This is a genomic window from Nocardia acidivorans NBRC 108247 (assembly GCF_001625085.1).
GTDB lineage: Bacteria > Actinomycetota > Actinomycetes > Mycobacteriales > Mycobacteriaceae > Nocardia > Nocardia acidivorans.
The window spans coordinates 57,672-113,218 of sequence record NZ_BDAW01000009.1 but is presented as its reverse complement, the minus strand read 5'-3'; the positions used below and the strand labels follow the sequence as shown (position 1 = coordinate 113,218).

At 68.0% G+C, this 55,547-nt stretch carries 60 protein-coding genes, 2 tRNA genes and 1 pseudogene (2 of these 63 cut by a window edge); 35 read left to right on the top strand and 28 right to left on the bottom strand.

Annotated features, from left to right (window positions below; all coding sequences use genetic code 11):
- Nucleotides 1-711: the 5' portion of a hypothetical protein gene (locus tag NA10_RS03935; RefSeq protein ID WP_067563459.1), read on the bottom strand. The gene continues 24 nt to the left of window position 1, outside the view; 711 of the gene's 735 nt are visible here — the first part of the coding sequence; the start codon lies at nt 709-711; its stop codon lies off the left edge, out of view.
- Nucleotides 712-768: 57 nt separating this feature from the next.
- On the bottom strand, nt 769-957 hold the full coding sequence (locus NA10_RS03930; RefSeq protein WP_067563456.1) for a hypothetical protein: 189 nt from the start codon (nt 955-957) through the stop codon (nt 769-771).
- 97 nt (nt 958-1,054) lie between these two features.
- Here NA10_RS03930 and NA10_RS03925 point away from each other — a divergent pair, with 97 nt between their 5' ends.
- From NA10_RS03925 to NA10_RS03915, 3 genes and pseudogenes are all read left to right on the top strand, one after another.
- Complete coding sequence (locus NA10_RS03925) at nt 1,055-1,789, top strand: molybdopterin-dependent oxidoreductase (protein WP_067563454.1); 735 nt, start codon at nt 1,055-1,057, stop codon at nt 1,787-1,789.
- Entirely contained in the window at nt 1,773-2,393 is a 621-nt protein-coding gene (locus NA10_RS03920; protein ID WP_067563451.1) for a cytochrome b/b6 domain-containing protein, read from the top strand. The genes NA10_RS03925 and NA10_RS03920 overlap by 17 nt, the downstream gene beginning before the upstream one ends.
- 110 nt (nt 2,394-2,503) lie before the next feature.
- A pseudogene (locus tag NA10_RS03915) lies at nt 2,504-3,293 on the top strand (acyl-CoA dehydrogenase family protein).
- 61 nt (nt 3,294-3,354) lie between these two features.
- Here NA10_RS03915 and NA10_RS03910 read toward each other — a convergent pair.
- A tRNA-Leu gene (locus NA10_RS03910) sits at nt 3,355-3,438 on the bottom strand.
- A 71-nt stretch (nt 3,439-3,509) separates the two neighbouring features.
- Nucleotides 3,510-3,827, bottom strand: a complete 318-nt coding sequence (locus NA10_RS03905) for a hypothetical protein (protein WP_157556030.1) — start codon at nt 3,825-3,827, stop codon at nt 3,510-3,512.
- Between the two features lie 61 nt (nt 3,828-3,888).
- On the opposite strand from NA10_RS03905, the gene NA10_RS35245 reads away from it, so the two are divergent.
- The 3 genes from NA10_RS35245 to NA10_RS03900 all read left to right on the top strand — a co-directional run bounded on the left by NA10_RS35245 (nt 3,889) and on the right by NA10_RS03900 (nt 5,576).
- Nucleotides 3,889-4,275, top strand: coding sequence for a tyrosine-type recombinase/integrase (locus tag NA10_RS35245; protein WP_084514277.1), 387 nt, complete (start codon nt 3,889-3,891; stop codon nt 4,273-4,275).
- Between the two features lie 293 nt (nt 4,276-4,568).
- Nucleotides 4,569-5,291 carry an ADP-ribosyltransferase gene (locus NA10_RS35240; protein ID WP_157556028.1) on the top strand — a complete coding sequence of 241 codons (723 nt, stop codon included), beginning with the start codon at nt 4,569-4,571 and terminating at the stop codon, nt 5,289-5,291.
- Between the two features lie 51 nt (nt 5,292-5,342).
- Nucleotides 5,343-5,576: a hypothetical protein gene (locus tag NA10_RS03900; protein ID WP_067563447.1), complete on the top strand. Its 234-nt coding sequence runs from the start codon at nt 5,343-5,345 to the stop codon at nt 5,574-5,576.
- A 4-nt stretch (nt 5,577-5,580) separates the two neighbouring features.
- Here the strand turns inward: NA10_RS03900 and NA10_RS03895 are convergent, their stop codons facing one another.
- Nucleotides 5,581-6,414: a tetratricopeptide repeat protein gene (locus tag NA10_RS03895; RefSeq protein ID WP_067563444.1), complete on the bottom strand. Its 834-nt coding sequence runs from the start codon at nt 6,412-6,414 to the stop codon at nt 5,581-5,583.
- 249 nt (nt 6,415-6,663) lie between these two features.
- On the opposite strand from NA10_RS03895, the gene mihF reads away from it, so the two are divergent.
- Both mihF and NA10_RS03885 read left to right on the top strand, forming a co-directional pair.
- Complete coding sequence (gene mihF / locus NA10_RS03890; RefSeq protein ID WP_067563442.1) at nt 6,664-6,978, top strand: integration host factor, actinobacterial type; 315 nt, start codon at nt 6,664-6,666, stop codon at nt 6,976-6,978.
- Nucleotides 6,979-7,133: 155 nt separating this feature from the next.
- Nucleotides 7,134-7,218: transfer RNA gene (locus NA10_RS03885), tRNA-Leu, on the top strand.
- A gap of 23 nt (nt 7,219-7,241) precedes the next feature.
- Here the strand turns inward: NA10_RS03885 and NA10_RS03880 are convergent.
- Genes NA10_RS03880 through NA10_RS03850 form a run of 7 tightly spaced genes read right to left on the bottom strand, consistent with a single transcriptional unit; the run spans nt 7,242 to nt 14,389 of the window.
- On the bottom strand, nt 7,242-7,955 hold the full coding sequence (locus NA10_RS03880; protein WP_067563439.1) for an aspartate/glutamate racemase family protein: 714 nt from the start codon (nt 7,953-7,955) through the stop codon (nt 7,242-7,244).
- A gap of 11 nt (nt 7,956-7,966) precedes the next feature.
- Nucleotides 7,967-9,253 (bottom strand): NAD(P)/FAD-dependent oxidoreductase, encoded by a 1,287-nt coding sequence (locus NA10_RS03875; RefSeq protein ID WP_067563436.1) that lies wholly within the window; start codon nt 9,251-9,253, stop codon nt 7,967-7,969.
- A 9-nt stretch (nt 9,254-9,262) separates the two neighbouring features.
- On the bottom strand, nt 9,263-10,138 hold the full coding sequence (locus NA10_RS03870) for a family 3 encapsulin nanocompartment shell protein (protein WP_067563434.1): 876 nt from the start codon (nt 10,136-10,138) through the stop codon (nt 9,263-9,265).
- The gene (locus tag NA10_RS03865) at nt 10,132-10,944 is read right to left on the bottom strand and encodes an SDR family NAD(P)-dependent oxidoreductase (protein WP_245677008.1); all 813 of its coding nucleotides are present in this window, start codon (nt 10,942-10,944) and stop codon (nt 10,132-10,134) included. Before NA10_RS03865 ends, NA10_RS03870 begins: the two co-directional genes overlap by 7 nt.
- Before the next feature lie 18 nt (nt 10,945-10,962).
- Nucleotides 10,963-11,886 (bottom strand): sulfotransferase, encoded by a 924-nt coding sequence (locus NA10_RS03860; RefSeq protein ID WP_067563429.1) that lies wholly within the window; start codon nt 11,884-11,886, stop codon nt 10,963-10,965.
- On the bottom strand, nt 11,883-13,055 hold the full coding sequence (locus NA10_RS03855) for an MFS transporter (RefSeq protein WP_067563426.1): 1,173 nt from the start codon (nt 13,053-13,055) through the stop codon (nt 11,883-11,885). The genes NA10_RS03860 and NA10_RS03855 overlap by 4 nt, the downstream gene beginning before the upstream one ends.
- Nucleotides 13,052-14,389, bottom strand: coding sequence for a DegT/DnrJ/EryC1/StrS family aminotransferase (locus tag NA10_RS03850; RefSeq protein ID WP_067563424.1), 1,338 nt, complete (start codon nt 14,387-14,389; stop codon nt 13,052-13,054). Before NA10_RS03850 ends, NA10_RS03855 begins: the two co-directional genes overlap by 4 nt.
- A gap of 394 nt (nt 14,390-14,783) precedes the next feature.
- Between NA10_RS03850 and NA10_RS03845 the strand changes: the two genes are divergently transcribed.
- From NA10_RS03845 to NA10_RS03820, 6 genes are all read left to right on the top strand, one after another.
- Entirely contained in the window at nt 14,784-15,584 is an 801-nt protein-coding gene (locus NA10_RS03845; RefSeq protein ID WP_067563421.1) for an SAM-dependent methyltransferase, read from the top strand.
- A 374-nt stretch (nt 15,585-15,958) separates the two neighbouring features.
- Nucleotides 15,959-16,210, top strand: coding sequence for a hypothetical protein (locus tag NA10_RS38075; RefSeq protein ID WP_218021440.1), 252 nt, complete (start codon nt 15,959-15,961; stop codon nt 16,208-16,210).
- 152 nt (nt 16,211-16,362) lie between these two features.
- Nucleotides 16,363-16,530 carry a hypothetical protein gene (locus NA10_RS03835; protein WP_157556026.1) on the top strand — a complete coding sequence of 56 codons (168 nt, stop codon included), beginning with the start codon at nt 16,363-16,365 and terminating at the stop codon, nt 16,528-16,530.
- Nucleotides 16,531-16,605: 75 nt separating this feature from the next.
- On the top strand, nt 16,606-17,907 hold the full coding sequence (locus tag NA10_RS03830; protein ID WP_067563415.1) for a glycosyltransferase 87 family protein: 1,302 nt from the start codon (nt 16,606-16,608) through the stop codon (nt 17,905-17,907).
- Nucleotides 17,908-17,929: 22 nt separating this feature from the next.
- Nucleotides 17,930-18,934 (top strand): L-glyceraldehyde 3-phosphate reductase, encoded by a 1,005-nt coding sequence (gene mgrA / locus NA10_RS03825; protein ID WP_281180147.1) that lies wholly within the window; start codon nt 17,930-17,932, stop codon nt 18,932-18,934.
- A gap of 27 nt (nt 18,935-18,961) precedes the next feature.
- Entirely contained in the window at nt 18,962-20,377 is a 1,416-nt protein-coding gene (locus tag NA10_RS03820; protein ID WP_067563409.1) for an amidase, read from the top strand.
- Here NA10_RS03820 and NA10_RS03815 read toward each other — a convergent pair.
- From NA10_RS03815 to NA10_RS03800, 5 genes are all read right to left on the bottom strand, one after another.
- On the bottom strand, nt 20,367-21,215 hold the full coding sequence (locus tag NA10_RS03815) for a DUF4389 domain-containing protein (RefSeq protein WP_169812518.1): 849 nt from the start codon (nt 21,213-21,215) through the stop codon (nt 20,367-20,369). The two genes, NA10_RS03820 and NA10_RS03815, sit on opposite strands and share 11 nt — an antisense overlap.
- A 98-nt stretch (nt 21,216-21,313) precedes the next feature.
- A complete protein-coding gene (locus tag NA10_RS36395) occupies nt 21,314-21,463 on the bottom strand; it encodes a hypothetical protein (RefSeq protein ID WP_157556022.1) in 150 nt (49 codons plus the stop codon).
- 46 nt (nt 21,464-21,509) lie between these two features.
- The gene (locus NA10_RS03810) at nt 21,510-22,019 is read right to left on the bottom strand and encodes a hypothetical protein (RefSeq protein ID WP_067563408.1); all 510 of its coding nucleotides are present in this window, start codon (nt 22,017-22,019) and stop codon (nt 21,510-21,512) included.
- Nucleotides 22,020-22,521: 502 nt separating this feature from the next.
- A complete protein-coding gene (locus NA10_RS03805; RefSeq protein ID WP_067563901.1) occupies nt 22,522-23,652 on the bottom strand; it encodes a glycosyltransferase in 1,131 nt (376 codons plus the stop codon).
- 101 nt (nt 23,653-23,753) lie between these two features.
- Nucleotides 23,754-24,107 carry a hypothetical protein gene (locus NA10_RS03800; RefSeq protein WP_067563405.1) on the bottom strand — a complete coding sequence of 118 codons (354 nt, stop codon included), beginning with the start codon at nt 24,105-24,107 and terminating at the stop codon, nt 23,754-23,756.
- An 84-nt stretch (nt 24,108-24,191) separates the two neighbouring features.
- Between NA10_RS03800 and NA10_RS03795 the strand changes: the two genes are divergently transcribed.
- The 5 genes from NA10_RS03795 to NA10_RS03775 all read left to right on the top strand — a co-directional run bounded on the left by NA10_RS03795 (nt 24,192) and on the right by NA10_RS03775 (nt 27,775).
- Nucleotides 24,192-24,815, top strand: coding sequence for a winged helix-turn-helix transcriptional regulator (locus tag NA10_RS03795; RefSeq protein ID WP_067563402.1), 624 nt, complete (start codon nt 24,192-24,194; stop codon nt 24,813-24,815).
- 50 nt (nt 24,816-24,865) lie between these two features.
- A complete protein-coding gene (locus tag NA10_RS03790; protein ID WP_067563399.1) occupies nt 24,866-25,585 on the top strand; it encodes a FadR/GntR family transcriptional regulator in 720 nt (239 codons plus the stop codon).
- Between the two features lie 181 nt (nt 25,586-25,766).
- Nucleotides 25,767-25,991: a hypothetical protein gene (locus NA10_RS03785; RefSeq protein ID WP_067563396.1), complete on the top strand. Its 225-nt coding sequence runs from the start codon at nt 25,767-25,769 to the stop codon at nt 25,989-25,991.
- Nucleotides 25,988-27,205, top strand: a complete 1,218-nt coding sequence (locus NA10_RS03780; protein WP_067563393.1) for a hypothetical protein — start codon at nt 25,988-25,990, stop codon at nt 27,203-27,205. Before NA10_RS03785 ends, NA10_RS03780 begins: the two co-directional genes overlap by 4 nt.
- A gap of 180 nt (nt 27,206-27,385) precedes the next feature.
- Nucleotides 27,386-27,775, top strand: coding sequence for a winged helix-turn-helix transcriptional regulator (locus NA10_RS03775; protein WP_067563391.1), 390 nt, complete (start codon nt 27,386-27,388; stop codon nt 27,773-27,775).
- A 121-nt stretch (nt 27,776-27,896) separates the two neighbouring features.
- Here NA10_RS03775 and NA10_RS03770 read toward each other — a convergent pair whose 3' ends face one another.
- Both NA10_RS03770 and NA10_RS03765 read right to left on the bottom strand, forming a co-directional pair.
- The gene (locus NA10_RS03770) at nt 27,897-29,471 is read right to left on the bottom strand and encodes an FAD-dependent oxidoreductase (RefSeq protein WP_157556018.1); all 1,575 of its coding nucleotides are present in this window, start codon (nt 29,469-29,471) and stop codon (nt 27,897-27,899) included.
- 90 nt (nt 29,472-29,561) lie between these two features.
- Nucleotides 29,562-30,599 carry an LURP-one-related family protein gene (locus NA10_RS03765; protein WP_067563388.1) on the bottom strand — a complete coding sequence of 346 codons (1,038 nt, stop codon included), beginning with the start codon at nt 30,597-30,599 and terminating at the stop codon, nt 29,562-29,564.
- A 177-nt stretch (nt 30,600-30,776) separates the two neighbouring features.
- On the opposite strand from NA10_RS03765, the gene NA10_RS03755 reads away from it, so the two are divergent.
- From NA10_RS03755 to NA10_RS03745, 3 genes are all read left to right on the top strand, one after another.
- Nucleotides 30,777-31,994: a hypothetical protein gene (locus tag NA10_RS03755; protein WP_157556016.1), complete on the top strand. Its 1,218-nt coding sequence runs from the start codon at nt 30,777-30,779 to the stop codon at nt 31,992-31,994.
- A gap of 142 nt (nt 31,995-32,136) precedes the next feature.
- Nucleotides 32,137-33,486, top strand: coding sequence for a M20/M25/M40 family metallo-hydrolase (locus tag NA10_RS03750; protein ID WP_084514274.1), 1,350 nt, complete (start codon nt 32,137-32,139; stop codon nt 33,484-33,486).
- 27 nt (nt 33,487-33,513) lie between these two features.
- Nucleotides 33,514-34,050: a YbhB/YbcL family Raf kinase inhibitor-like protein gene (locus tag NA10_RS03745; RefSeq protein ID WP_067563379.1), complete on the top strand. Its 537-nt coding sequence runs from the start codon at nt 33,514-33,516 to the stop codon at nt 34,048-34,050.
- A gap of 67 nt (nt 34,051-34,117) precedes the next feature.
- Here the strand turns inward: NA10_RS03745 and NA10_RS03740 are convergent, their stop codons facing one another.
- Nucleotides 34,118-34,381: a hypothetical protein gene (locus NA10_RS03740; RefSeq protein WP_067563376.1), complete on the bottom strand. Its 264-nt coding sequence runs from the start codon at nt 34,379-34,381 to the stop codon at nt 34,118-34,120.
- Between the two features lie 12 nt (nt 34,382-34,393).
- Nucleotides 34,394-36,223: an AMP-dependent synthetase/ligase gene (locus tag NA10_RS03735; protein ID WP_067563374.1), complete on the bottom strand. Its 1,830-nt coding sequence runs from the start codon at nt 36,221-36,223 to the stop codon at nt 34,394-34,396.
- A 397-nt stretch (nt 36,224-36,620) separates the two neighbouring features.
- Here NA10_RS03735 and NA10_RS37910 point away from each other — a divergent pair, with 397 nt between their 5' ends.
- The gene (locus NA10_RS37910; RefSeq protein WP_067563371.1) at nt 36,621-37,043 is read left to right on the top strand and encodes a hypothetical protein; all 423 of its coding nucleotides are present in this window, start codon (nt 36,621-36,623) and stop codon (nt 37,041-37,043) included.
- A 111-nt stretch (nt 37,044-37,154) separates the two neighbouring features.
- Here NA10_RS37910 and NA10_RS03725 read toward each other — a convergent pair whose 3' ends face one another.
- The 3 genes from NA10_RS03725 to NA10_RS03715 are packed head-to-tail and all read right to left on the bottom strand — an operon-like array spanning nt 37,155 to nt 39,537.
- Complete coding sequence (locus tag NA10_RS03725) at nt 37,155-38,234, bottom strand: quinone-dependent dihydroorotate dehydrogenase (RefSeq protein WP_067563894.1); 1,080 nt, start codon at nt 38,232-38,234, stop codon at nt 37,155-37,157.
- A 32-nt stretch (nt 38,235-38,266) separates the two neighbouring features.
- Nucleotides 38,267-38,530, bottom strand: a complete 264-nt coding sequence (locus NA10_RS03720) for a DUF5703 family protein (protein ID WP_067563368.1) — start codon at nt 38,528-38,530, stop codon at nt 38,267-38,269.
- Nucleotides 38,530-39,537: a YncE family protein gene (locus NA10_RS03715; RefSeq protein ID WP_067563366.1), complete on the bottom strand. Its 1,008-nt coding sequence runs from the start codon at nt 39,535-39,537 to the stop codon at nt 38,530-38,532. The genes NA10_RS03720 and NA10_RS03715 overlap by 1 nt, the downstream gene beginning before the upstream one ends.
- A gap of 246 nt (nt 39,538-39,783) precedes the next feature.
- Between NA10_RS03715 and NA10_RS03710 the strand changes: the two genes are divergently transcribed.
- The 6 genes from NA10_RS03710 (at nt 39,784) to NA10_RS03685 (ending at nt 45,004) form a co-directional block, all read left to right on the top strand.
- Nucleotides 39,784-40,155, top strand: a complete 372-nt coding sequence (locus NA10_RS03710) for a hypothetical protein (protein WP_067563891.1) — start codon at nt 39,784-39,786, stop codon at nt 40,153-40,155.
- Between the two features lie 118 nt (nt 40,156-40,273).
- Complete coding sequence (locus tag NA10_RS03705) at nt 40,274-40,801, top strand: WKL family lipoprotein (protein ID WP_157556014.1); 528 nt, start codon at nt 40,274-40,276, stop codon at nt 40,799-40,801.
- The gene (locus tag NA10_RS03700; RefSeq protein WP_067563360.1) at nt 40,801-42,918 is read left to right on the top strand and encodes an MMPL family transporter; all 2,118 of its coding nucleotides are present in this window, start codon (nt 40,801-40,803) and stop codon (nt 42,916-42,918) included. The genes NA10_RS03705 and NA10_RS03700 overlap by 1 nt, the downstream gene beginning before the upstream one ends.
- Nucleotides 42,915-43,304 (top strand): DUF2568 domain-containing protein, encoded by a 390-nt coding sequence (locus NA10_RS38460; RefSeq protein WP_157556012.1) that lies wholly within the window; start codon nt 42,915-42,917, stop codon nt 43,302-43,304. The genes NA10_RS03700 and NA10_RS38460 overlap by 4 nt, the downstream gene beginning before the upstream one ends.
- Nucleotides 43,304-44,197, top strand: a complete 894-nt coding sequence (locus tag NA10_RS03690; RefSeq protein WP_245677007.1) for an RNA polymerase sigma-70 factor — start codon at nt 43,304-43,306, stop codon at nt 44,195-44,197. The genes NA10_RS38460 and NA10_RS03690 overlap by 1 nt, the downstream gene beginning before the upstream one ends.
- 63 nt (nt 44,198-44,260) lie before the next feature.
- Entirely contained in the window at nt 44,261-45,004 is a 744-nt protein-coding gene (locus NA10_RS03685) for an SDR family NAD(P)-dependent oxidoreductase (protein ID WP_067563358.1), read from the top strand.
- Between the two features lie 29 nt (nt 45,005-45,033).
- Here NA10_RS03685 and NA10_RS03680 read toward each other — a convergent pair whose 3' ends face one another.
- The 4 genes from NA10_RS03680 to NA10_RS03665 all read right to left on the bottom strand — a co-directional run bounded on the left by NA10_RS03680 (nt 45,034) and on the right by NA10_RS03665 (nt 49,228).
- Nucleotides 45,034-45,888, bottom strand: coding sequence for a heme ABC transporter ATP-binding protein (locus NA10_RS03680; RefSeq protein WP_067563355.1), 855 nt, complete (start codon nt 45,886-45,888; stop codon nt 45,034-45,036).
- The gene (locus NA10_RS03675) at nt 45,885-46,997 is read right to left on the bottom strand and encodes a FecCD family ABC transporter permease (RefSeq protein ID WP_084514305.1); all 1,113 of its coding nucleotides are present in this window, start codon (nt 46,995-46,997) and stop codon (nt 45,885-45,887) included. The genes NA10_RS03680 and NA10_RS03675 overlap by 4 nt, the downstream gene beginning before the upstream one ends.
- A 203-nt stretch (nt 46,998-47,200) precedes the next feature.
- Nucleotides 47,201-48,244, bottom strand: coding sequence for a heme/hemin ABC transporter substrate-binding protein (locus NA10_RS03670; protein WP_067563352.1), 1,044 nt, complete (start codon nt 48,242-48,244; stop codon nt 47,201-47,203).
- Nucleotides 48,245-48,265: 21 nt separating this feature from the next.
- The gene (locus NA10_RS03665; protein WP_067563349.1) at nt 48,266-49,228 is read right to left on the bottom strand and encodes an aldo/keto reductase; all 963 of its coding nucleotides are present in this window, start codon (nt 49,226-49,228) and stop codon (nt 48,266-48,268) included.
- 299 nt (nt 49,229-49,527) lie between these two features.
- Here NA10_RS03665 and NA10_RS03660 point away from each other — a divergent pair, with 299 nt between their 5' ends.
- The 6 genes from NA10_RS03660 to NA10_RS03635 form a co-directional block, all read left to right on the top strand.
- Complete coding sequence (locus tag NA10_RS03660) at nt 49,528-50,475, top strand: undecaprenyl-diphosphate phosphatase (protein ID WP_067563881.1); 948 nt, start codon at nt 49,528-49,530, stop codon at nt 50,473-50,475.
- A gap of 16 nt (nt 50,476-50,491) precedes the next feature.
- Nucleotides 50,492-51,226, top strand: a complete 735-nt coding sequence (locus tag NA10_RS03655) for a histidine phosphatase family protein (protein ID WP_067563346.1) — start codon at nt 50,492-50,494, stop codon at nt 51,224-51,226.
- Nucleotides 51,227-51,253: 27 nt separating this feature from the next.
- Nucleotides 51,254-51,841, top strand: a complete 588-nt coding sequence (locus tag NA10_RS03650) for a DUF3090 domain-containing protein (protein ID WP_067563343.1) — start codon at nt 51,254-51,256, stop codon at nt 51,839-51,841.
- Nucleotides 51,837-52,622, top strand: coding sequence for an SCO1664 family protein (locus tag NA10_RS03645; RefSeq protein ID WP_067563341.1), 786 nt, complete (start codon nt 51,837-51,839; stop codon nt 52,620-52,622). The genes NA10_RS03650 and NA10_RS03645 overlap by 5 nt, the downstream gene beginning before the upstream one ends.
- 166 nt (nt 52,623-52,788) lie before the next feature.
- Nucleotides 52,789-54,027 (top strand): cysteine--1-D-myo-inosityl 2-amino-2-deoxy-alpha-D-glucopyranoside ligase, encoded by a 1,239-nt coding sequence (mshC, locus tag NA10_RS03640; RefSeq protein ID WP_067563339.1) that lies wholly within the window; start codon nt 52,789-52,791, stop codon nt 54,025-54,027.
- 318 nt (nt 54,028-54,345) lie between these two features.
- Nucleotides 54,346-55,547, top strand: partial view of a crotonase/enoyl-CoA hydratase family protein gene (locus tag NA10_RS03635; protein WP_067563335.1) — the beginning only. Its footprint extends 1,762 nt past the window's final position; the window shows 1,202 of its 2,964 coding nt (coding positions 1-1,202); it begins with the start codon at nt 54,346-54,348; its stop codon lies off the right edge, out of view.

Genomic DNA, 55,547 nt, shown 5'->3' with positions numbered 1-55,547 from the left:
CACGGTGCGGGGGGCGGGGAGGGTGGTGCCGAAGCCCTTCAGGTCACGGGTGGTGTGGCCGGGGGTGAAGGTGGTGCCGGTGGGGGTGTAGGTGCCGATGGGGGTGTGGGTGGCGTTCCAGAGGATGCCTCGGGTGGGGAGGCCGCAGCGGGTGGCGAATTCGGCGGGGGTGAAGGGGGTGGTCAGTTCGAGGTTGTGGTGGCGGGCGATGTGGGAGGCGTAGGACTGCAGGGCGGTGGCGAAAGCGTTTGTGGGGCTGAGCGATTCGGTGACCCTGGACCAGGCGTGGCAGCGCGGGCAGTGCCAGGCGGCGCGGTCGCAACCGCCGGTCACACCCGGGTCGGGGATTTCGCCGGTGGCGCGGGTACCGAGGGGGATGGGGGTGGAGTTCCGGGCCGCCCGGACCATGTCCCGCCAGGCGGTCAGAACGTCGAAACCATTGGGGGACGGGGACTCCGGTGTCGACTGGCGCACGAACACGGTGCCGGGGCACAGGATTGGACTGGTGTCGTGGGCGTGGCGGTAGTCCGCGTCGAAGGTGCGCGCCAGGCGCATCTGTTCCATGCGTTCGGTAATGGGGAGGCCGTGCCAGTCGCGACCACACTGCGAGCAGAGGTCGCGGGTGCCGACATACCGGGGGCCGGATTCGTACGCGACGAGTTGGTCGCCCACCAGGCGATCGATGCGGTCGACGATTTCGCGGTCGATCATGATCGCGACAATAGCCGGTATGGGTGATTCGTCCGCAGAGCCGTGCGGGTGGGCGGGTCAGGTGCGGGTGCGCCAGCCCCAGTAGATATTGACCAGTCCCGCCAGCAAGACGATCGGGCCGATGATCGACCAGGTGACGGTGTTGCTCATCGCGCTGCCGGAGATGACGCCGAAACCCTGGAGCGACCAGAGCGATCCGAGCAGAGCGAAGATGATGCCGAGCGCGACGCGGAGGGGGCTGCGCATAGCGGAGGCCTTTCGTTGACACCGCCAGGCGGGCGGCTCCGAGTCAACAGTAACCGCCCGGGTGGGCACGTGATCGAACTCGGTGGATAGTGGAGTCGTGCCCACCGACAAGGCTTCCGAAGCGCCGGATTCGGGCGCGCCCGTCGGGCGACGGGTCGTGCTGGGATTACTCGCGGCCGGGGCGGCGGGGGTGCTGGGCGGAGCGTCCTTGCAACGGGGGTTGGAGGCGGTGCTCGGGCCCATCGGCAATCACGATCCGACCGGTCTGGTCGGCTTGCTGCCGGTGGGAAACACCTTCCGCTTCTACTCGGTCACCCGCGGCGCGCCCCGGCGCGATGCGAGCAACTATCGGCTCGACATCACCGGTCTGGTCGCCACACCGCGCAGCCACACCCTCCCCGAACTACAGGCCATGCCGCAGACCACCTTGGTCCGCGATTTCCAATGCGTCACCGGCTGGCGCGTACCCGAAGTCCGTTGGAGCGGAGTCCGATTGAAGGATCTCCTCGACGCCGCGGGTGTGGACAAGACCGCGACCGCGGTGCGATTCACCTCCTTCGACGGCACCTACACCGAAAGCCTCGCCCTCGACCAAGCCCGCCGCGACGACGTCATCGTCGCCCTCGAGATGATCGACGGCCCCGTCACCCACGACCACGGCGGCCCGGTCCGGCTCTACGTCGCGCCCATGTACGGCTACAAGAGCTGCAAATGGCTCTCCGGAATCGAACTCACCCGCGAGGTGGTACCCGGGTATTGGGAGCATCGCGGCTACTCCATCGACGGCTGGGTCGGCGCTTCGAACGGACGTGACGATGACCCGACCGGCTGATCTGCGCCGCTTCGCGCGGGCCGAGCGATGGGTGCACTGGCTGATCGCCATGCTGGTGCTCACCTGCATGGTCACGGCAGCGATCCTCTACAACGGATCGCTCGCCGTCCTGGTCGGCAACCGGCGCATTGTCGAAATCGTCCACGTCTATTCGGGTTTCGCACTCCCGGTACCACTGGTGCTCGGCCTCGCCTCGCGTGCGTACCGCGCCGATCTGTCGAGATTGAACAGGTTCACCCACGCCGATCGGCTGTGGTTCCGCTCCAAAACCCGCCGCCTGGCGGGCACCGGCGTCGGCAAATTCAATGCCGGACAGAAACTCAACGCCGCCCTCAGCGCCGGATCGATTCTGGCCCTGCTCGGCACCGGCACCCTCATGTTCTTCCCCGATTGGACCCGCCTGGCCTGGCGCACCGGCGCCACCCTCATGCACGACTGGTTCGCCCTGGCCTTCGGCATTCTCGTACTCGGCCATCTGATGTACGCCCTGCGCGATCGAGAAGCCATGCGCGGCATGCTCACCGGCGATGTGTCCCAATCCTGGGCCGCCGCCGAGCACGAACTCTGGGCGACCCAGCAGGAACCCACCGACGAGTCCAGCTGAGCCTCGGTCACCGGGAACTCCGCCCGCCGCGCGGCACCGCACGGTTACCTTCGGAGCAGTCCCGCCGTACGGCGGGGCCGATTTCGTGAGTGGTGTCGAAAGGTGCGGGCATGTCGCACAAGGTTGTTCAACGGGTAGAGCAGCTCGCCGCGCAGCTCGCGGCGCACGCCGAGGAGACCGAGCGGGCGGGCAGACTCTCCGAGAAGAGCGTCGAGCTGGTGCGCGATGCCGGGGTCATGCGAATGCTGCAACCCACCGACTTCGGCGGATACGCCGCGCACCCCAGGGATTTCGCCGAAGCGGTGATGGCGGTGTCGGCGGCCTGCGGCTCCACCGGCTGGGTGTGCGGGGTCGGCGGCGTGCACCCGTGGGAGATGGCGCTGATGGATCGCCGTCTACCGGCTGCCGTTCTGGGCCATGTTGCCGCTCGGCATCACCTCCGCGGTGATCGGCATCGCCGAGGGCGCGCTCGCCGCGCACCTGGACTACCAGCGCAATCGCATCACCGCCATGGGCACCGCCATCAGGGACGATCCCTACGTGCTCTACACCATCTCCGAGGCGGCCGCCGAGATCGCAGCCTCGCGTTCACAACTCCTGGACGGCATCAGCCGCCTCTACGATCTGGCCGACGCCGGCAAACCCATCGCCTTCGAGGATCGTTCGGTGGTACGCCGCAATCAGGTGCGCTGCGCCTGGCGCGCGGTGTCCGCGGTGGACGAGATCTTCGCGCGCTCGGGTGGTAACGCGGTGCGCAAGAACAATGCGCTGCAACGCTTTTGGCGGGACGCGCATGTGTGATTGCAGCACGCGATCCATACTCCGGGCTCGATCTACCACTCGGACGCGCTCACCTCGATGTGCCTGGAGCCGCAGGGCATGCTCCGCGCCCTCATCTGAGAAACGGGCTTGCAGGAGATACAGCGAAGACCCCCGGTAGGAAACCGAGGGCCTTCGTGTGTGTCGAGAGGGGGACTTGAACCCCCACGCCCAATAAGGGCACTAGCACCTCAAGCTAGCGCGTCTGCCATTCCGCCACCCCGACTCGGTGTGCTCGACAACAGTAACCGAGGTGTGGTGGAAAACGGAAATCGGCTGGTACGGGCGGTTTCCGGACTACTTCTTGATGAAGATGCCGGCCAGGTCGGCGTTCTTGATGGGGGTGTCGGCATTGGACTGGATCTGACAGAGGGTCTGCACCGAGGCCATGCCGATATCGACGTTGGTGCCCGCGGGTTCGTTCGAGGTGTTGGTCTGCTGCTTGATGAACTTGGTGATGGTGATGCGCTGAGTGTCGGCATCCTGCTTGAGGTAATCGCTGCACTTGGTGTCGCCGCCCTGGTTCACGGCGGTTTTGATCTCGCTGCAACCGGACAACAGGGCGACGGCGCACGCGGCGGCGGCGAGGCCGACGCTCCAACGCATGGTTTTCATGCCGGTCACTGTAGAGCGGCGCGATCGTCCGGCAATCCGGGCGGGACCCTGATATCCACCGATGCGGTGTGATTTGCGTCACAAAACGTCGGGCATTTTGTCGGTGCGCGATGGCATGCTCGGACCATGTCCGCTGCTTCCGCCGAAACGATCCGGGTCCTCGGCGCCCGCGAGCACAATTTGCGCAACATCTCCCTGGAGATCCCCAAGAACAAGATCACCGTCTTCACCCGGCGTCTCCGGATTGACTCGCGGTCCGTTCACGCTGCACCAGCTACGGCATTCGAAGCTGACTCATGCCGCCGAGGACGGGGCCTCCACGCCGATGCTGATGCGCATGAGCGGGCATTCCTCGGTGCGATCCCTTGTCAAATACGCTCGGCCCTCGGCGGAATCGCTGATGGCCTGGCAGGCCAAGACCGACCCTCCCGCGCGACTGCGTAGGTAAGTCCAGCAGCTGGAGTACGAGGTCTGCCCTCCTGCTCTAGGTCGTCGTTCGAACCTGCCTGTGTGGCGCTGCTGGGGCGCAAGGATGCACTGAAGTTATGTGCTATGGGTTGTGGCCGATGGAATGGACCTTTCGAAGTGCGGGTTAGGCGAATCTGAGCGACAGCGTTTCCAGGAGGCTGCTCTCTGTCCCCGCCACTGAGAAGGCGCTCTGACCTGAGGGTGGGAGACTTCGTCTCAAGACACGGTTCGCCATGAGGGTTTCATGGTGGTGCCATTCCAGTGGAGAGCCGCGTGACCGATTCACCGATTGCGAGAACACTTCGAGCAATCGCAGACAAGATCGGTACGCTATTCGGCGAATCTGCGCGCGGCTATGAAGGCCACATCGACGCAGTGAGCGGCCGTATGAAGCGCACGGTAAATGAGTTGGTCGAGACTGATAGGAGTGGCGCACCGGCAATCAGCCTTTCGGGCGCTGATGCCGCATCACCAAAATTCACCGCGACCGACGCGACCCATCATCTCTCGAATGCTGTGTCACCGGAAACGGCAAAACTCACTTCAGCAGAAGGACGTGCGCTCTACCGCTACACCGAATGGGACTTCGTATGGATCAACCGTCGACTCCGTGAAGGAGGCGCGCTGAGTGCGACGGAGGCGAGCCGGGTCGGCGCGCTCCGTAATGCACTGGACAAGATGCCGAACTTTACCGGGCAGGTGATTCGCAGAGCAGACATCGAACCTGCTGAGTTGGAGAAGTACCAGCCGGGGCGGATCGTGACTGAAATAGGTTTCACTAGTACAACCAAGAATCCGAATGCCCCATTCGAAGGGCGTGACGGTCGCGTGGAGTGGCAGATCGAGTCTAAAACTGGCAAGGACGTATCCTCGTACTCCTTTCGACCGCCCGAAGAGGAGGTGCTTTTCAGAGATGGCACACAATTCTACGTATCGAAACGATTCAATGATTCTTCCGGTCGGATTGTAGTCAGAATGGTCGAAGTCGATCAGTAGCCACTCCGTCGACAGCTACACAAGCCTCGACTACGAACGACCAACAGCAGGTTGCTGCGGTTGCTGGACGGCCTGGTCGAGCGTGGCAATACCGTCGTGGTGATCGAGCACAATCTCGATGTGGTCGCGCACGCCGACTGGGTGATCGACCTGGGACCGGACGGGGGCAAGAACGGCGGCGAGATCGTGTTCACCGGCACCCCGGCGGAATTGCTGCGGCACCCGGACTCGCTGACCGGGGAGTATCTGCGCCGCTATCGGGACGGTGCCGCGATTCGCGGTTAGGCAGTCAGTGCGGCTGTGCCTCGGCTGCCAATGCGGCTCGCCAGATGCGGGCCTCGGCGGGATTGCCGCGGCGCTCGAGGACCTCGGCGAGCCCGGCCATGGCGCGGGGGTCGCCGTGGTCCGCGGCAATGCGCCATCGGTACTCCGCCTCGGCGAGTTGGCCCAGGCGCAGCAGCACCACGGCCAGGTCGTAGGCGGCGGCGAAATGCCCCAAATCGGCTGCCTGCCGCCATAATTCGCAGGCCTGCTGACCGTCGCCGCGCTGCTGCATGGCCACGCCGAGCTCATACAGCGCCTCGGTGTAGAGCCCGGCGTCGGCGGGTGGGATCGGATCCGGCGGGGTGGGCGCGGTGGCGAATTCGACCACGAGTTCGGTGAAGTCCGGGGGACCGACGCCGGTGCTGCAGTGCAGCACCAGGCAGGATCTCTCGCGGGTGATGAGCATGCCGTAATTGCCCGACCAGGACACCACCTCGCCGAAGTCGTCCACCCAGACCGGTGTCAGGGTGACGGCGGCGTCGGATCCGTCGGGGGATATGCGTAGTTCGACGCCACCGGACATGGCATCGGACCAGACGTCAACCCCACTCAACTGTCGGCCGTTCAGGAGTACGTGACCGCCCTCCACGGCCAGTCCCATCCCGAGTGCGCGGACCCCGCGGCGGGGTTGCGCCGTGCGCAATCTGAACGTCACGGTGGTGGGGGAGCCGCCGATGCGGTGCGAGTGCAGGGGGTAGACCTTGGCGCCGTTCCAGGTCAGGGGCTCGGCGCTGTCGTATCGGAGCGCCGGTGGCGGTTCGGAGGTCTCCCGCACGGCGTACTGATACAAGCTTGTCATCTGCCCCGCCTTTTCCGGTGCGTACGCGATTTCGGACCCACCGTAACTCCGATCGCGGCCGATGAGCGGCGTATTTGCCAGTTGTCTGCCACAGCAAACTCCTGGACAATCGACCTGCGTATCGGGCCCTTTTCAGCAGGTCGCTCGACGTGTTGCGCCGAAACACGCGGTGTGTCGTACCGGTTGCGGGCCTGGCGTCATGTTTACTCGACGCCGACGTACCAGCGAACGAGTGAAAGGTAAGGACATATGGCTCTGCCCACCATGACCCCCGAACAACGCTCCGAGGCGCTGGCCAAAGCCGCCGCGGTGCGCAAGGCCCGCTCGGAGTTGATCGCGCAGGTCAAGCAGGGATCGGTCAGTCTGGCGGAGGTTCTCAAGCGCGCAGACAAGGAAGACCTGGTCAAGAAGACGAAGGTTGCGGCCGTGATCAAGGCGCTCCCGGGAATCGGCCCCGTCAAGGCCGCCAAGTTGATGGATGAAGCGGAAATCCCGGCCGATCGCCGTATCGGTGGCCTGGGTTCACGCCAGCGCGCGGCACTGCTGGAGGCGTTGAGCGCCTGAGTTTCGGGGGGTCGCCTGCCGGGTCGAACTCGGACCCGGAGGCAACCACTCCCCACCGTTTGACGTCTCCTCCACGCGGCAAGGCCCCAGGTGAAGACCGGATTGGAACGATTTGGTCCACACGGGGACATCCGATAATCTTGCTGAGCACACCGGTCCGGGTGGCGGAATGGCAGACGCGCTAGCTTGAGGTGCTAGTGCCCGTATTAGGGCGTGGGGGTTCAAGTCCCCCTCCGGACACACTACGAAAAGCTCTCCCTGCGTCAGGGAGAGCTTTTTCTATTTCCGGGGTCGAGGGTGCGGTGCACCATTTCGGTGAGGGTGACGATGTCGAAGACCGGGACACCGAGGTGCCGTTGGATCGCGTGGCGGTAGGGCACCAGGTCGGTGCATTCGATGATCAGTGCGCCCAGGTCGGGATTGTGTGCGGCCAGTCGCCCTACTTCGGTGAGCACCTCGCGGCCGAGACGGTCGGCGTCCAGGTTATTGCGGCGGCCCTCGAGGATGACTTCGCGGAATTCGGGGTGGGCGGCCATTCCGGCTACGCACAGGGGTAAGGACTCGCCGCCTATCGCTTCCAGATGGCGACGGGTGAGGGCGTTTTCGTCGGCTACCAGCAGACCGATCGTGCGATCGGCGGCCACCATGCGGTGGACCATCGGCAATTGGATGAGACTCGAGCTGTAGAGCGGGATGCGGACGGCATCGGCCAGGCGCTGCTGGAAGATGACCAGGAATCCGCAGGCGGCGGTGATCGCGGCCACGCCTTCGGATTCGAGGGCGCGGGCCGCGTCGATGAACGGTTCGAGCAGCGTCGGATCCGCCTCGGACACCACGCGGCGCGGGGTCGCACCCTGGACCACCCGATAGACGACCGGGAAATCGAAGGTCGCCGGATTGCGGATGTGGCCGAGGATTTTGGTGAATGCGGTGTCGAGGCACAGGACCCCGATCCTGATATCGGCTCGCTCTGCCATCTCAGTCCTTTTCAGGTCGCCGAGCCGCCGAAGCGGCTCGGGCGCAACGGGATCGGGTCGGTGCGCGGTTGTTCGCCCGCGAGCAGCTGACCGATGAGTTCACCGGTCGCGGGGGCGAGACCCATCCCGATATGGCCGTGCCCGGTGGCGATGAGCAGGTTGCGGAGATCGCCTGCGGGACCGATCAGGGGCAGGCTGTCGGGGGTGCACGGCCGTAATCCGCTCCAGCTCTGGAGGATTGGCGTCTGTTCCAGCGCGGGCAGGTATTCGCGGGCGGTACGCAGCAGGGCGCGGATTCGGCGTTCGGAGACCTCGGTGCTCATTCCGGTCAGTTCGAGTTGCCCGCCGATGCGCAGCCGGTCGCCGAGCGGGACCATGGCAACTTTGGCCTCGCTCAGCAGGACCGGTCGGCGGGGTGCGCTCGGTGGCCGCTCGACGGTCACACTGTGACCCTTGATCGGTTGGAGCGCAAGGTCGACGCCAGCCAGACGGGCGCATTCGGCCGACCACGCGCCCGCGGCGACGACCACGGTGCCCGGCCGCAGTTCGCCGCGAGTGGTGTTGAGGCGCACGATATTTCGCTCGCGCACGGCGAAGTCCGTGACCTCGGTGCGCGCACAGATCTCCACGCCCGAATCCCGCAGGACCCGTCCGAATTCGACAACGAAGTCGGGGACGTGCAGATACGCGCCCTCGGGGTTGTACAGCGCGCCATGGATATCGAACACCGACTTCGGTTCGAGCACGTCGAGTTCACCCGGGTCCAGCACACGCAGCGGCACACCACCGGCGACGGTGCGCTCGACAGTTTCTCGCGCGGCATCGAAACCCGCCGCGGTCTTGAAGGCCAGGACGATGCCCGGTGATTCGAGGGCAATGCGCTCGGTCGCGCACAGTTCGAGCAGGAGCGCCAGGCCACGCTTCTTCATCCCGATGAGCGCTCGGAATCCGGCCGCGGACGCATCGGCCGAGCAGGCGCGCCGGAATTGCTCCAGCCAGCGCGCCAAGTCGGCGTCCGCGCGCGGTGCGATGTACCAGGGCGAATCCGGATCCGTCGCACCGGGAACGGCGAGGGCGAGCATGCCGGGTTCGGCCAGCGGCGCCGCACCGTGGGTGCCGACGAATCCGGTGTTCCCGTGCGAACACGACTGCGGTCCGCCGAGCTCTCCGCGCTCGAGCACCGTGACCGTCGCCCCGCGCCGCCGCACCTGGTGCGCGCACCACAATCCGACGACACCGCCGCCGATGACCACCACATCCGGGTCCGCGCGCACGGGGGTGTCCTGATCGCCCGTCACGATATCGGCCTAGACGGTGACGACGAAGAAGTTCGTCGGCAAATTCACCACGACGCGCTCGTATATCTCGGCCTGGAGCGCGATTCCGGGTTCTGTGAACGTTCCCTCGGGCGGCTCGGCGAAGCGGATCACCGAACGCCCGGCGTCGAAAAGCTGTGCGCCGTGGCCGAAGTCGCCGACGATGGCGCTGCCGGGTTCGACCAGTCGGGTGCGCACGATGAAGACGCCGTTCTGTTCGAGATCGTCCATCAGCCGTCCGGTGCCCATCGCACGGTAGTAGTCGACGGGGTTGATGATCATGCCGTCGGCGGTGCCGCCCATCTGCTCGATCTCATTGCACGCGCGCAGGATTGCCGAGGAGAACGGACCCGGCGCAGTCATTCGCTCGATCCCGGGCAGGTTGAGCAACCCGCCCTCACCGCTGATGATGGTGTGGTTCTCGGCGGTGCAGAGCCGCACGATCAGACGGTAGTTGATGAAGGTCTCGAAGGTTTCGGGATCCTTCCACAGATCCGGCGGGACCTGCACCCAGGCGGTGGTGGTGAGCAGTTCCGGAATCGGCGATTTGCCGAACCGGCTGGCCAGTTCGCGCCGGACCTCGGCCCCTGCGATCGGTGTGTCCCCGGCCTCGGGTGCGCTCTCATGCCAGTAGAACTGACGCGGATCACGAGACAGGTCAATGGTTTTGAGCATATTGCGGGCGGGATTGCGGGGTTTGCGCCGTGAGCTGGTCAGTGAATCGGTGATGGTCACGTCGTAGTCGACGGCCGCGTCCAGTCCGTGTTCGGCGCAGGCCTCGACGAACCTGCGGCCCGGCGACAATTCCTGTTTCCGGTCGGCGACGACCTGCGCGAGTGTCTGTTTGATGGTGTCCGACTTCAGCATGTCTCCTCCTGGGAAACGGTGTAGTGCGATGAGGAGGCGCCGAGCACGCTCGCGCCGCCGTCGATCAGCTGGACGGTGCCGGTCAGGTAAGCGGCGCGCTCACCGGCCAAAAACGTTGCCAGCGCGGCGATTTCGTCGGGTTGCGCGACGCGTCCGACGGCGGTCTTGCGCCCGACGGCGGCCAGCTCGTCCTCGACCCGGGCATCGGTGGATCCCCGTGTCAGGACTCGTTCCAGCAGGGGTGTGCGGGTCGCGCTCGGGGCGAGCACATTGACGGTGATGCCGTCGGGGCCGACGTCGGCGGCCAGGGATTGGGCGAATCGCACGATGGCCGCCCGGGTCACCCCCGACAAGGCCAGTCCGCTGATGGGGACCATCGCGGTCTCCGAGGCCACGAAAAGCACTCTGCCCCAACGCTGACGCCGCAGGTGGGGCAGGGCCGCCAGTGCCAGTTCGACCGCGGGCATCAGCACGGTGTCGACCGCCTGCCGATAGTCCGCCGCCTCGAAGGCCGACGCACCGCCGGTCGGCGGGGTGCCGCCGCTGACGACGACGATATGGAGTCCGCCGAACTCCGCGGCCACCTCGTCGACCCAGCGCCGGGTCGCCGCGGCGTCGGTGATGTCCACGCGGGTGGCATGGATTCGCCCGCGCGCCGCCGCTTTCACGGCTCGCTCGGCCGCGGCGAGCCGGTCCGGGTCGCGTGCGCCCAGGGCGACGTGCGCGCCTTCGGCGGCCAGTTCACGGGCGATGGCCAGTCCGATGCCGCTGGATCCGCCCGCGACCAGCGCGACCTTATCGGTCAATCCCAGCTCCACTGTCGCTCAACCCCTTTCGCCGAGATATCCGTATCGCTGCGCGAGCGGCCAGGACAGCGCGGTCGCGGTTCGCCGGGCGGAAGCGGGCAGGGCGCTGCGCCAGCGGTCGTCGGTCGGGCGGATCACGGTGACGCCGGTGTGGAAGCGGTCCGGGTTTCCGGTGACCGTGTGGTTGGCGTGCAGTTGTACCGTTCGATCTGTCATGGGATTGGATGCCGGGTCGATTTCGCACCATCGCAGCACCGTGTCGATGGTCGCCGCCGGTTCGGCGATGAAGTCCTCGTAGCGCAGGAACAGTGACCGGCGTGGATAGCGTCGGTTGATCGCGTGCGAGGCCAGGTTGAAGCCGGTCCAGTAGCCGGTGCTCTTGGCCGCCGACATGGCGTACACGTATTGCTTGGGCTGGCTCCAGGATTGGGCCACCGCCCGTGGATCGCGCACCAGATGCAGGTAATACGGGGTGATGCCGTCCATGCGCGCCAGCAGCGCCGCCTCGCCCGGCATCTTGGAGGAATCGACGATCACCGGTGACGCACTGCGCTCGGCGACAGCGCGATAGATCCGCGTCATCAGCTCGGCCTGTGCGCGAACCTGCTCGTTGTGCGGTCCGCGGGCCAGTATCTGCCAGGTGTGCCTGGTGCGCGTATGGCCGAGCTGGCGGCGGATGACGGTGTCGGCGTGGGCTTGCGGGGTGGTTCCGGCGGGCCGGCCGATCGGCAGGATCGTGGACCAGAACGGGCAGTCGACGAGTTTGTGGCCGCAGCCGCACTGCTCGTTCACCCCGCGACCCGCCGCGTTCTTCCACAGGAAATGCAGTTCCCCGACATGGAAGACGCCCGGAATCTCATTGAGGATATTGCCGAGAATGGTGCTGCCGTTGCGGCACCAGCCCGTGATGCACAGGACCTTGACCGGTGGTGCGCCTGTCATTCGCCGACTCCCTTCGCGGCCGGTGGCGGTGATTGCGGAATCGTGTTGGCCATGACCGCGGCAGCCAAGGCGCAGCCCGCGCCGACGAGAAAGACCGCGGGATAGCCCAATCCGCTCGCGATGGCGCCGGTGGCCGGGCCCCAGACGAACAGGCCCAGATCCCAGAACGAGGTGTAGGCGCCCAAAGCCGCACCCTGTTTCGAACTTTCGGTGCTGTTCATGACCAGCAGCGCCATCGACGGGTGCAGCAGTGAGAAACCGGCTCCCATGACGACGACCCCGAGGATCGCCACCGGCAGGTTCGGCGACCACGCGATGATCAGCAGTCCGATGGCCTCGCCGATGCCGGACCAGGTGCCGACTCGGCGTGGTCCGAGCTGATCCGGCAGCTTGCCGATGACCAGTCTGGTTCCCGCGTAGACGGCACTGAAGACACTCAATACGACTGCGCCGGAACCGATTCCGCGCACTTGCAGGTCGCGGATGATGAAGGCGGCCAGCCCGACGTAGCCCGCGGCGGCCAGGGCCAGGGCCAGTCCGGGGAGCGCGGCGGGTCGCAGCATCAGTCCCCGGCCGCCGCCGGAGCGCGCCACCCGCGGTTCGGGCGCGACACTGCTGATCAGGACGAATCCGACCAAAGGTGCCGCGGCGCAGAGGGTCCAGACCGCGTCGATCCCGGCATGCCGCAGTGCCGCGCCCAGGGCCGTCCCCAGGGAGATGCCGCCCCACATGGCGACGCCGTAGAGCCCGATCAATTGCCCGCGCCGGTTGTGCGGTGCGAGCAGCACCGTCCAGGCCGCGCCCGCGGTGAACAGGGCGGCCTCGCCGACGCCGACCAGCAGGCGCACAGCGATCAGACCGGCCAGGCCGATCGGCAGGAAATACAGCAGCCCACCGGCGGCGATGGCGATCGCCCCGAATCGCATGACCGACCGGTAGCCGTGCCGGTCGGCCAGCCCGCCGAACAGCGGCCGGGTGAGCAGGGCGGTCAGCGCGGTGGCCGTGACCACGAGCCCGACCATGAGGTCGCCCGCGCCGAATCGGTCTCGGACGTGGTCCGGGAGCACCGGAATGGCCGCGGACAAACCCAGGTAGCCGCAGAACAATCCGCCGAAGACGGCGGCGAGTGCGAGTCGCGGGAGGGTGCCGGTATCGGAGGAGGCCGTCATCGTTGTCCGGCCCGCGAGGGATTCGCGCCGGTCTGCGCGGACAGGGCGGCGGCGACCTTGCGCACCGCGGCGATCAGGTCGTCGCAGTCGGCGCGTGACAGGGTCGAGGACAGCGGAATGTCCACCGCCTGTCGCAGATAGCGGGTGGTGTTCGGCAGGGCTGCCTGGACCGCGGCGGTTTCCATGCCGCGGAACAGGAATCGCCAGTTCCAGAAGGCGCGAATATTGTGGTCGGAGTCCGAGCCGAGATTGCGCGCCTCGATGCCCTCCTGGCACAGCGCCCGCGCGAACCATTGCGCGTGCCCGCCGGCGACCCGGAAGATGAGGGCCTCGCCGAGGTAGGCGCCGGGTGCCACCGGTCGCCGGATTCGGATGCCGTCGAGGCCGGCCAGTGCCGCGGCGACATAGTCGTAGTTCTCGCGGAAGGCGGCCAACCGGATCGGCAGGCGGCCCAGTTCGGAGCGGAGCAGGGCGGCGCGGATCTCGTCCATCCGGAAGCTGAACAGCGGGAGGTCGAGATCGGTGTCGATCGGGGGCTCACCGTGCGGGAAGTGCCGCCGCAATCGACCCTCGTAGGCTCCGGAAAGGACTGTGGCGCGGGCGAACAGGGTGCTGTCATCGGTGATGAGAAAGCCGCCTTCACCACTATTGAGCGATTTGTCCGACTGCGTGCTGAACGCACCCGCCAAGCCGAAGGTGCCGAGTTTGCGGCCGTCCAATTGCGCGCCGAGCGCGGGGACCGCGTCTTCGAACACCGGCACGCCCCGCTCCCGGGCGAATCGCAGCAGTGCGCTCATATCTCCGGCGAAACCGCGCATATGGACCACCACGATGGCCCGGACGCCGGGCGTCCAGCGGCGGCGCAGATCGGCGACGTCCAGGTGCAGGTTCTCATCGACATCGACCAGGAACGGGGTGCATCCGGCGAGCAGGATGGAACTGGGGGTGGCGGCGAAAGTGAAACCGGGACAGGCGATCTGGCTGCCCGGTTCGATTCCGGCGGCCATGATCGCCAGGGTCAGGGCGGTGGTGCCGCTGGAGGTGGCCAGCGCGTGCGCGGAACCGAAGTAGTCGCACAGCTCCGCCTCGAATCGGGCGCATTCGGTTTCGTGATTGGGGCGGTGGTCGTATCGGAAGTAGAGGTGACTGCGCAGGGCGCGCAGGGCGGCTTCCTCGTCCTCGGGATGGACGCACACCGCGCCGCGATCGTAGGTCGGCCAGGGGGTGTGCCGGATCGGATCGCCGCCGGACAGGGCCAGTCGCGGATCGCGGGCCGGTGGGGCGACGGGAGTTGTCGGAGTAGATGTCGAATCATCAATCACGTTGTCCGCCATCGTATTTCTGGCTACCACCGACACCGCGCCGGCGGATCTGACAGCTTGTCGACCGAGGTTCTCAGGACGGGGAATCCCGGTGAATGTCCAAGAACGCTACGCTGATTTTCGTCACCTATGACTGAAATGTCGTTAAATCCTGGTCACGCGTCCGAGAATGATCAACTACGCAACCCGTTGTGCCCCAACGGATATCGGGATGTTTGCTGCGGTCGCGGGCGGCCTCGACGGGGTCGGGCGGAGTGCTCGCGCGCGGAGTGCCCCTGATTCGGCGGCCTCGGAGTCGATTTCCTGAGAATCTGCTCGTTTCGCGGTTTCCCGGGGTGTCGGGAAACAGACGGACTAGCCTGTGCGAGAAGGTGTGTGGTCGACCATGCGATGAACGGTGACAGGGATGAATGGAGAGAACCCACTGAACCAGCCCCATACCTCCCGCATCTATGACTATTTTCTGGGCGGCAAGGACAATTACGAGATCGACCGGAAGGCGGCGCAGGAGATCCTGCAGGCGTGGCCGCATATCCGTCAGGCCGCCCGGGTCAATCGTCAGTTCATGCATCGGAGCACCCGGTTCCTGGCGGAAGCGGGGATTCGGCAGTTCCTCGATATCGGCACTGGGATTCCCACCGAACCCAACCTGCACCAGATCGCGCAGCGCACCGTTCCGGACGCACGCGTGGTGTACGTCGACAACGATCCGCTGGTGCTGGCGCATGCGCGCGCGTTGATGACCATGGACAACGGGGCCGGGGCGACCACCTACATCCACGGCGATGTCACCGATCCCGCGGCCATCTTGCGCGCCCCCGAGCTAACCGGGCTCCTCGACCTGAACGAACCGGTCGGGTTGAGCATGATCGCCCTGCTGCACTTCGTCGAGTCCGCCGATATCAACAAGATCGTCTCCACCTTCCTCGACGCCCTGGCCCCCGGCTCCTACCTTGTAATCTGCACCATCACAGCCGATTTCGCCCCCGAACAGGTGGCGGCAGCCCAGGACGTCTACCGCGTCCGCAAACTCCCCGCCCAGGTCCGCACCCACGAGGAGGTCACCTCCTGGTTCGCAGGCCTGGAGCTGGTGGAACCCGGCATAGTCCCGCCCCACCGCTGGGGCCTGGAGCAAACCACCGAATTCGCCCCCTCCTTCGACGCCAAGGTCTCCTGCTACTGCGGCGTAGGCCGCAAACCCGCATAGGTGGCGCGGGCATACTTGCCCGCCTCGCCGGTCGTATCGTCCCGACCCCACCGAATTCCTGCGTGTCGCAGTCGCTTTGAGGGTAATTTGCCCACCGTGGCCAACTCGCCCTCGAATCCCCACGATGCCTACTTCCGGCAGGTCCTGACCCGCCCCGCCGACGCTGTCGGCGAGTTGCGGGCCGCACTACCGAATGGCGTTGCCGCACCGCCCTGCTGCCGCTACTCGAGGACCTGCGAGCCCTGTTGGCCGCACCGGGCGGTATCGATGATCTCGAGTGCGTTGTGACGTACATTCTTACTGTCGGAGAAACCCAGGATTCCGACCTGGTGCCGGTCATCGACCAGCTCGGTCCCCACGCCAAGGAGGTCATCGTGACAACTGCGGAACGACTTCGCGCAGAGGGTGAAGCCCGGGGTGAGGCACGGGGTGAAGCCAGAGGTGAGGCACGTGGGGAATTGCGCGGGCGGGCGCAGACGCTGCTCGAACAGTTGGCGGTGAAGTTCGGGGGGACGGTACCCGCGGGGATCGCCGAGACCGTCAATGCCGCCGATGCCGATCGGTTGCGATTGTGGGCCGCACGGGTGCTTACCGCGGAGCGGATCGAAGAGGTCTTCCAGAACTGAGTAGGTGGGGATTGCGGGGCTGATTGATTGCCGCGCGGGTGGGTAGTCGGTATAGCGACGAATCCGGTCGATCGAATGAGGTTGTGCCTCGACGACAATTCGGTCATCGCCGCTCAATTCGGTTGGACCGTGGACATTTCGACGGCTCCCCGGTGGTGTTCGTTTACGCCGATAATGTCGAGAGCTTCGTTCGCATTGGCCGTGATGGCGATCACGCATTTGCCGCGGTCGTGTTGTTCGCTGCGATCGGCAAGGATGACAAGGGGATTCGCTTCGGCAAGGGTTACGTCGCGGCCGACGCAGCGGGCAGCCCGACGTGATCACGGGTGGCGAGGGTACGGAGTTCGTCACTACGTTGGTCCCGGCAAGCGGTTCCCGAACTAGTGGGGAGAGACATGTCATTGTCGGTCGGTCCATCGGCGGAAGTGAATCGCGCGGCACCGCGCCGCGTGATCCCGCTGCCGGTGGTGTGGGTGGTGGCGGCGCTGGGCGTGCTGGCGGGCGGTTACTACCTGCACCAGGTGCTGACCGCACCGAAAACCATGCTGCACCTGGTCGATCTGGGCACCTATCAGATCGCGGGCCAGCGGGTGCTGGACGGCGTCTCGGTCTACGACACCCCGCTGCGCGGCAGTACCCGCGGCGTCTGGGAGTTCGTGTACACACCGTTCTCGGCGCTGTTGTTCGCACCGCTGGCCGCGCTGCGCGGTCTGGTCTTCACCTGGGTGGGCGGGCTCGGCAATGTCGCCATGCTGACGGGTTCGGTGTGGGCCGCGCTGGCCGTCCTGGGTTTTCGCCGGGACCGGCGACTGCTCATCCTCGGCCCGGCCATCGCGGGTCTGTTGCTGATGTGCGAGCCGATCCGCGAGACCATGGCTTTCGGTCAGGTCAATATGTTCCTGCTGCTGCTCGTCCTGGCCGATATGGCGCTCCCGGATTCCGCACGCTGGAAGGGCGCGCTGACCGGTGTGGCCGCCGGAATCAAACTGACGCCGGTGTTCTTTGTGCTGTATCTGCTGGTGACCCGCCGATTCCGGGCCGCCGGAACCGCGATCGGCGCACTCGTGGCCACCATGGTGGTGGCACTGGCTGTGCTGCCGAAGGATTCGTGGACCTTCTGGGGTGGCGCGTTCGCCGATCCCGCCCGCGTGGGTGTGCCCAAGAATCCGCAGAACGAATCGCTGCGCGGCATGCTGGCGCGCACCCTGGGCGACGGGGCGTGGGTCCAGTTGCTGTGGCTGGCCGGGGCGATCGCCACCGCGGTGGCCTGTCTGCTGCTGGCGCGCCGATTGTCCGCGACCGGGCGTGAACTGCCCGCGGTGGTGCTGTGCGGTCTGACCAGCACCGCGGTGTCCCCGTACAGCTGGATTCACCACTGGGTGTGGCTGGCCCCACTGCTGATCTATCTGGGCGATCTGGCGATCCGCCACGGTGGCCTCATCGCGCCTGCGGGTCTGGCCGCGGTCTGCCTGATCACCTCGGGTGGACTGTTCGACCTGGTCGGAATCCACTACGGCAGCATCTTCGACCTGCCCGATCACGGCCCGTTCGCGGTCCTGGATCACAACGCCTACCTCTGGCTCACGCTCGCGCTGTTCGCCGCGGCGGCCGTAGGGTTGCGACGGTCGGCGGTTCCCGCCGATGCCCCGCAGAGTGTTCGCGAACCGGAGGAGATGACCAGTGCCGTATCTTCCTGATCCCGCCCGCTATGACGGGTCCATGCGCTACCGCCGCAGTGGCCGCTCCGGCCTGGATCTGCCGCTGCTGTCGCTGGGCTTCTGGCACAACTTCGGCGATGATCGCCCGTTCGAGACCCAGCGCGCAATCGCCTTGCGCGCCTTCGACTCCGGGATTACGCACTTCGATCTCGCCAATAACTACGGCCCGCCGTACGGCGCCGCCGAGATCAACGCCGGGCGCATTCTGGGCGAGGATCTGGCCGCCTATCGGGACGAATTGATCATCTCGACCAAGGCCGGTTGGGATATGTGGCCCGGTCCGTACGGTCAGGGCGGCGGCTCCCGCAAGTACCTGCTGTCCTCCCTGGATCAGTCGCTGACCCGACTCGGCCTGGACTATGTCGATATCTTCTATTCGCATCGATTCGACCCGACCACACCGCTCGAGGAGACCGCCACAGCGCTGGATACCGCTGTGCGACAGGGCAAAGCGCTCTACGTCGGCATCTCCTCGTACACCGCGCGGGACGCCACGACCATGGCCGGACTGCTGCGTGATCTCGGCACACCGCTGCTGATCCATCAGCCGTCGTACTCGATGCTCAATCGCTGGATCGAGACGCAGGGCCTGCTCGATGCCGCCGAGGCCGAGGGTTTCGGAGTCATCGGCTTCACCGCCCTCGCACAGGGCCTGCTCACCTCGAAGTATCTCGACGGCATTCCGGCGGGATCGCGTGCCGCACAGGACAAGTCGTTCCAGACCGACTGGCTCACCGACGAGATGCGCGCGCGTCTGCGCGCCCTGAACGATATCGCCGCCGAGCGCGGCCAAAGCCTCGCCCAGCTCGCGCTGGCCTGGGCGCTGCGCGATACCCGGGTCACCTCGCTGGTGGTCGGCGCGTCTTCGACCGAACAGCTCGATCAGAATGTCGAAGCCCTGCAGAAGCTGGAATTCACCGCCGACGAATTGTCCGCCATCGACAAACTTCTCGATAACGACGGCGAGGTGGACCTGTGGCGCGGAGCCCGCGAAGGCACGCTGTGACCCCGGTGCTGCCCTTATGCTCGGTTAATGCTGGACAGTCGACTAGATGCCTTCGCCGATGACGCACTGGGACACCATGATGCGGTCGGCGCCGCCGCGGCGGTGCACGCCGGAATCACCACCCCCGCGGAGCTCGCCGCCGCCGCGGTGGCCCGCGCCCGGCGGGTCGATCCGGCCTTGCACGCGATCGCCCATGCCGAATTCGAGACCCCGCGCTACGGCGAGGACGAGTCCGCGGCGCTGTACGGGGTGCCGACCTTCGTCAAGGACAACACCGATGTGCGCGGTATGCCGAGCAATCACGGCACCACCGCGTTCCGGGCGCGGCCCGCACGCGGCGACGGCGTCTTCACCCGGCAGTTCCGCAGCACCGGTATGACCGTGCTCGGGAAATCCCGGCTGCCGGAGTTCGGCTTCAGTCCCACAACCGAATTCATGACCGCCGAGCCCACCCGCAATCCGTGGAACACCGAGTATTCGGTGGGCGCGTCCTCCGGTGGCGCGGCGGCGCTGGTGGCGGCGGGCGTGGTGCCGATCGCGCACGCCAATGACGGCGGGGGATCGATCCGCATTCCGGCGGCGTGCGCGGGACTGGTCGGATTGAAGCCGAGCCGGGGCCGCCATGTGGACGGTGAGATGGCGCGCATGATGCCGATCAATCTCGTCTCCGAGGGTGTGCTCACCCGCACGGTGCGCGATACCGCCGCGTATGTCGCCGCGGTGGAGGACTTCCGGCGCAATCCGGCGCTGCCGCCGATCGGCTCGGTGCTGGGTCCGGCGCGGCGGCGGCTGCGCATCGGCCTGGTGACGGACACGCTCATGGGTGAGCCGGTGGACGCCGAAACCCTGCGGGTGGTGGAGTACACCGCCGCACTGCTCGAGCATGCCGGACACCAGATCGAGCCGATGCGGCTGCCCGTGACCCGGCAGTGGGCCGACGATTTCGTGCAACTGTGGGCACTGCTGGCGGATCTGATCGGCACGGCGGGCAAGCTCACCTTCGACCGATCCTTCGATACCCGCGAATTCGACGGTCTCACCACGGGATTGCGGGCCCATCACCGCGCGCACCTGCATCGCACCCCCGCCGCGCTGTGGCGGCTGCGCGCGACCGCCGAGGCGGTGGCGGGCATGTTCGCCAAGCACGAGCTGATTCTCTCCCCGGTGCTGTGCCACACCACCCCGAAGCTCGGATACCTCAGTCCCACGGTCGAATTCGACGAACTGCTGACCCGGCTGATGAACTACGTCGGGTTCACCCCGATCAACAATGTGGCGGGCACACCGGCGATTTCGCTGCCGATGGGCATGTCCGCGGCGGGCATGCCCATCGGGGTGCAGCTGTCCGCGGCCTACGGTGACGAGCGCACGCTGTTGGAGTCCGCGTTCGAACTCGAAGCGGCGCACCGCTTCCCGTCGACCGCCCGGCGTCCTACCGGGTGACGGTCTGCGAGGTCGGCATCGAGAAGTCGTCACTGTCGTCATCGTCATTGCCGGTCGCGGTCTGCAAGACGCTCGCGATAATGCCGAGAATGAGCATGACGATGAGCAGGATCTGCCCGCCGCGCGAGAGCAGCAGTGGCCGGGTGGGCGACTGCCGCGGCGGCTGACCCCACTGCTCGGCGGCCGGATCCGCCGGAACCCCGGTCTGATCGCCGAATACGCCCTTGAGGTACGCCGGTGTCAGCAGGTAGGTGTAGGCCTGCGTGCGCAATTCGGTGCGCATGATCGCGGTGGTCGCCTCGAAGACCGAGCGCGGCATCCGTCCGGTGATCAGCACGATCAACCATATGAAGAACGAGAGCACCGCCCACCCGGTGGTGAGCCAGCTGGAGAACACCAGGATCGGGAAGGCCAGGATCAGCCGGAACAGCACCGCGAGCCGATTCAGTTCGGTCGGCTGCGGAAACAGCACGCGCACAGGGTAATTCGGCGGGTTCCAGGCGAACGGCGGGTACTCGTCGACCAGCAGCATGGCGTAGCCGTACACCCGGGTGCTGTAGGAGAAGTAGCCGCGCAGGAAGTCCCCGCACCACACCGGCAGCCGCCCGGTGAACAGCGCACCGAACCAGCCGCAGACCACCACCACGAACGCGGCGATGCCCAGGAACCACATCACGATCAACTGCGGAATGACCAGCAGCAGTCGCAGCAGTACCGTCCAGCGCCGATGCTCCTGCGGCGGAAACACATCCAATTCGACCAGTGCCTCACCGCCGCCCTGCATACCGGTCGGTTGCCAATCCTGGCCACCGGTCGGCCACGGTTCGCCCATAGTCATACGATCACACCCGCTTTCCCATTCGAGCCGGACCCAGTCGAGCCCGAATCTAGCCCGCGACGAGGGCATCACCGGGTAACCGCGCCGAGTGGATCCGACTACCCGGTGGTACGAAACGCGGGCGAATGCTGGATGGCGGTCGCGGTGGTGGTCTTCCCCTGCGCCGAATTGCCGCGCAGCACAACCGGTACGACGCGCCCGGCATCCCCGTATGCGGCGTCCGGCGCGCCGCTGTCCCCGGTCGTCATCGCCCCCAGCGTATCCGGCGGGGGCGCGTTCGACTCCGGGACCGGATCAGGTGTCGACGGGAACTATGCGCCCGTCTCGGGTGTGGACGTGAATCAGCGGATGCTCGCCCGTGCGGGTGCGGACCAGGGCGAAGGCCAGCCCGTTCGGGGCGATGGGCGCGGTGTAACTGTCGATGGTGGAGATGACGGTCAGGGTGGTGGCATCGGCGGCGGCGGTGCCCAGCACCGCGGACCAACTGGTTTCGGCGGGTGTGCCGTCGGTGTCCGGATGCGCGACGCGGGTGCGGCTCATACGCAGCAGCGGACGGTGGTCCAGGGTGCGGGCGGGGCGCGAGCGCGAGACCGGGCGCGGGGTGCCCGACACCATGGACGGGGTGATCCATTCGTCGTCGCGGTGTTCGACGATGACGATGACGCGGAAATCCCGGCTCTCCAACAGCACCGCGGCCGCGCCGTCGCCGTGCTCGATGAGTGCCACCGGCTGGAATTGCTGGTCGAGCGCCGCGAGCCGGGCGGTGGCCGCGGCGACGGCGGGATGGGAGGGTACGGAAGTCATGGGGGGTGCCCCCTTACCTCGGTTCGAACCACGAATTCTAGGCATCGCGGCCGGGCCCGGCCACTCGTACGCCTGAAGTGAAATGAACACGCAGCCGGACGGTTTCATGACCAGAATGATCGGAGCCGGATCCGCTCGTGGACGGTTGCCCGATGACCGAGATACCGCTGACCCCGCCCGATGCGGCCGAGGTCGGTGGGTGGGGCGCGGGGTGATGGCCGCGGCGCAGGGCGAGCAGGGGCTGACCCCTTGCAGCAGTTGCTGATTCCCACCCTGTTCCTGTCCCTGACCGGGCACGCGGTGGGAGCTGGACTAGCTCGCGCCGATCACCCCGCTCGAGTACGCGCACGGCCCGGAACGGCGCAATCGCGTCTTCCGTGAGCGCGGGGTGCAGACCATGCTGCGCGCGGCCCCCGGTGGTGCGGCCGCCGCCCGCGCGTGGCCGCGCGGAAGCCGAAGCGCGCCCGTACATTCCGTGGCAGCCGGACCGACCCGGGACTGATCAGGCCGAACCGAGCAGGCCGAGCATTCCGGAAACCGCTGCGGGCCACGTGAATTGCTCGGCCCGGGTGCGCGCGGCCTGACGGCGTTGCAGCGGCGGCCGGGACAGCACCTCGGTGACGGCGTGCGCGAAGGCGGTGGGGTGGTCCGCGGCCACCGCACCGCAGTCGGCGGTGACGATATCGGCCAGCGCCGAGGAGCGGCTGGCCACCACCGGGGTACCGGCGGCCAAGGCCTCCAGGGCGGCCAGGCCGAAGGTCTCGTGCGGACCGGGAGCCAGCGAGACATCGGCGGTGGCCAGCAGGGTCGCCAACTCGGTTCTGTCATTGATGAATCCGGTGAAGTGCACCGCCGAGAGCCCATCGCGCAACGGGGGCAGGGTGCGGGCGCGGCGCTCCAGCGCCTCGCGGCGCGGACCGTCACCGGCGACGATGAGCCGGGCGTCGATCCCCTCGCGGCGCAGGCGGCCGACGGCCTCGATACTGCGATCGACCCGCTTCTCCACCGACAGTCGACCGCAGTGGACGAGCAGTGGGTAGTCCTCCGCACCGAGATCGGTGCGCAAGCGCAGATCGCAGCGGGACGGGCTGAACATATCCAGATCGACCCCGAGCGGTACCAGCTCCACATTCGGCACATCGATGCGCTCGAATTCCTCGCGCGCGAATTGTGTTGTGCAGACGACGATGTCGTAGTTCCGCGCGGTCCGGCGATTGGCCGCGTCGGCGGCCCGGCGGGCGGCGGGTCCGGGCAGCACCTGCCCGATGAGCCGGTCCAGCCGTTCATGGGAGATCATCACCCCGGCCACGCCGCGCCGCCGCGCCCAGTTCCCGAATCCCCGCAGCGTCAACCGATCCGACACCTCGAGCACATCGGGCCGCAACCCGGCCAGCACATCGGCGACCCGCCGTGGATGCGCCGCGCGATAGCCGCCGGTCCACGGAATCGCGGGCGCGGGCACGGTGATTCGCCACACCCCAGACGGCAGCAGCTCCTCGGCTCGGCGCGGACCGGGCACGATCAGCACCACCTCATGCCCCGCGGCCACATATCCGGCACCCAGATGGTGCAGTGCGGTGCGTAGCCCACCCGACCGCGGACCATAGAAGTTCGCCAGCTGCACGATGCGCACGTCGCTGATCGTGCAGGGCACCGGGTTACCGGCGGCACCCCCACGACCAACGCCGCGTGAACTCCAGCCGAAGACCCCGCGAACCGGACTTTCCCGGGCGTTTATGCGGTGTCGTCGGCCGACTTGACCTCGACCAGAACCACATTCACCTCGCCCGCCAGCAACTCCCAGGAGTGCTCGAACGAGTCCTCCTGCCAGACGACGGCACCGGGGTTGAGATCCACGATGGCGGTGGTGCCGTCGCCGAAGGTGACCTTCTGCCGGCCGGAGCCGAGGTTGACCACCAGCATCGGACGGTGTGCGTGCATGGCGCTCTGCCAGCCGTGTGAGGCGCGGGCCTGGATCACCCGCACGTGCTCGTTCTCGAAAAGGATCTGGTGGGCGTCGGGATCGACGATCGTGGCGTGCTCGGGCTGCTCGGAGGGGATGGTCTGTGCCGCAAGAGAAGTACTCATATCAAAACAATAACCACTTGGAGTTGTTAAAAACAACTCTACTCGGTGGTGGGTTAGTATCATCTCGGACGAAGGAGAGAGGGTATGCCGACCAGTCGCAGTTATCGGGATCAATGCGGGATCGCGCGCGCCCTCGATGTGGTCGGGGAGCGCTGGGCGCTTCTGGTCGTACGCGAGCTGCTGTTCACCCCGCGCAGGTTCTCGGAGTTGCGGCACGCGCTGCCGCACGCGAGCTCGAATCTGCTCGCGGATCGACTGCGCGAACTCGAACAGCACGGGGTGATCCGGCGCGCCAAAGTGGCGAACGCGCAGGTCTACGAGCTCACCGAATGGGGTCGCAAGCTGGAGCCGATCGTTGTGGCCTTGGGCGACTGGGGAATCGACGCCCCGAGCCCGCCCGAACCCGCCGCGCTCAGCGCGACCTCGGTGCTGATCTTCCTGCGCGGTGCGCGGCGCGATCCGGCCGCACCGCCGATCGTGTGCCGCCTCGAACTCGACGGCTCGATCTGGACGGTGGCCGTGAACTCCGGCCGGATCGAGGTGCACAGCGGTGAACCGGCCACGGCCGATATCTCGCTGCGCACCGATCCCAAGACGCTCGGCGGCGCGCTGGCCGATCCGGCCGCACTCGATGCCGCGCTCGCGGACGGCACGCTGACCTTCGTGGGCGATCGCAAAGCGCTGGAGCGACTGCTTTTCGACAGGTGAACTGGTCTGGCCGCTTGACCTGTTCACCGGGCGCACCTAGCGTTCGGGGCATGCCAATCAGGCGGATCGATCGGCGGACGGTGCCCGATACCGTGTTCGAGCAGCTCGTGGACGAGGTGCTGGACGGGGAATTGCCGCCCGGGGCGGCCCTGCCCGCCGAGCGGGCGCTCGCCGAGGCGCTCGGGGTGTCCCGGCCCACGGTGCGCGAGGCTCTACAGCGCCTGGCCCATACCGGCCTGGTCGAGGTGCGTCAGGGCGGGTCGACCATGGTGCGCGATTTCCGGCGGCACGCGGGGATGGATATGTTGCCGCGACTTCTGGTGCGGCAGGGGGAGATCGATCCGCGGGTGATCCGGTCGATTCTCGAGACTCGGCTTGTTTTGGGCCGGGAGGTCGCCGGGCTCGCGGCCGAGCGAGCCGGAGCACGCCTGGCCGGAGAACTCACGGCATCACTGGAAAAGCTTGCGGGGGAGCGGGATCCGATCGCACAGCAGGTGATCGCCATCGCGTTCTGGGATCTGCTGGCCGATGGCGCGGACTCGATTGTCTCCCGGCTGCTCTACAACGATCTGCGGGCGGTGTACGAGTCCGCGCCGGCGGCACGCGCGGGATTGATGGCCGCCGAGGTGGGGCACGTCGAGCGCTATCGGGCGGTCGCGGACGCGGTTGTCGCGGGTGACGGTGCCGCGGCGCGTTCGGCAGCGGAATCGCTATTATCCTTGGCCGCAACGGAATTCGATACGGTCCTCGGGCGCATTCACGCCGGGTAGTTCACCGGGACGCGGTCGCCGCCGAGGCACGACCGCGGATGACCATTATGGCCATGGCCTTGCGCGCCGCCGATGCGATTGGCGCGGAACCGCGTCAGGTCTGGCGTGAGAGCGGCGATCTTGGTAGACCTTGGTGACGAAACCGGACAGTGATCCGGGTCATTCGGGGACAAGGGGAATCATGGTGGACGCCAAAACCCAACTGGAGCGGGAGCTGGGTGGGCCGCTGGCCGCGCTCGAATTGCTCTCCGAGGCCGAAACCGCGGACCTGCTGGAGATTTTCCGGCAAGCCAAGCGCACCGAAACGCAGGAGATGGTGGCCGCGGTCGACAAAACCGTCGGCGCGCTACCGTGGCCGCTGCGCACGGCGGCCAAGAAGATCATGTTCGGAAACTCGCTGGGATGAGCGATCTGGTCACCAGGGCACAGCTCACCCTGCTCTCGCGCACCCTGCACGTGCCCGTCGAACGCCTGGCGCACCTGGAGAAACTCGGTGCGCACAACCTGCACGAAATGCAGGAGGCCATGGCCAAAGTCATGTTCGCCCAGCACAATCAGACCTTCGCGCGACTGAGCATGCTGGTGCCGATCATTCCGCTGAGCATTTCGCTGCCGCTGGTGCAGCGCATGGTGCCCCCGCTCATCGCCGGGCGCGCGGCCGGGGCCATCGGGGTGGATCATCCGCGCAAGGCGGCCGAGGCGGTGGGCATGCTCGCGCCCGCGTATGCCGCGGACGGCGCACCGTATATGGATCCGCACGCGGTGGGTCAGCTCGCCGATGTGGCACCGCCGGGACCGGTGGTCGCGATCGTCAATGAGATGCTGCGCCGGCGCGACTACGTGACCGCCGGACCGTTCCTGGCCTATGCCACACCGGCATTGATCGAAGCGGTGGAGAAGGGCACCCACGATGACGAGGGGCTGATCCGCTCCGCGGCGTACGCGTACTCGGGGGCGAGTATCAGCGCGGTGGTGCGGCATCTGCTCGACGGCACCGAACAGCGCATCCCGCGACTGATCCGCACCATTGTCGAGGGCGGCACCGAACTGCAACTGGCGGCGGTGTCGGTGTTCGCGCGCTGCGATGCCGATGTCATCGCCGGTCTCGGGGACCACCTGTTCGAGCAGGCCTCCGAGGCGGAACTGGGTGCGCTCCTCCGCGCCTATATCGCCGCCGACGCGGTCGCGGAGACGCTGCGGTTCATCGGACAGCTGAATCCGGGTGCGCTGGATCGGCTGGCCGCCAATCCCGTTCTCGCCGAGCCCGAATCACTCGACGCGTTCACCGCCGCGGGCACCGCGGGCGATCTCGCGATCTGGCATGGACTGCTGCGGGTGGCCGAACGCGTCGAACCCGCGAGCGCACGACGCATCGGCGACACTCTCGCGCACCTGGATCCCGAGGTGCTGGCGGGGCTGCCCGAACTGCTCGGCCCGGCGGAATTGCCCTCGCTGTTACGGCTGCTCGCGGTCGCCGAACCCGCCGCGCAATCGCGGATCGGTGAGGTGTGGTCCGCGCTGGCCGAGGCCGATCGCGGTGCCGTGGAGGCCGGGATCACCGAACTGGGCCTGGGCGAACAGCTTTCGGCATTGGCTGCCACGCTGCGGATCGCGCACTGAGCGCACGACCGGGCCCTGCCGCCTCCTGCGGCGGGGCCCGGTCCGCGATCGGTGTCCACACTCAGCGCAATTCCTCGATGGTGCGCGCGAACGCCTGACCGCCGTGCCCGGCGCGGACCTGACGCACTAATTTCTCCGGGGCGCACCGAAAGGTGTGCATCGAGGTAGCGAGGACGGGGCATGAGCGGAAAGAGATCCGGACCATACTTCTGCGGGATCGACGCGGCCATGGATGTGGTCGGCGGCAAATGGAAATCGCTCATTCTGTGGGAATTGCACGAGCACGGCATCCGCCGCTTCGGTGAACTCCGCAGGGCCCTGCCCGGGGTCTCGGAGAAGATGCTCGGCCAGCAGCTGCGCGAATTGGCCGAGGACGGCATCATCCATCGCGAGATCTACCCCGAAATCCCACCCCGCGTGGACTATTCGCTCACCGAGGAGGGCGCGGCCCTCAACGCGGCGCTGGCCCCGTTGGGCGCGTGGGGTTCACGCCGTATCGGCCGGATCGGTGCGGCCCGGGTCCATACGACCGATCGCCATGAGGATCATCAGGCCCTGGCCGAGGCGTAGCGCCCCGCCTCGGGTGCGCACGAGACCGTTCGACGGCTCGCCCACCGTCCTTCGCGAATGCGCACCGGTGACGGCGATCCCGGCATATCCCCGCCATCGGCGCGCACCGCCCGACCGGTCGCTACCGGGCGGGGCCGAACCAGCGCACGAGCGCATCCTCGAGGCCGGAGGTGTCCTCGGAGTCGGCCACCCAGGCCACAATGCCGTCCGGTCGCACCAGCATGGCCGAAATCGTCTGGGGCTGAGCCGATTTGGCGGTGACGGCCTCGACCCGATCGGGCCATCCCGCGGCCAGGGACCGAATCGCGGGGGAGTCGGCGAGGTCGAGTAGGACACCGCGGCCGGTGGTGAAGTGCGCGCCGACGCGGGTGCCGTTGGCCAATTCCAGGTCCGGTACGACCGCGCCCACGAGCGGATGCGCGGCACCGAGGTCATAGCGGTGCAGGACGCCGGAGATCTTCTTGAGGATCTCGGTCGCGCCGTCGCGGGTGGACAGCAGCTCGCCCATGACCGCGCGCAGGGCTCGGCTGCGCGGGTCGGTGCGCATGAGCGCGACCTGCGCGCGGGTCCAGTCCAAAACCCACGCGCCGATGGGATGCCGTTCGGTGGTGTAGGTGTCGAGCAGATCGGTGGTGGCCCAGCCGCGAACGACGGCCGCGAGCTTCCAGCCGAGGTTGACCGCGTCACCGATGCCCAGGTTCAGACCTTGGCCGCCGAAGGGTGAGTGCACGTGCGCGGCATCGCCCGCGAGCAGGACCCGGCCCCGCCGGTAGTCGGTGGCCTGGCGGGTGTTGTCGGTGAAGCGGGTCGCCGAGTGCACCTGGGTGATTCGCACGTCCGCGCCGGTGACGGTGCGGAAACTCCGCTCCAGCTCCGCGGCGGTGACGGGGGTGGTGCGGTCCGCGGGCGGGCCGTCGAGTTCGACGGTGAGGAAGCGGCCCGGCACCGGACCGTACACGTAGATGCCGGTCGGTGTGTCGTGCCAGCCGGGCGCGATGTGTTCGGCACCGGTCATCTCGATCAGGGCCTGCCTGCCGGTGATCTCGGGGTCCAGTCCCGGAAAGTCGAAACCCGCGGTTTTGCGCACGATGCTGCGGCCCCCGTCGCAGCCGACCAGCCAACCGGCGCGCACGGTGCGATCACCGTGGTTCAGGGTGACGCCGATCCCGTCGTCGTAGAATCCGGTGACCTCCACGCCGCGGCGGATCTCCACACCCATATCCGTGGCGCGTTGCGCCAGAATGGATTCCACGCCCTGCTGGGAGACGAACCAGGCCGCCGCCGCGGGGCCCGCGTCGGCGAAGGCGGGATCGTCGAGATCGAGCGCGGCGGCATTGAGCGGGATGCCCGCGAAATGTCCGGGCACCATCTTGAAGCCCGCCGGTGGTGTGCTCGCCGCGCCCGCCGACGCCGCGCCCGCCGACGCCGTGGCCGTTGCCGTGGCCGCGAGACTCTGCTGGAACGCCGCGAACCGTGCGAAAGTCGCCTCATGCTGTTCCAGCAGTTCGGGCAGCAGGCCGCGCCGGTACAGCGCCTGTGCGGTCGGCACATTGACGGCTCCGGCCTTGACGGTCCGATCCATTTCCGTCAGGCGCTCGAGCACCAGCACATCCACCCCGGCCAGGCGCAGCTCACACGCGAGCATCAGCCCGACCGGTCCCGCTCCCACTACCACCACATCGTGTGTCTCGTTCATGAGACCCACTGTGCCGAGCCGTGATTACCCCGCACTTGCGCTGGCTTGCACGGCACTTGCGCCCGGTCGGGCACCCGCTGTCGCGCCGGATCAGCCCCAGCCGCGCGAATCCTGTTTGAGCGCGGTGTCGATGGCCAGACCCGAGGCCACCACCATGGACAGCAGCGGCTGGGGGAGTTGGCGGTGGATCTGCACGACGTAGTTGTCGGCGGTGGTGAACATATTCTTGAGCAGGCCCTCCCACGTCTTGGTGATGCGGGCGACCTCCTGACCGGTGTGGTCGTGGATCATGAAATTCCAGGCGCGCCAGTTCTCGGCGCGAATCCCGCCGATCTGCTGACCGTTCACCACGAAGGAGAAGTTGATCTTGCCGATCATGTTCTCCTGAATGATCTCCCCGATCGGCCGGCCGCTGCCGTGCTCGATCAGGAAGCGCGACTTGAAGACCTTGGCCGGGCGGGTGACCCGCAGCATGGTCTGGCCCTGACCGTCGCGGATCTCGAGTTTGTGCGTCATGAACTGGTCGTAGCTGGACATGAAGCGCACGGCTTTCTTGAGCGCGCTCTGCCCGACCTCGACCACCGCGCCGATCTGGCGGCCGTGCTGGTCGAAAACGCTGTACTCATTGGCCATCTCGATGAGCTTGACCTTCTGGTTCACCACCAGAATCGGCTCGGTGAACACGGTGCCGCCACCGGCCTGGGTCGCGGCGATCCCGGCCTGCTGTTGCACTTGGCGCTGAATCGCGGAGGGATCGTGCGCGCCGCCGATCTCGAGCTCGAGGGCGTGCGCGTCGCTGGGCTGTTGCCCGTATTGCTGTTGCCCGTACTGCTGGCCCTGCCCCGGATACTGCTGCTGGTGCTGTCCGGACTGCCCCTGCTGCGGAGTGGCCTGCGGCGGCGCGGGTTGGACATAGCCCTGCTGTTGCTGCGCCTGCTGTTGCCCGGCGTGACCGTACTGCTGACCCTGCTGGCCGTACTGGGCCTGCTGTTGCCCCTGTGCCTGCTGCGGCTGCGGCTGCGCCGAATGCTGCTGCGGCTGAGTGTGATTCGTCCATTGCGCGCCGTCCCACCAGCGCAAGACCGTCGAACCTGGACTCTCGGGGTACCACCCCGCGGGATGACTCATGGCCGCATCCTAACGAGGTCCTGTGAGTCTGCACTATTCGCGGTTTTCGTCGCATCCGCCGACCTATGATGAGCGGTCGAACACCGCGGTCCCGACCAGGACGCCGCAGGACGGGGAAAACATGTCTGCCACAGTCGAATTCGCCTCTGGCGGAGCATCCGTGACCCGGGCCGGCCTATGACCGATCTGGTCACGCGCGCCCAGCTCGTACTCCTGGCGAGGACCCTGCACGTCCCCGTCGAACGCCTCGAACATCTCGAGCGGCTCGGCGCACAACGCCTCGACGAACTCCACCAGCGCATGTCCGGGGCGCTGTTCGATGAGCACACACCGGTTTTCGAGCGGATCAGCGCGTTGGTGCCGATCATTCCGCTGGGTATCTCACTGCCCATCGTGCAGCGCCTGGTGCCACCGGCCATGACCGGTCGCGCGGCCGGAGCGGTGGGCGTGCGGCATCCGCGCAAGGCCATCGACGCGCTGCTGCGCCTGAGTATCGAATACGCCGCCGACTGCGCGCCGTACGTGGATCCGCGCACGGTGGGCCAGCTCGCCGATCAGGCCCCGACCGGCCCGGTCATCGGGATCGTGAACGAATTGCTGCGCCGGCACGACTACATCACCGCCGGGCCCTTCCTGGCCTATGCCACACCGGAACTGGTGCGCGCGGTGGAGGAGGGCGTCCCCGATGACGAGGGCCTGATCCGCTCGGCCGCCTACGCCTACTCCGCCGAGAGCATCAGCGCCATTGTGCGCCAACTGCTCTCGGGGCCGGGTCAGCGCGTTCCGCGATTGCTGGGCACGGTCATCGACGGTTCCAAGGAACTGCGCCTGGCCGCGCTGTCGGTGTTCGCGCGCTGCGCACCCGATGTGATCGCCGCGGTCGGCGATATCCTGTTCGAGGTCGCACCGCCCTCGGCCATCGCCGATCTGCTCACCACCTTCCTGGCCGCGGACGCCACCGATGATCTGCTGCGCTTCGCCGGGCAGTTGAGTCCCTCGGCACTGACCAAACTCGCCTTCAATCCGGTGATCAGCGAATCGGCGGAGATCCTGGTGGCCGCGGTCGACGGCAGCAGTGAGATCGCGCTGTGGCGCGGACTGCTCGAACCCCTGGCCCGCACCCCCGCCGAGGTGCGCCGCCGCGCCGGAACCCAGCTCGCGGCGCTGGATCCCTCGACGCTGATCATGCTGCCCGCCATCGCCCAGGCAGCGCGGCTGTGGGCACCGCTGCTGTGGGTGCTGGCCGCCACCGATGTGGCCGCCCAGGCCCATATCGGCGAACTCTGGGCTTCCTCCACGCGCCTGGATCCCGACATTCTGGAACGCCGCATCGCCGATCAGCGCCTGGACTCGCTACTGGCCACCCTGACCATGACCCTGCGCGTACTGCGCTGAGCCCCCGCACATCTCCCGGCGCGGGGAAAGGGTTGAGCCACGGCTGATTTCAATCGCGGGCGGTGGCCGTCACCTGCGCGGGCCGCGCGCCGGCGCGACGGGGGCCGGGGGTGGGGACGCGGGGAGATGGTAGGAAAGGGACGTGTCCCAAACTGGCGAACCTCGTACCTCCCGTGCCGTCTCGGAGGTGGTGGACCTGGTCAGCACGCTGATCCGGTTCGATACCTCCAATACCGGCGAACTCGAGACCACCAAGGGCGAGCGCGAATGCGCGCAGTGGGTGGCCGATCAATTGCATCAGGCGGGATATACCACCGAATACGTGGAGTCCGGCGCGCCCGGACGCGGCAATGTGTTCGCCCGGCTGCAGGGCGCGGATTCCAGTCGCGGCGCGCTCATGATGCACGGGCATCTGGATGTGGTGCCCGCCCAGGCCCAGGACTGGAGTGTGCACCCGTTCTCCGGGGCCATCCGCGACGGCTACGTCTGGGGCCGCGGGGCGATCGATATGAAGGATATGGTCGGCATGATGCTGGCCGTGGCCCGGCAGTTCAAGATCGAGGGCACGGTGCCCCCGCGCGATATCGTCTTCGCCTTCCTGGCCGATGAGGAGAACGGCGGACGCTGGGGTTCGCAATGGCTGGCCGACCATCGACCCGATCTGTTCGCCGGGGTCACCGAGGCGGTCGGCGAGGTCGGCGGCTTCTCCCTGACGGTGCCGCGACCCGACGGCACCGAGCGCCGGTTGTATCTGGTCGAGACCGCCGAAAAGGGTTTGGGCTGGATGCGATTGCGTGCCAAGGCACGCGCCGGGCACGGATCGTTCCTGCACGAGGACAACGCGGTCACCATCCTGGCCCAGGCCGTGGCGCGGCTGGGCACGCACACCTTCCCGCTGGTGGTCTCGGATTCGGTGGCCGAATTCCTGGCCGCGGTCGCCGAGGAGTCGGGTCTGAGCTTCGATCCGTCCAGTCCCGATATCGAGGGTCAGCTCGCCAAACTCGGCACCATCTCCCGCATTATCGGTGCGACCCTGCGCGATACCGCCAATCCGACCATGCTGCAGGCCGGATACAAGGCCAATGTGATTCCGCAGACCGCCGAGGCCGTGGTGGACTGCCGCGTCGTGCCGGGCCGCCAGGCCGAATTCGAGAAGGAGGTGGACGCGCTCATCGGCCCCGATGTCGAACGCGAGTGGATCACCAAACTCGACTCGTACGAAACCACTTTCGACGGTCACCTGGTCGATGCCATGAACGCCGCCATCCTCGCGCATGATCCGAACGGGCGCACCGTGCCGTACATGCTCTCGGGCGGCACCGATGCGAAGGCGTTCGCGCGCTTGGGTATTCGCTGCTTCGGGTTCGCGCCGCTGCGCCTGCCCCCGGATCTGGACTTCAGCGCATTGTTCCACGGTGTGGACGAACGCGTACCGGTGGAGGCGCTGGAATTCGGCGCGAGCGTACTGGAACACTTCCTACTGAACTGCTGACGGTCTGCGATCGAAAGGACGGCCCCCGTGCCCGACTACTCCTACAACCCCTACGCCCCGCTGCCGCAACTGCCCGAGTTCACCCTCACCTCCAGTGAGATCAGCGAGGGTAAGCCGCTGCATATGGACCAGGTCAGCGCGCTGGGCGGCGCGGGCGGCAAGGACATCTCCCCGCAGCTGAGCTGGAGCGGATTCCCGGCCGAGACCAAGAGTTTCACCGTCACCATGTACGACCCGGACGCACCGACCGCCTCGGGCTTCTGGCACTGGGTGGTGGCGAACATCCCGGCCACCACCACCAGCCTGGACACCGCGCAGGGCAGTAAGGGCGGCACGCTGCCCGAGGGCGCGGTCGTGCTGCGCAATGACGCGGGACTGCACGAGTACACCGGCGCGTTCCCGCCCGCCGGGCATGGGCCGCACCGGTATTTCGTGGTCGTGCACGCGGTCGGGGTGGAGCGGCTCGAAGTCGATGAGAACGCCTCGCCCGCGTACCTGGGATTCAATCTGTTCATGAACGCCATCGGGCGCGCGACGTTGATCGGCACGCACGAGCAGAAGTAGCGCACGCGGTAGGCCTGTGGCCCCGGGCGGATCGCCCGGGGCCACCGGCGTTTCGGGGCTCGGCGGGTCAGTCGTGGTGGTGGTCGGTCAGGGCCGCGAGGGCGCGGCGGCCCGCGGTGAGGTCTGCGGTGCTCGCCGGGGCGGCCATGGCCGCGGTGCGCACCGAATTCGCGCCCGGGGCGGGATCGCGGCCGATGAGGTGCGGGCACGCGGTGGATCTGCGCCCGGAGCTGGTTGCCGCGGTGGCGGCGTCGACGATTCTCGATTCCGCCGCCGCGGCGCACCTGAACGCCGGAAACGACCGTGGCCCGGACGATTCCGTCCGGGCCACGGTGCCTCGGTATCAGGACATGTTCACGACATCGTCCGGCGCGGGGGTGGTGTACAGCGCGGCGATCTGCGCGGCGTACTTGGTGTTGATCGGGCTGCGCTTGAGTTTGAGGGTCGGGGTGAGTTCGTCACCGCCGGGCTCCCAGCCCGCGTCCAGCACGATGAAGCGCTTGATCTGTTCCACCCGGGAGAGTTTGGCGTTGGCGGTGGCCACCGCGGCCTTGATCTCCGCGATGATCTCCGGGCGCGCGGCCAGCGCCTTCAGATCCGCGTCGGGGGTGCCCAGGGCCTTGGCGCGCACCACCGCGGTATCGGGGTCGAGCACCACCAGCGCGGCGATGAACGGTTTGGCGTCGCCGATCGCGACCACCTGACCGACCAGCGAGGACGCGGCCTTGACGGTGTTCTCGATATTGGTGGGAGACAGGTTCTTTCCCGCCTCGTTGATGATGAGTTCCTTCTTGCGGTCCACGATGCTGATGTAGCCGTCGCCGTCGATGGTGGCCACGTCACCGGTGTGCAGCCAGCCGTCGCCGTCGATGGCCTCGGCGGTCTTGTCGGGCATCTTGCGGTAGCCGCCGGTGACGATGGGCCCGCGCAGCAGCAGTTCACCGTCCTCGCCGAGGCGAACCTCGGTGTCCACCATGGGAATTCCGACGGTGCCGGGCTTGGGCTTGTGCAGCGGGGTGTAGGTGCCCACGCCCGAGGTCTCGGACATGCCCCATACCTCGGTGACGGTGAAGCCCAATCCCAGCAGGTATTCCAGGGTTTCGGGCGGAATGGCCGCCGCGCCCGAGGCCGCGACCTTGAGTTCGTCGAAGCCCAGCGCCTGGCGCAGCTTGGACAGCACCAGGGCGTCGGCGAGCTTGTGCTGCGCATCGAGCAGCAGTCCGCGGCCGTTGCCGGACAGGTCCGCGCGCGCGGCGTTCACCCCCACCCCGATGGCCCAGTTGGCCAGGGCCTTCTTCACCGGGCTGGGTTCGGTGGCGAGTTTGGCGTCGATACCGGCCTTGATCTTCTGCCATACCCGGGGCACGCCGAAGAACGCGGTGGGCCGGGCATCGGGCAGGGCGGCGGCGATCTCGCGCGGGTCCGGGACGCAGGTCATCTGCACGCCGGTGAACAGGTTCGCGCAGTGTCCCGAAATCCGGTCCGCCACATGGGCGGCGGGCAGATACGACACCGAGCGATCGTCCAGGCCGACGGTGAGCGGTCCGGCGACCAAGCCCACGATCTGGGCGACCACATTGCGATGGGTCAGCTCCACGCCCTTGGACGGGCCGGTGGTGCCGGAGGTGTAGATCAGCGTGGCCAGATCATCGGCGGTGACGGCCCGCCAGGCGGCGTCGAAGTCGAAATCGGGGGCGGGGGCGGCCTGCACCTCGGCCAGGGTGATGGTGCCCGCGGCCGAACCCTCCACCAGCACAATGTGTTCGAGTTCGACCCCGGCCCCGCGCACCGCGTCCAGGAACGCCGGTTCGGTGATCACGATCTTGTTCTCGGCATTGGTGAACAGATGCGCGATCTGCTCGGGGGAGCTGGTGTTGTAGATCGAGAACGGCGTCGCGCCCAGATGCAGTGCGGCGGTGTCGACCAGATTGAACTCGGGCCGATTGGTCAGCATGATCCCGACCGTATCCCCGTGCCGCACACCCAGTCCGGCGAGTCCGGCGGCGATGCCGCGCACCTGCTCCCCGTACTCGCGCCAGCTGATCTCCCGGGTACCCCCCACCGTCCTGATCGCGATCTGCTCCGGTCGCAGGGTCAGCGTCTCCTGGAACGCCGCCGGAATCGTGTAGACCGTTTTGCCCGACTTGTGCGGATAGCCGATGTCTGTCGTCATAACCCTTTTCCGATTGCCTCTCGCTACAGCCGCACACGCGCACCCATCCGACCTGCGCGAACCCCGGTCGACCACGGGTTCCTGTGGCATGGCTCACTCAGCTTAGCCAGAAAATCACCACTGTGTCGCATGCGACATATTTACGCCCGCTCTCTCAAACCGCTCACCACGCGCGTGGACTGCGTTTCCCGCCGCGGTCGCGGAGGTTCTCGCGAGGGAGCTGGGAACCGGCGTGAAACACATCATGGCGGTGCCTCATCGGCGGATGATGGAGCGGGGGAGAGCGTGATCGACCATGACTCCGGCCGGCGGTGGAGCCGGCGAACCTCACCGGCGAGGCGGCGTATCGGAGTGCGCCTGGACATTTCCGACAGACCGGCCCAGGGAGGACCCCGCAGTGACAATCGATATCACCCATCGGGAGATGACCAGTGACATCACCCCCGAATTCGCGCGCCGCGCACAACGAGAGGATGTGTGGTCATTGAGCTGGCTGCCCGAGCAGCGCCTGACCCGCGCGCAGGCGCACGCCGGAATGGAATTGGACGAGATCCTGTCCGATCCGCAGATCGTATTCGACGATGCCGCGCACTCCCAGGCCGCCGAACGCGCCGCGCGGCTGGGCATTCTGGTCGAGCACGCGGTGGTCATGCTGGCCCAGCGCATGGCCGAACGCATGCATTACGACGAGTTGACCCCGCACGGCACCGACGCCGAACTCCCCGAGTCGATCATGCGCGGCTGGTATGTGGGCACCCTGCCGCCCGGCGCCCTCTCGCACGCCGCCTCCGGAGCCCGCTCCCAACATCTGTGGGCCTGAAAACCCCTGGTGCGCAGGCCCCTTCGTGGCGAACCGGGAGCAGACGGACGGGCGGTCCGGAACGCCGCACCCGCGGCGGGCGAACAACGCACGCCCGCAACCGGTTTCGGCTCAGGCGCGGGTGGTGTGACCCGCGCCGACCGCCTCGCTCAGACTCGAATAGCCGTGTGCGCGCAGCTTGACCGCCAGGCCGCGGTGCACGCGCCGCGCCCAGAACGGGCCACCGTAGATGAATCCGGTGTACCCCTGCAGCAGTGAGGCTCCCGCGAGAATCCGCTCCCACGCCTGTTCGGCGGTCTCGATGCCGCCGACCGAGATGAGCGCCAGCTGATCGCCCACCCGGCCGTACAGCCGGCGCAGCACCTCGAGGGAACGATCGGCCACCGGTGGCCCCGAGAGCCCGCCCGCTCCGAGCGCGGCCACCTCCTCGGCGGGGGTGTTCAGCCGGTCGCGGCGAATGGTGGTGTTGGTGGCCACGATTCCGGCCAGTCCCAATTCCACCGCCAGATCGGCCACGGCGTCGATATCGTCATCGGAGAGGTCGGGGGCGATCTTGACCAGCACCGGCACCGACACCGTATCGAGCACCGCCCGCAGCAGCGGCCGCAGCGAGGCCACCGCCTGTAGATCACGCAGGCCCGGGGTATTGGGCGAACTCACGTTCACCACCACGAAATCCGCGAGCGGGCCGAGCAGTTTGGCGCTGGTGGCGTAATCGGAGGCGGCGTCGGCGGCCTCGACGATCTTGGTCTTGCCGATGTTCGCGCCCAGCGGGATCCCCCCGGCGCGCCGGCGCGCCAGGTTCGCCGCCGCGGCCGCGGCACCGTGATTGTTGAAGCCCATCCGGTTGATCAGCGCCCGATCCGCGGGCAGCCGGAACAGTCGCGGCGCGGGGTTACCCGGCTGCGCCTGCGCGGTGACGGTGCCGATCTCGGCGTACCCGAAGCCCAGTGGACCCCACGTGTCGGCGCCCTCGGCGTTCTTGTCGAAACCGGCGGCCAACCCCAGCGGGGTGGGGAAGTCGACCCCGAACACCCGTGAGGCCAGTACCGGATCCTGTGCGACAAGCAGTTTCGAGGTGAGCCAGCGGCCCGGTGCGAACCGGGTGGCCAGTGTCATCGCGGCGAAGGCGAGATGATGGATGCGCTCGGGCGGGAGCAGGAACATCGCCTTCAACAGCAGCCCATACAGGCGCTCGGCTGGGGTCGAGTAGGACATGCGGGTTACATCACCGCCTCGGGTGTCGGGGATAGCAGGGAACTCTTGCGGCGGCGCAACAGCACGCGACGACTGCCGTCGGTGTAGGCACGCACCCGCGACAGCTCCCAGCCGCCGAATTCGGCCTGAATGGCCAGGCGCATGGAGGCGGTCACGCGATTGACTTCCGGAGGTAGTCGCAACGGCACGTATTCGTACTCGTCGCTGGTCTCCTCCCAGCCGGACGGTAGTGTGCGCGACGGGTGCGCAGATCGTGAGGCCCGAGCCATCACTGCCCTCTCTTCCGCTGGTCCGCGGTGATCCGCTGCAGACCGTCACCGGTCGCGGATCCCACGAACAGGTCACCGGTGGATGCGTCGACGGTCACCGAATCGGGCTGGCGCACCGTCGGGTAGCGCCCCACTTCTACCGGTATACCCGTCGACAGGTCGTAACCGACGACTTCGTTACTGCCTGTCAGCGTCACCCACACGGTCTCGGACCGCTGATCGTAGGCGAGTGCGTAGGGCGAAGAGCCTACCGGGAAACGCTGGCGCAGGACCAACGGATCGGCGGTGTAGACGAGCAGTTCGCTGCCCGCGGTATCGGTGACGATGCGGCGGCCGAAGTGATCGCCGATCATATTCGTCGCCCCGTCACCGGTGCGCAGGGTCAGGCCCAGGCGTCCGTCTTGCAGATTCAGTTCGCTCAGCGCGGTCTGGCGACGGTCCAGCACCACCACGGTATCGGTGGCGGCGTCGATGGCATCGGCGGAGACCAGACCCGAAATGCTTGCGCGCACAGCACCATCGGGGGCCAGGATGAGCACCTTGCCGATGCCGAGTCCGGCCGCCAGATCACCGTTCGCGCGCACGGCCACCGAGCGCACCTCACCCTCGACCGCGATCTCGGTGGTCTTGGCGGTGGCCGCGTCCAGGCGAATGATCTTGCCGGGCACCGCGATCAGGATCTCGCCGGGTTTGCCCGCCGCGAGGCAGGCCACGACACCGGGCAGCGGAACCGTTCTGGTGCCTGTCCTGTCGATCAGCGCGAGAGCCTTGCCCGCCTCGGTGACCACGGCCAGCGCACCGGTGAAGGGTTCGGCCAGCAGCGCGCTGATCGCGGCGGCGGGCTTCACCTCACCGGCGGGGGCGCCGGTGACCGCGGGCGCGGCGGCGGGCGTCGCGGGGGCGATGGTGGGCTTGTTCCCGCCGTCCTCCCCGGAGGAGCATCCGGCCAGCAGGGTCGCCACGGCCGCGCCCGCGAGGGCCGACCGGATCCAGCCGCGACGGCGCATGCGACGAACTCCTTACCTGACCGAGAAAACTTATGCGTGCTATCTAATCTGAACATGGTGCATGACAACGCCCGGTGGGCGGGGGTCTTGGTCGGCGGCGCGCCGTGATGCGCTAGGCGAATGGGCGGGTTTTTCGGCGTGGCGCGACACGACTCGGCTTTCATGACGTGACATGGGGTTTCGAGGGGGTTGTCGGGGGCAACGGTTACCGTGACAGGCAAACAGTGGCGCCGGCAGGGAGATTCGTTGGTTACCGACCACACCGCGGGATTCGGGACATCCGACTTCGCCGTCGAGGACATCACGGTGGGCCGGTACGCGCACGGTTTCGGCCGCACCGGGGACGGGCGCTCGTTCGCCTTCCGCACGGTGCGGTCCACCTTGACCGTGGAGATCTACCGCCCCGACCTCGACGCCGACGTGCCCGCCGCCGAGGATGTGGTGGCCGTGGCCGTGGCCCGGGTCACCGATATCGACACCGACGACGAGCGCAGCATCATCGCCCTGGTGCGCGATCTGATTCCCGAGGCGGTGCCGGTGAGCGCGGTCCACCCCCTCGAGGCGTCCACGGTGCGCGCGCTGTTGGGCCGGCTGAGCGCGGTCATCGAGGGTCTGTGAGCGGTGCCGCCCATGACGGCCGACACCCGCACCGCCCCCTGTGACTCACCAGTCAGGTTCGGCGCGCCCGCATGATTGACTGTGGGCAAGCACCCGCAGTTCGAGCATGAGGAAGTTGATGGCATTTCGACGACCGGCCGCCGCAGCACTGATTCTCCTGGCCTTGGCCGTGAGCGGTTGCGGTGGCTCCGATGACGAGGCGTCGGTGGATGCGGCGCGCTCCTCGGCCTATGCCGCGCTGAGCTCCTCCTCGCAGGCCGCGGCGGCCTCGAGCGCGAACCGGCCGCCGATTCCGACCGCCGCGGCCTTGGACGCGCAGATCAAATCGGCGCTGGATCCGAATCTGCCCGATGCCGAGCGCACCGCGCTCATCGAGGACGGGGAGGCGTTCAAGGACGCCATCCCCGATATGTACAAGGCGCTGCAGGACAATCCGCGCGCGGTGTACGGGGTCAAGGACCCGGTGTTCGACAATCACGACGGCACCCTGACCGCGACGCTGAGCCTGGACAAGGACGGCACCGGTACCAATGTGCGCACCACGGTGGTGCATTTCGTGAACAGGGACGGGCGCTGGAAGATCTCGCGCACCGACCTGTGCGGCATCCTGCGCTCGGCCGACTATCGCACCGCGGCCTGCGGCTGATGCTCGACACCCGCGCGCACTCCTCGCGTTCGCCGCGGTGGGGGCGGTTGATCCACCGCAACCGGTATCTGGTGTTCGGGCTGTTCGCGCTGGCGGTGCTGGCCTCGGGCTGCTACGGCCGCGATCTGGGCGATCATCTGACCCAGGAGGGCTGGTTCGACGAGTCCAGCGAATCGGTGGCCGGGTCCGAACTCGCGGACTCCACCTTCGGGCGCGACACCGACAGCGATCTGATCGTGCTCTACACCGCCCCGGCCGGGCACACCCTCGATGAGCAGCCCATCCGCGACGCGGTCGCCGCTGAGCTGAATAGGTTGCGCGGCAGTCACTCCGAGCAGATCCTCAAGATCGACTCGTATTGGGACGGCGCGCTCATGGGCCAGTTCGCCGACCCCTCGCGCACGCACGCCTTCGCCAGTATCGGATTGAACGGTGACGGGGGCACCGGCACGGTGAACAACTACATGGCCGTCAAGAACGAATTCCACGCCGGCACACCGGGTTCCGGGCCGGGCGGGACGACCGTGCAGTTGGCGGGCATGCAACCGGTGGTCGAGGGCATCAACACCGGCATGCAGAACGACATCCATCGCGCGGAGTTGATCGCGCTGCCGATCGTGGCGATCCTGCTGTACTTCGTGTTCGGCGGCATCGTGGGCGCGCTGCTGCCGGTGCTCATCGGCGGGATGACGATCCTGGGCACCCAGGGCATCATGCGCATGCTCACCGATCACCTGCAGGTGAACGTGTTCGCTTCCGCGGTGGTCACCCTGGTGAGTCTGGGCCTGGCGATCGACTACGGCCTGTTCGCGGTGACCCGATTCCGTGAGGAGCTCGCGGCCGGGCGCACCGTGGAGGAGGCCACCGCGCGCACCGTGGCCACCGCCGGGCGCACCGTGCTGTTCTCCGCGGCCATCATCGCGGTGAGCCTGGGCGCGCTGTTCATCTACCCCAACGGGGTGCTGCGCTCGGTGCCGCTGGGCGGGATCAGTTCGGTGCTGCTGGCCGCGGTGCTGTCGGTGACCGCGCTGCCGGCGACCCTGTCCATCGTGGGCCGCCGCATCGATCTGTGGGGGTGGCATCGGCTGGCCAGTATTCGCACCGCCGAGCAGATCGACGCCGGATTCTTCTCCCGGCTGGCATTGTTCGCCATGCGCAAGCCGTGGCTGGTGATCGCCCCGATCGTGCTGGTGCTGCTGGGGTTGATCCTGCCGTTCCGCCATATCGAGTTCGGCGGGCTCAGCGAACGCTATCTGGCCTCGGACAATCCGGCGCGGGTGGCGCAGCAGGACTTCGATCGCCTGTTCCCGCAGTTCCGCACCGAACCGCTCAAACTCGTGGTGGTGGGCGCGAATCCGCAGCAGCTCAGCGATATTCGCTACCAGGCCAATCAGGTCAGCGCGGCGCGGATGACCGGACCGTTCGATCCGGTGGCCCCGACCAAGGACGCGGTGACGGTGCTGGGCAGCGGCCTGATCGACAAACGCGACGCCGATACGGTGCTGTCGGCGCTGCGCGGGATCGACACACCGCCCGGGGTGCGGGTGATGGTGGCCGGGGTGCCCGCCCTGGAACGCGACAGCATCCTGGGGTTGATCAAGGGCCTGCCGCTGCTGGCCGCGATCCTGATCACCGCGGCGCTGGCGCTGATGTACGCCGCGTTCGGATCGCTGATCCTGGCGGTCAAAGCCGTTGTCATGAGCGCACTCTCGCTCGGGGCCACCCTGGGCATCCTGACCTGGATCTTCGTCGAGGGTCACGGTGCGGGCCTGTTCGACTTCACCCCCGGCCCGCTCATGTTCGCGGTGCTGGTGTTGATCGTGACGGTGCTGTTCGGCCTGTCCACCGACTACGAGGTGTTCCTGCAATCGCGGATGGCCGAGGCCCGCGCGGATGGCGCCTCGCCGAAGGAGGCCATCCGGTACGGAATCGCGCACACGGGCGGCGTGATCACCTCGGCCGCGGCTATTCTCATCGTCGTGACAGGCGCCTTCGGATTCTCCGATCTGGTGCTGATGAAGTACATCGCCTACGGCATGATCGCGGCACTCCTGTTGGACGCCACGGTGATCCGGATGCTGCTCACCCCGGCCGTGCTGAAACTGGTGTGGAAGTGACAGTTCTCGAGGGCGCGAACCTGCTCCTGATGTTCCTGCTCGAACTGTGCGTGCTGGGCTCGGCCCTGTGGTGGGGTGCGAGCCTGGACGCCCCACCGCTCGTGCGCATCCCGGCCGCGCTCGCCGCGACGGCGGTGTTCGTGGTGGTGTGGGCGGTCTTCGGCGCGGCCCATGACGCGCGCATCCCGTTGCGCGGTGCGCGGCGCGCTGTACTCGAGATCGTATGGTTCGGCGGTGCGAGTGTGCTGCTGGGATTCGCCTGGCATCCGCTCGCCGGTGCGGTGCTGTTCCTGTTGTGGCTGGGCAATGCGGGCCTGCGGATCCTGTGGGATCAGGTGTACACCGAGCGGGCCGCCGACACGCTGCGCAACCCGGACGCCCGCTAGTGGTCGATCGACAGGACGCCGCGGTGGCGGTGTTCACCGCCCATCGCAATCTGTTGTTCACCGTGGCCTACGAGATGCTCGGTTCGGCCGCCGACGCCGAGGACGTGCTGCAGGAGACCTGGTTGCGGTGGGCGGCAGTCGATCTCGACGCGATCCGGGAGCATCGGGCGTATCTGGTGCGGATCACCACTCGTCAGGCGCTCGATCGGCTGCGTGCTCTCCGGCGCCGCAGGGAAACCTATGTCGGGCCCTGGCTGCCCGAGCCGCTGCTCACCGCACCGGATGTCGCCGAGAACCTCGAGTTGGCCGAGAGTCTTTCCGCGGCAATGCTTCTGGTGCTCGAGACGCTCACCCCGACCGAGCGGGCGGTGTTCGTGTTGCGGGAGGTCTTCGATGTGTCCTACGAGGAGATCGCGGCCGCCGTCGACAAGACACCCGCGACCGTGCGCCAGATCGCGCACCGCGCCCGCCGGCACGTCGATGCCCGCCGCCCGCGCGCGACGGTCTCGCCGAGTCGGACCCGCGCGGTGCTGGACTCGTTCCAGCGCGCGCTCGAAACCGGCGACGTGCAGGGCCTGCTGGACGTGCTCGCCCCCGATGTGGTGCTCATGAGCGACGGCGGCGGCATCACACAGGCGGCGTTGCGGCCGATCACCGGGGCCGAGAGCGTGGTGCGCTTCATTCTCGGGGGCATCGGTAAGACCGACGCCGCGATCGTCATCGACCCCCTCGTGCTCAACGGCGGCCCCGCGTTGCGCTTTCGCCTGGACGACGTGCTCGACGGGGTCATGGCGTTCCGGGTTGCGGGCGACCGCATCGACGGCCTGTATTTCGTCCGCAATCCGCAGAAGCTGACCCGCGTCGCCACCGAGACTCCGCTCACCGCGCGATAACGCCCGAATTGTGATGACGCTCACACGATGTCACGGCGGGGCGGCACCGTACGTCTTGTGGGCATGACGAACAACGAACAGACTTCGGTATTGATCACCGGTGGCAACAAGGGACTGGGCTGGGAAGCGGCCCGCCGCCTCGGCGAGCTGGGGTGGACGATCTTCCTCGGCTCGCGCGACGCGGCCCGCGGACAGCGGGCCGTGGCCAAGCTGATCGCCGGTGGCGCGAATACGGTCCTGGTCCCGCTGGATGTGACCTCGGAGGAGTCGGTGAGCGCGGCGGTGCGGTTGGTGCGCGAGCACACCGACCGGCTCGATGTGCTGATCAACAATGCGGGCGCGCCCGGCAGGGGCACCGCTCCCGCGGCGGTGCGCATCGAAGAGATCCACGCGGTCTACGACACCAATGTGTACGGGCCCATCAGGGTCACCAACGCGTTCCTGCCCCTGCTCGAACAATCGCCGAACCCTCGGGTGGTCATGGTGTCCAGCGGCGGTAGCTCGTTCACCGTCGTCACCGATCCGGAGCAGCCCTTCTCGAAATTCCACGAACTCGGTTACAGCTCCTCCAAAGCCGCCTTGAACATGGTCACCGTCCGCTACGCGCAGGCCCTGCCGAATATCAAGTTCAACCTCGCCACCCCCGGCGAGATCGCCAACCACACGTTCGCGGCCACCGATATGAACAACAACACCGGCGCGCTGACCGTCACCGAGGGCACCGATTCGATCGTGCGGCTCGCGACCCTCGACAGCGACGGCCCGAGCGGGATCTTCATCGACCGCCTCGGCCCCGTCGCATGGTGATTCCCGTTCGCGGGCTGTCCTGCCGCTGGTCAGTGTCGCCCGCGCACCGGCAGCACCAGTTGTGCGCCGGTGTCGGGGTGGTCGAACACATCGACCGGGTGTTTGTAGACGCGGGTGAGCAGTTCGGTGGTCAGGACCCGGCGGGGTGGGCCGTCGGCGGCGATACGGCCGGAGTCCAGGACCGCGACGCGGTCGGCGTAGGCGGCGGCGACTCCGAGGTCGTGCAGGACCACCACGACCGCGGCTCCGGCGGTGGCGCGGGCGCGGGCCAGGTGCAGGACCTGTTCCTGGTGGCCCAGGTCCAGGGCGGCGGTGGGTTCGTCCAGCAGCAGGGTGGCGGTGTCCTGGGCCAGCACGCGGGCCAGGGCCACGCGGGCGCGTTCACCGCCGGACAGGGCCGGGAATGCCCGGGCGGCAAGGTGTTCCACGTCGGTGGCGGCCAGCGCGGCGGCGATGACGGTGTCGTCGGCGTCCTGGCGGTCGGTGCGCGCCCACGGTGCGCGGCCCATGGCGACGACTTCGCGTGCGGTGAACGGGAATCCGACGGTGTGGTTCTGCGGCAGCACCGCGCGGCGGCGGGCCATATCCAGGGGCGCCCAGTCGGTGAGAGGTTGGCCGTCGAGTTCGACAGTGCCCTCGGACGGTGCGAGTTCCCCGGCCAGGGCGGCCAGCAGCGTGGATTTGCCCGCCCCATTGGGGCCGACCAGGGCCACGATCTGTCCGGCGACGACCTCGAAATCGACGCCGTCCAGTACGCGGTTGCCCCCGCCCCGGGTCAGGCACACACCGCGGGCGCGCAGGGTCACCGCGCCCGGTGCGGGGGTGGCCGGCAGGTCGTGCGGGCGGGCGAAAACGCCCGTGATGCCGCGCAATACGGTGCTCACGCCCAGCCTCCCGAACGGGCGCGGGTGCGCCGCAGCAGCCAGAAGAAGAAGGGTCCGCCCACCAGCGAGGTGAGCATGCCCAGCGGCAGGTCGGCATTGTGCACCAGGGCGCGCGCGCCGATATCGGCCCCGACCAGCACCACCGCGCCCACGATCGCCGACAGCGGAATGAGCACGCGATGGCCGGGGCCGACCATCATGCGCACCAGATGCGGCACGATCAGACCCACGAACAGGATGATGCCGGTGAAGGCGACACCGGCGGTGGCCAGGATCGCGACCACGACGATCACATTGCGGCGCAGGCGTTCCACATCCACACCCAGGTGCCGGGCCGCGGATTCACCGAGCGCGAGCAGGTCCAGGCGCGGTGCCATCACGATCGCGGCGGCCACACCGAGCGCGGTCAGCGGTGCCACCACACCGACCGATTGCCAGGTCGCGCCGTTGAGACTGCCCAGTTGCCAGAACACGATCTGATCGCGCGCGGCCGGGGAGGCGCTGAACAACAGGAAGGAGATGAGTCCGCCCGCGAAGGCATTGATGGCCACACCGGTCAAGACCAGGGTCACCACTTCGGTGCGCCCGTTGGAGCGCGAGAGCACATACACCAGCAGGGTGGTGAGCAGTCCGGCGACGAACGCGCCCGCGGCCACCGACCAGGACGCCACGAACGTGCCACCGACCACGATGACCGTGCCCGCACCGACCGCCGCACCGGCGGAAACCCCGATGACACCGGGTTCGGCCAGCGGATTGGCGAACACGCCCTGCAACAGCGCACCCGCTGTGGCCAGTGCCGCGCCGACGAGCACGGCCATGACCACGCGCGGGAACCGCACCTCCCACAGGGTCACATCACCGGCGGGGTGATGGGGCATCGGCCCCCAGTCCAGTCCGAGGCGATGCAGGAAACTGCCCGCCACCTCGAGGGGTGTGGTGGGCACCTGTCCCACGGCCGCCGAGATCAACGCCAGCACGATCAATCCCAGCAGCGCCCCGGTGAAGATCAGCGTGGTGCGCGAGCGCGAACCACCGTGCCCGGTCACCGGTTTGCCGTGCACCGCAATGGAATCCACCGCGGTGTTGAGATCCACCGGTTCGGGCATCGACCGCACGTTTGCCTCGCGTGCGTTCTCGTTCGCGGCGGCTGAGCGTGCGCCGCCGTCGCCCTGTGTCCGGGTCGCATCGTTCGGGTCGGGAGGTTCGGCCGAATCCTGGTGTGCGAGCGGGGCATCCGCGGGGGCGGGGGAATCCGCTGGGGGCACGGTCGATTCCTGCGGGTCGAGGTGAGTGGGACGGGGCGCGTCGGTCATGCGGTTTTGTCGCCGTAGATGGCCTTGGCCAGGGCCGCGACCACGCGACCGGTATTGGGGCCGAAGCTCAGCACGACGGCGTCGGCCATGTCCACGACGCGTTTGTTCTTCCCCGCGGGGGTTTGGGCGATGCCGGGGACCTTGGCCAGCCCGTCCACGCCGCCGACCGAGGCCAGCCCGTCGGACATGACCAGCAGCACGTCGGGTGCGGCGGCGATGAGGGCCTCGCTGGTGATGGGGATGAACGGTTCCTTGATGCCCGAGGCGGTGCCCGCGTCGGTCGCGCCGAGGGCGGCGATGAGCGAGTCCGCGCCGGAGCGGGGTCCGGCGATCATGGTGATGGCGGTGCTGCGCAGGTACAGGAACGCGATGCGCGGTTTCGGGTCCCGGGCGGGCACGGTCGCGGTGGCCGCGGTGATCTCGTCCCTGGTGCGCTGGGCGAGCTTCCTACCCGCGTCCGGGACGCCGAGCGCGTTGGCGACGGCTTCGATCTGCGGGCCGACACCGTCGATGGTGCGCTCGGGATCCAGGTACACCGTCGGAATGCCGAGGGCTTCGAGCTGATCGCGCATGACCGGGGTGGCGCTGGTGCTGTCGGTGAGCAGCACCGAAGGCCGCAGCGCGGCAATGGCTTCCACGTTCATCGAGCCCGAGCCGCCCGCCACGTTCGGCACATCCTTGACCGCGGGGAACGCCGCGGAGGTCGAGCGCCCGACCAGTTTCGAGCCCATGCCCAGCGCGTACACGGTCTGGGCGAAGGTGCCCGAGCGGTCCACGGCGATGATGCGGCTCGCATCGGTGACGGTGACCTCGCCGCCGTCGTAGTTGTGCACGGTGACCGGCAGGGTCGGGGTGGGTTCAGGTCCGATCGGCACCGGGTCGGCGTCCCCGACGCTCGCGGTGGCCGGGCCCTGCCCGCCGGCGACGGTGCCGGAGGGACCGCCGGTGCAGGCGGTCGCGCCCAGCACCAGACCGCCCGCGAGCACCGCCACCGCGGCGCGCGAGAGGACGGCTGATCGGGCATTCACGAGACACCTCATGCAGGTAAGGCTAGCCATCGCTCATTCGGTGCGTGCACTGACGTCGCCCAATGCCGCGGTGATGGCGCGCGGCAGCTCCAGGGTCTCCGCGGCCAGCACGCCGGTGAGCTGGCCGATATCGCGGGCGCCCACGATCATGCTGGCCACCCCGGGCTGATCGCGGATCCAGGCCAGCGCCACCGCCAACGGTGAGGTGCCCAGCCCGTCGGCGGCGGTCACGACCGCGTCGACCACGCGCACGGCGCGATCGTCGAGGGTGGCGTTGATCTCCGCGGCGGTGGCCTCGTCCGCGCCGCGCGAATCCGCGGGTACGCCGTCACGGTATTTGCCGGTGAGAATGCCGCCCGCCAATGGCGCGGTGGCGATGATGCCGAGGCCGTGATGCTGTGCGGCGGGGACGAATTCGTGTTCCACACCGCGCGCCAGCAGCGAGTACGGGGTCTGCGCGGCGGTCAGCGGCGCGGTGCAGGCCAGGGTGGCGAGCTGCCAGCCGTCGTAGCCGCGCGCCCCGGCATAGCGCACGCGCCCGGTGCGGACCGCGTATTCGAGTGTGGCCGCGACCTCCTCGAGCGGGGTGTGCGGATCCCAGGCGGCCACGGTCCACAGATCCAGATGGTCGGTGCCCAGCAGCTCCAGGGTCTGGTCGAGTTGGCGCATCATGGTGCGGCGCGAGGCGTCCACATTCCAGCGCATCGGCGCGGGCGCGGGTCCGGCGGCCGGATCGGTGCGGGTGGCGCGCCGGCCCGCGCACACACTCAACACCAGTTCCTCGCGCCCGAGCTCACGCACCAGCGGACCCAGAATGCGTTGTGCCGCACCGTCACAGTAGGCGGGGGAGGTGTCCACCAGGGTGCCGCCCGCCTCGGCGAAGGCGGCCAATTGCGCTGCCGCGTCCTCGGCGTCGGTCTCCCGGCCCCAGGTGTGGGTGGCCAGTCCGAGCCGGGAGACTCGGAGCCCGCTGCGCCCCACCGTCCGCTGTTCCATCACCGCGCATGCACTTTCGTCACACGCGCCAGCCTAAGCGCACAAACCCCGTGTGCCCCGCTATGCCTCGCCGCGCGCGCCCCGCCGGAACCGCCCGCGCCACCGGGTGTCGATCCGCGCGCACACCGCCGCACCACCGGGTTCACCCGCGCGCGGGGGTGGGCGCACCCCGTTGGGCACTTCCACTGCGTCCACCGGCGTGCCGCCCTGTAGGGTCGCGGGCGGTGTTCGCGGCGATCGCGCCGCGCGTGGGCGAATTGTCCACCGGCAGCCGACGATTCGGGAACTGGAGGGTATGCGTGGGCGAGTCGATGACATGGGTACAGGCGCTGATCTTGGGTCTGGTGCAGGGCTTGACGGAGTTCCTGCCGATTTCGTCCTCGGCGCATATGCGCATCGTCTCGGCGGTGTTCTTCGGCGATGACGCGGGCGCCTCGTTCACCGCGGTCACCCAGCTGGGCACCGAGGCCGCGGTGCTGGTGTACTTCGCCAAGGACATCTGGCGAATCCTGGTGGCCTGGTTCACCACCATGTCCCGCAAGCTCACCGGCCGCGCACCCGTGCCGGTGCCCGCGAGCGAACGGCCCACCGCCGTGCTGCCGGTCTACCGCGACGACATCCCCGGCGGCTATGTGCTGGACGAGGATTCGCAGCGCGAACTGGACTACCGCATCGGCTGGTATGTGATCATCGCCACCATCCCCATCGGTGTCATCGGATTCCTGTTGAAGGACCAAATCCGTACCGGCGCAAGGAATCTGTGGCTGGTCTCGACCATGCTGATCCTGTTCGCCCTGGTGATCGCGGCCGCGGAATACTACGGCAGCAAGCGCCGCCCGATCGAGCAGCTCACCACCCGCGACGGCCTCATCATGGGCCTGTCCCAATGCCTGGCCCTCATCCCGGGCGTGTCGCGTTCGGGCGCAACCTCTTCGGCGGGCCTGTTCATCGGCCTGACCCGCGCGGCCGCCGTGCGCTTCTCCTTCCTGCTCGCCATTCCCGCCGTGCTGGCCTCGGGCCTGTTCTCCCTGCCGGATGCCTTCGAACCCGCCGGTGAGGGCCTCAACGCCTCGGGCATGCAGATCCTGGTCGCCACGGTCATCTCCTTCCTGGTCGGTTACGCCTCGGTCGCCTGGCTGCTGCGCTTCGTGACCAAGCACTCCCTGGACTGGTTCGTGGGCTACCGCATCGTGCTCGGCCTGACGGTGATGGCGCTGCTGGCGACCGGCGTCGTCAGCGCGACCTAACACGTAGGCTGTTGCGGTGACGGTGATCCTGTTGCGGCACGGCGTCTCCACGTCGAACACTGCCCGCACCCTGGCCGGGCGTAGCGCCGGAGTCGATCTCACCGACCGCGGGCGCGAACAGGCCCAGACGGTCGCCCAGCGCCTGGGGTCCCTACCCATCGAACACATCGTGACCTCGCCGTTGCTGCGGTGTCAGCGCACGGTCGCACCCCTGGCGGACAAGCTCGGCATCGAGGCCGAACCCGATGAGCGCCTGCTGGAGGTCGATTACGGCGACTGGACCGGGCGGGCGCTGGGCGATCTGGTGAGCGAACCGCTGTGGAAGGTGGTGCAGCGCCATGCCTCGGGCGCGGTGTTCCCCTCGGGCGAGGGTTTGGCGCAGGTACAGTTCCGCGCGGTTTCCGCTGTGCGCGAACATGACCGGATATTGGCAGAAAAACACGGCGGCGATGTGTTGTGGGTGGCGTGCACCCATGGGGATGTGATCAAGTCGCTGCTGGCGGACGCGTTCGGAATCCATCTGGACGGTTTCCAGCGGATCGTGGTGGAGCCCGCGTCGATCAGCGTGGTCCGCTACAGTCCGACCGCCCCGTACGTGTGGCGGGTCAATGACACCGGCTCGGATCTGTCCGCCCTGGCGGCGATTTCGCCGCAAACCGGCGGCGAATCGACATCGGGCCCGGTGCCCGGCGGCGAAACGGGCAATACCAGCAGTGGCGATAATGGGGATACGGAGCGCCCCGAGTCTTAGTGGTGAGTGAGCTTTGGAGGAGGTGCCATGGGCCGAGCAATCCATATTTTCCGCACCCCCGATCGATTCATCGCCGGTACCGTCGGTGAGCCGGGCGATCGCGCTTTCTACCTGCAGGCCGTGCAGGATCCGCGCGTGGTGAGCGTGCTGCTGGAGAAGCAGCAGGTCAAGGTGCTGGCCGATCGGATGGGACTGCTGCTGGACGAGGTGGCGCGCCGCTTCGGCACCCCGGTGCCCCCGCAGCCGGCCGATGTGTCCGATATCGCACCGCTGGCCACCCCCATCGAGGCCGAATTCCGCGTCGGCACCATGGGATTGGGCTGGGACGCCGATGCCAACGCGGTGGTGGTGGAGCTGCTGGCCATCACCGAGACCGAGGTCGATGAATCGGTGGTCCTGGATGACACCGAGGAGGGCCCGGACGCGGTGCGGGTATTCCTGACCCCGGTGCAGGCCCGCGAATTCGCATTGCGGTCCACGCGGGTGATCGCGGCGGGACGGCCGCCGTGCCCGCTGTGCAATGAACCGTTGTCCCCGAACGGGCATATGTGCGTGCGCACCAACGGGTACAAGCGTGGCGATATCTTCGGCGCCACCACCGAGCTAGAGGATTGATGTGTCGAACGACCCGCTGCGCACCGCCGAACTGACGGTGATCGGGCAGGTCACCACCGCCAGCAATGTGACGCTGGTGTGCGAGGCCGAACAGGACGGGCCCCAGCCGCTGCGGGTGGTGTACAAACCGGTACGCGGGGAGCGCCCGCTGTGGGATTTCCCGGACGGCACCCTGGCCGAGCGCGAGGTCGCCTCCTATGCGGTGTCGCAGGCGCTGGGGTGGGGCGTGATCCCCGAAACCGTACTGCGCGAGGGCCCGTACGGGCCTGGCATGGTGCAGCGGTGGGTGGACACCGTCGAGGACGGCCCGGAATTGGTGGATCTGGTGCCGGTGGGGGAGATCGCCGAGGGATATCGCGAGGTGTTGCGGGCGCTGGATCCGTCCGGGCATCCGGTGTCGCTGGTGCACGCGCATGACCCGCGACTGCTGCGCATGGCGGTGCTCGATGTGCTGATCAACAATGCCGACCGCAAGGGCGGGCATGTGCTGTCCGGGGTGGACGGGCGCGTGTACGGGGTCGATCACGGCATCTGCCTCAATACCGAACCCAAACTGCGCACGGTGCTGTGGGGCTGGGCCGGAGAGAGCATCGATGACGAATTGCTCACCGACATCACGGTTTTGGTCAAGGCGCTGCCCGGTGAGCTGGGTACGCGGCTGTCGGAGTTGATCACCGAGGAGGAGGTGCGCGCGCTCGAGGTACGCGCGCAGGGATTGCTGGAGAATCCGGTGATGCCGCTACCGTCCGGTGCGCGCCCGATCCCCTGGCCCGCGTTCTGAGATCGTTCGGCGGGGCGAAAACGTTGTCTGCATCATGATTTCAATCATTGACGTGCGCGGGGACGGTATTAAGGTGCTGGTCATGCGGTATGCCCGGAAGAGTGGGCCGGGACCGGTGAGCGGGGGCGCGCGGGTCGCGCGCCCGTCACACGGTTAACCTCGATTCATGCAGTCCTGGTCCGATACCGCTGTCCCGACCGTCCCCGGATCCGGACCGGCGTTGCGTTTGTACGACACCGCCGACCGGCAGGTGCGCCCGGTCACCCCCGGGGCGACCGCCACCATGTACGTCTGCGGCATCACCCCCTATGACGCCACCCACCTCGGGCACGCGGCCACCTACCTGACCTTCGACCTGGTCAACCGGTTGTGGCGCGATGCCGGGCACGAGGTGCACTACGTGCAGAACGTCACCGATGTGGACGATCCGCTGTTCGAGCGCGCGCACCGCGACGGTATCGACTGGCGCGATCTGGGCACCCGCGAGATCAATCTGTTCCGCGAGGATATGGCGGCGCTGCGGGTGGTGCCGCCCGCGCACTACATCGGCGCGATCGAATCGGTGCAGGAGGTGGTCGAACTCGTCGACAAGCTCCTGGCCTCGGGTGCGGCGTACGTGGTCGATGATCCGGAGTTCCCGGACGTCTACTTCCGCCATGACGCGACCGAACAGTTCGGCTACGAGTCCGGCTATGACCGGGCCACCATGGAGCGGCTGTTCGCCGAACGCGGGGGCGATCCCGAGCGTCCGGGCAAGCGCGATCCGATCGACGCGCTGCTGTGGCGGGCCGCCCGCGCGGGTGAGCCGTCCTGGCCCGCGCCGTTCGGGGCGGGCCGCCCGGGCTGGCATATCGAGTGTGCGGCGATCGCGCTCAATCGCATCGGCACCGAATTCGATATCCAGGGCGGCGGCAGCGATCTGATCTACCCGCATCACGAATACTCCACCGCGCATGCCGAGGCACTGGTCAAGGGCCGCCGCTTCGCCCGCCACTACGTGCACGCCGGGCTGATCGGCCTCGACGGCGAGAAAATGTCCAAATCGCGCGGAAACCTGGTCTTCGTGTCCACGCTGCGCCGCGCGGGCACCGATCCGGCCGCGATTCGCCTGGGCCTGTTCGCCGGACATTACCGCCAGGATCGCCAATGGTCCGATGCGGTGCTGTCCGAGGCGCTGTCGCGCCTCGAGCGCTGGCGTGCGGCGACCGCGCTGGCCTCGGGTCCGGACGCGGCGGACACCGTCGCACGCCTGCGTCAGCATCTGGCCGATGATCTGGACACCCCCAAAGCCCTTGCCGCGGTGGATGCCTGGGCCGCCCAGGCGCTGGCCTACGGCGGCCCGGACGCCGAGGCTCCCGCATTGATCCGCGATGCGGTGGACGCGCTGCTGGGCATTCAGCTCTGAGGCACGGGTACCGACCCGCGCCAGGCGCACCCCGCGCGCGCCGGCCCGCCCGCCCACGCTCCGGTGCGGTGCATGCCGACAGTCGGGCAAGCACCCGCGGGGACCGGGCGGTGCGCGAGAAGTGCGCCTGAGGGCCGATGACGATCCGGCCGCGAGGCGGGCCGGTGATCGGGCCCGGTCTACGCCTGCCGGTCATTCCGGCGCGGTGGTGGCCGGGTCCCCGCCGACCGGTTGCGGCCGAATCTGCCCTCCCGTTTGCCGGGTGTGGGCGATACGGTGAGGCATTGATGCTCTCACCCTCGAAGAGGAGGTCCCGAGGTGACTGCGGTTCCCGGGTTCGATCGATTCCGTGCCGTGCGCAAGCAGATCCGGGCGGGGGGTGAGTTGCTCGGGGCGGTGCGGCGCGATCCGCGGATCGTGCGGGATCTGGTGGCCGGGTTCACCGGGCGCGAGATCTCCGAGCCGGTGGCGGTGCCGATCGGGGATCATGTGCCGCCGGAGGGGTTGAGCGAGTTCACCCGCTCGGCGTACGCCTCGCAGGCGATCGCGGCCGATGCGGCGCGGGTGAGCGCGTATCTGACCGGGTTGCAGCATATTCCGGAGTGGATCACCTTCCACGGCGGCTGGCGGGGTGAGGGGCCCGGGCAGGCCGAGGCGGGCCTCGAGTTCGCGCAGGTGGCCAAATTCATGGGGATTCCGGCGGATCTGCGCTGGACCGTGCGGGAGGTGACCGACACCGGTCTGCACCTGCGCGGTACCGGGCCGCAGGGGCTGGTGCTGGGTTTGTGGATCACGGTGCGCGGCAACGACTCCGGTGCGGTGGTGCACCTGGACGCCGGGTTGGCGGGGCAGCCGATCGAGGGGCCGTTGGGTGCGACGGTGGCACGCAGTCTCGGTGACGCCCTGCGGGATTCGCTGGCGGGCCTGCCCGCGGTGATCGCCGCGGCGGGCGCCGAGCCCGCGCGAGCGGCACGCAAGGCGGTGCGGCACAAGGCTTCCGGTGCGATGCTCGCCCCGACCACGCCGGTGCTGGTGGGTGTGGGCCAGGTGGTCACGCGCACCCCCGATCCCGGCTATCCGGATCCTTCGGAGTTGGCGGTGCGCGCGTTGCGGGCCGCGGCCGCCGATACCGGTGCGGGCGCGGGCCTGCTCGAGCGCGCGGACGCGGTGTTCTCGGTATCGCCGACCTCCTGGCAGTACGGGGATCTGGGTGCGCTGGTGGCGGCCGCGGTGGGTGCGGGTCCGGTGCAGACGGTGCAGTCCAGTCCTTTCGGCGGGGACGGTGGCCAGTTGGTGATCAACGAGGCCGCCGCCGCGATCGCCGCCGGGGACTACGACATCGTGTTGGTGACCGGCGCCGAGGCCGGTGCCACCCAGGCCGCGGCCCAGCGCGCGGGGGTCGAATTGCAGTGGCCGCGCCAGGGTTCGGAGGTGCGGCCCACGCGCACGGTCGGTATCGACAAGCCCGCCAACAACGCGCCCGAGACCGCGGCGGGGTTGCTGGCCCCGATCAATATGTA

Coding starts and splice junctions, on each gene's coding strand:
- NA10_RS03930 (WP_067563456.1), bottom strand. CDS start 957: ATGCGCAGCCCCCTCCGCGTCGCGCTCGGCATCATCTTCGCTCTGCTC.
- NA10_RS03920 (WP_067563451.1), top strand. CDS start 1,773: ATGACCCGACCGGCTGATCTGCGCCGCTTCGCGCGGGCCGAGCGATGG.
- NA10_RS03905 (WP_157556030.1), bottom strand. CDS start 3,827: ATGAAAACCATGCGTTGGAGCGTCGGCCTCGCCGCCGCCGCGTGCGCC.
- NA10_RS35245 (WP_084514277.1), top strand. CDS start 3,889: ATGCGGTGTGATTTGCGTCACAAAACGTCGGGCATTTTGTCGGTGCGC.
- NA10_RS03895 (WP_067563444.1), bottom strand. CDS start 6,414: ATGACAAGCTTGTATCAGTACGCCGTGCGGGAGACCTCCGAACCGCCA.
- mihF (WP_067563442.1), top strand. CDS start 6,664: ATGGCTCTGCCCACCATGACCCCCGAACAACGCTCCGAGGCGCTGGCC.
- NA10_RS03880 (WP_067563439.1), bottom strand. CDS start 7,955: ATGGCAGAGCGAGCCGATATCAGGATCGGGGTCCTGTGCCTCGACACC.
- NA10_RS03870 (WP_067563434.1), bottom strand. CDS start 10,138: ATGCTGAAGTCGGACACCATCAAACAGACACTCGCGCAGGTCGTCGCC.
- NA10_RS03860 (WP_067563429.1), bottom strand. CDS start 11,886: ATGACAGGCGCACCACCGGTCAAGGTCCTGTGCATCACGGGCTGGTGC.
- NA10_RS03855 (WP_067563426.1), bottom strand. CDS start 13,055: ATGACGGCCTCCTCCGATACCGGCACCCTCCCGCGACTCGCACTCGCC.
- NA10_RS03850 (WP_067563424.1), bottom strand. CDS start 14,389: ATGGCGGACAACGTGATTGATGATTCGACATCTACTCCGACAACTCCC.
- NA10_RS03845 (WP_067563421.1), top strand. CDS start 14,784: ATGAATGGAGAGAACCCACTGAACCAGCCCCATACCTCCCGCATCTAT.
- NA10_RS03830 (WP_067563415.1), top strand. CDS start 16,606: ATGTCATTGTCGGTCGGTCCATCGGCGGAAGTGAATCGCGCGGCACCG.
- mgrA (WP_281180147.1), top strand. CDS start 17,930: ATGCGCTACCGCCGCAGTGGCCGCTCCGGCCTGGATCTGCCGCTGCTG.
- NA10_RS03820 (WP_067563409.1), top strand. CDS start 18,962: ATGCTGGACAGTCGACTAGATGCCTTCGCCGATGACGCACTGGGACAC.
- NA10_RS03815 (WP_169812518.1), bottom strand. CDS start 21,215: ATGACTATGGGCGAACCGTGGCCGACCGGTGGCCAGGATTGGCAACCG.
- NA10_RS36395 (WP_157556022.1), bottom strand. CDS start 21,463: ATGACGACCGGGGACAGCGGCGCGCCGGACGCCGCATACGGGGATGCC.
- NA10_RS03810 (WP_067563408.1), bottom strand. CDS start 22,019: ATGACTTCCGTACCCTCCCATCCCGCCGTCGCCGCGGCCACCGCCCGG.
- NA10_RS03800 (WP_067563405.1), bottom strand. CDS start 24,107: ATGAGTACTTCTCTTGCGGCACAGACCATCCCCTCCGAGCAGCCCGAG.
- NA10_RS03795 (WP_067563402.1), top strand. CDS start 24,192: ATGCCGACCAGTCGCAGTTATCGGGATCAATGCGGGATCGCGCGCGCC.
- NA10_RS03790 (WP_067563399.1), top strand. CDS start 24,866: ATGCCAATCAGGCGGATCGATCGGCGGACGGTGCCCGATACCGTGTTC.
- NA10_RS03785 (WP_067563396.1), top strand. CDS start 25,767: ATGGTGGACGCCAAAACCCAACTGGAGCGGGAGCTGGGTGGGCCGCTG.
- NA10_RS03780 (WP_067563393.1), top strand. CDS start 25,988: ATGAGCGATCTGGTCACCAGGGCACAGCTCACCCTGCTCTCGCGCACC.
- NA10_RS03775 (WP_067563391.1), top strand. CDS start 27,386: ATGAGCGGAAAGAGATCCGGACCATACTTCTGCGGGATCGACGCGGCC.
- NA10_RS03770 (WP_157556018.1), bottom strand. CDS start 29,471: ATGAACGAGACACACGATGTGGTGGTAGTGGGAGCGGGACCGGTCGGG.
- NA10_RS03765 (WP_067563388.1), bottom strand. CDS start 30,599: ATGAGTCATCCCGCGGGGTGGTACCCCGAGAGTCCAGGTTCGACGGTC.
- NA10_RS03755 (WP_157556016.1), top strand. CDS start 30,777: ATGACCGATCTGGTCACGCGCGCCCAGCTCGTACTCCTGGCGAGGACC.
- NA10_RS03735 (WP_067563374.1), bottom strand. CDS start 36,223: ATGACGACAGACATCGGCTATCCGCACAAGTCGGGCAAAACGGTCTAC.
- NA10_RS03720 (WP_067563368.1), bottom strand. CDS start 38,530: ATGGCTCGGGCCTCACGATCTGCGCACCCGTCGCGCACACTACCGTCC.
- NA10_RS03715 (WP_067563366.1), bottom strand. CDS start 39,537: ATGCGCCGTCGCGGCTGGATCCGGTCGGCCCTCGCGGGCGCGGCCGTG.
- NA10_RS03705 (WP_157556014.1), top strand. CDS start 40,274: ATGGCATTTCGACGACCGGCCGCCGCAGCACTGATTCTCCTGGCCTTG.
- NA10_RS03700 (WP_067563360.1), top strand. CDS start 40,801: ATGCTCGACACCCGCGCGCACTCCTCGCGTTCGCCGCGGTGGGGGCGG.
- NA10_RS03685 (WP_067563358.1), top strand. CDS start 44,261: ATGACGAACAACGAACAGACTTCGGTATTGATCACCGGTGGCAACAAG.
- NA10_RS03675 (WP_084514305.1), bottom strand. CDS start 46,997: ATGCCCGAACCGGTGGATCTCAACACCGCGGTGGATTCCATTGCGGTG.
- NA10_RS03670 (WP_067563352.1), bottom strand. CDS start 48,244: ATGAGGTGTCTCGTGAATGCCCGATCAGCCGTCCTCTCGCGCGCCGCG.
- NA10_RS03665 (WP_067563349.1), bottom strand. CDS start 49,228: ATGGAACAGCGGACGGTGGGGCGCAGCGGGCTCCGAGTCTCCCGGCTC.
- NA10_RS03650 (WP_067563343.1), top strand. CDS start 51,254: ATGGGCCGAGCAATCCATATTTTCCGCACCCCCGATCGATTCATCGCC.
- mshC (WP_067563339.1), top strand. CDS start 52,789: ATGCAGTCCTGGTCCGATACCGCTGTCCCGACCGTCCCCGGATCCGGA.